Source organism: Mycobacterium sp. C31M (genome assembly GCF_053345865.1).
The window spans coordinates 1-56,307 of record NZ_JBKFAX010000001.1; the positions used below are offsets into that span (position 1 = coordinate 1).

The following is a 56,307-nucleotide window of genomic DNA, read 5'->3' on the forward strand; positions in this document are numbered from 1 at the left end:
TTCGGCGACGCGCGTGGTCTGGTGGCGGCGTTGGCGCTGGGTGCGGACGGGATCAACATGGGCACCCGGTTCATGTGCACCGTGGAGTCCTGCATCCACCAGAACGTCAAGGACGCCATCGTCGAGGGCAATGAGCGCGGCACGGAGCTGATCTTCCGCAGCCTGCACAACACCGCGCGGGTGGCGTCCAACGTCGTCTCGCGTGAGGTGGTGCAGATCCTCAAGGACGGCGGCCAGTTCGAGGACGTCAAGGATCTGGTGGCCGGTGTGCGTGGCCGTCGCGTCTTCGACGAGGGCGACGTCGACGCCGGCATCTGGACCGTCGGCACCGTGATGGGCCTGATCCACGACATCCCCACCTGCGACGAGCTGATCAGCCGCATCGTGGACGAGGCCGAGAACATCATCACCGGCCGGCTGGCGGACATGTCGGTTGTGTCCACCGTAACGCTGTAACTCGATGGACAACATCGCAGATGACGAGGTATCAGTGATCCCGAAACCGATATGCCGGTGGCTCTGCTTCATGACAACCGGCGATACGTCGATACTCGATGATTTGCTGGCGGATGATCTGGTGTTCTACTCACCGGCTGTCTTCAGTCCGCAGGAGGGTGTCCTTACGGCCCGTAGGTACCTCGAAGCTGCTGAACAATTGTTTTCTGACAATGACTTTCGCTACACGCAACAATGGTTCGGCGACTCGGCTGCAGCACTTGAGTTCGAGGCGGAGATCGACGGCATCCATATCAACGGAGTCGACCTGATTCGCTGGAACGAATCGTCCCGAATAGATAGTTTCAAAGTGTTCGTGCGCCCCCTGCGCGGACTACAGACACTTGTCCCGTTGATGGGTGCGCTTCTGGAATCATCAGCTCGGCCACCGAGCGGCCGGCCGTCGGAGTGAATATATCTGAACGACTCAGTGATTCGATTGTTTTCGGCATCGAGAGCGATACGGTGGCCCGGATCACTCTCGATGGCGGTCCAGGTAATCCAATCACCGACGAGCTCGCCGGTGGGCTGGCGGAGGCTGTGGATCGCTGTGTCACCCTGGTGGCAAACGGGCGCGCCCGCGTCATCGTCATCGATGCGGCGGGGCCGGTTTTCTGCGTTGGCGGCGACCTTCATGAATTTGCTGCAGCCGACGACCGCGGTGAACACATCCGACAACTGGCGGACGTGATGCACCGGTCGATCGTTGCGCTCGACGATATCTCGGTTCCCGTCGTGAGCGTGATTCAGGGGACGGTGGCCGGCGGAGGGCTCGGAATTGCGCTGGCCGCAGACATCGTCTTGATGGCCGACACCGCCTCGATACACCTGGCATACACCGCGGTCGGGTTATCCCCGGATTGCGGCGTGACCTGGCAACTGAACGGAAGAATCGGAAGTGCGAAAGCATTCGACCTCGCCTTCACCAACCGACCCCTATCTGCGCCTGAGGCCGCCGAAGCAGGTTTGATCAGCCGTGCCGTGCCTCCTACTGAACTCAAGAGACAAGAGCGGCAGATCATCTCAGCTCTGGTCCAGGGGCCGAAGAATGCGGTCGCCGAAACCAAACGGCTGATCAGAGCTGCCGGCGGAGTCGCATTGCGGATGCACCTGACAGATGAAGCATCCACCATCGCTCGGATGGCGGCGAGTTCTGACGGCATTGAAGGCGTCGACGCGTTTCTGGGCAAGCGGCCGCCCAACTATCGGTGACCAGCAAGTCACCGTCGCGTCTTTCGGCCGTTCACATTCCCCGAAGCCAGTGACGCACTTTTTAATTGATGATAAAATATCGTCATGGCGACACCGCTTCCCCACCCCGCAGACGCTGACTTTCCCGACGTGTATGGGCGGGTCTGGACTCACGATCCCGATCTTCTCCCGAGCTTTTTCACTCCTGATGGCACCTACACCGATGTGGCCATGCGTGGCACTTACGCGGGACGTGAAGGCATTCAGCGTTTTCACCGATGGATGCTGAAGTTTTCTCCGGACTCCCTGATCGTCTTCGGCGAACCGGCGGTTCAAGACGGTCGCGCGTACTACGAGTGGACGTGGAGCGGATCGATCAACGGCCCGTTGCGCCTGCCTGGCGGAGGTTCCATCGATGCCGTCGGGCGTCAGTTCTCCGCGACAGGGATAGCTGCGTGTCGCTTCGACGAGAGAGGATTGCTGACGAGCCACCGCGACTTCTGGGACGTCGGACTCCTCGCCGAACAACTCGGCCACACTATGGTCGCTGCAGAACTGAACTGAGCGTCATTCCACCTTCGATCCCCCTCGATCAGAACATCAATGCGCTGAAAAGCCGGTCCAGAACGGCGCGATCCGCCTCTCCGTTGCCCCCAACGGCGTAAACCAACGAGCGTAGATCGAGTACGCCGCCCCGTTCCGCCGGAAGCGACGATGCCCGTTCGCTGTGAAGGTCGGTCTAGTACGTGTCCCCTTCGTGGACTGGACCGGTGTGGTCGCAGGACAGCCATGTCAGGACCGTTGCCAAATTGGGCAGCAATCGTGTTGCCTGAGCTAGAGCGAGTCCGATGCTGTGCCCCCTGAACCAAGCGCCGTCTACCAATCCGCCAATCGTGATGGGTCGCTGCAGCATTGAGACTCAGTTGAGCCAATTCGGGCGCCGACCTGACGACATCGACAGAGCTGCGGTAACGGTGCCTGAAGAATGGTCGCGAAGTGCGAGCCTGCGGCCACTCCTTTTGAGGTCCCCGGGGATAACGGAAGCATGGCGCACCGATGGAAGTCGAGAACCTGCCGTCACACTGGTCCACCGTCCTGATCCGGAGGGCCACAAGACCTGTGGGCTCCCGACCTTCACAATGTGCGTTCAGACGTAGGCCCACTACCTCGGTCGTAGTGGTCAGCGTGTCGTCCAGTTCGGGGAGGCGACGAATACCCAGCCCGCGAGAGTTGAGATTGGCTTTGACGCGCCCCGTTGCCTGCGTGCTCTGCCCGATCGCGACATCGATCACCAACCCAGGATGCGCCAACAGGTGGCGACTGCAGGTCGCCACTCGGGCCAGTGTGACGTCCAAAGACAGACGCAGGCAGGATCGACTGATGGACAGCAGCAGCACCGTCGATGAGCGTCGCCCTGGGTCACCTTCGAACCGCTGTCCTAGCGCCAACTCATCGAAGTTCGGGCCCACCAAAGGTTTGGCGTTTCCTGCGTGCTACCCACCGAAACCCTCTCAGGCTTGCTTCGTCGGCAGAACGCCGTTCGTGGGATCCGCCGTCAGGTCCGAACCGCCCAGCACGAGAGCGGCGTTCGCCCGCCTAGTCACTAAAGTCATCACAACCAGGAACGTCGCGTACGCCGTCAAGGCTAGCCAGAAGACGAAAATTCCGTTCCACGCAAACGGGCCGGAGAAAAAGAAGTACGCCATGAGGTCCGGCAAGAATGCGAGTGCCACCCAAATATTTACGTAGCCGACCCATCTCGGGAAGGTATTGGCCCGATCGGTGAGCACCGCCGCACCGATGGCGAGGTTCTGGATGATGAAGGGCATGATCGGAGTGAAGAAGATCAACCATACGAGATCGTTGAGGAACATTGTCGACTCCGGCGCCCGCGTCTCCGGCCGGAAAGTGAGGACTGCGAATAGCAACGACGCCAGCAGATTGACCATCACCGTGACTGCGCCGGCACAAAGCTGAATCAGTGACAGCAACGGCAGGCGCCGCTCCATGCGCTGCATGTGCATGGAGACCAGGCCGATGAGCGGCAGGGCCAGGCACACACCCAAGGTGGACAGCATGAAGCCGAACATCCGGCGGGTGGTGTCTGTCGTATAGAACCCGACAACTTCGTCCATGGTGTTCGAAGGCCCGAGCGGAAGCGGCAGCAGACCTGCAATCAGCCAGCCGGCCAGGGTGACAAGAACGGCGGCAACACCGCCCCAGGAACAGAAGTTGAAGATCTTAAGCTTCGTTCGGTCGTCGACATCGGACATCTGCGCGCCTCTTGCTTCTTCTTGGGAAGGAATCTAGTTCAGGACTTTGCAAACCCAACCGCGGACAAATTTGAATCTAGACTAAAATATTGAGACGATCAAAGGCCTAGGGTCCTGAGTCATTAATTCGGGCGCAGTAGTTGGCGATGCTCGCCAGGATTTGGTCGGCGGTCTTAGCCCAGACGTAGGGCTTGGGGTTATCGTTCCAGGCGTCGGTCCAGGCGCGGATGTCAGCGTTGAGTTGTCGGACCGAAGTGTGCGTGCTGCGGCGCGGTTCCTTGGTTGTCAGCTCGGCGAACCAGCGTTCGACGAGGTCATGCCACGAGGAACTGGTTGGGGTGAAGTGCAGACGAATCTGGGATGGTTTGTCAGCCAACGCTTTACTGCAGATGTCTTGTGGGTCAGGCGTTATCCAGGACTAGGTGGACGTCGAGATCGTCGGGGACCTCAGTGTCGATCTTCTTGTGATCCGCCCCGGTGTGTCCGGAGGTTCTCGGATCTGAGTGCCTCCTCGGTGTGAGGGTGCCGTTGGCGATGGTAAAAGAGCACTTCAGCTCGGTCCGGTGTCAGGTCCTGGCAGTAGCCGTTGAGGCGCTGACGGTTGTAGAACGCTACCCATTCGGCGGTGGCCAGCGACAGCTCGGTGGCGCCGGGATAAAATTGATCGCGTCGGTCACGAGCTTCTGGGTCATCTCGGTGGCCACTTTCCAGCCGACGATCTTGCGGGCATGGACATCGGTGACGAAGGCCGTGTAGGCCCAGCCGGCGCGGGTTCGGCAGTAGGTGAAATCGGCCACCCACAATCGGTCGGGTGCGTGCGCGACAAATCGCCGAGCCACGCGGTCTGGTACCCGTGTCGCGGCCGGGTCGGCGATGGTGGTGCGGAACCGGCGCCGCTTGTAGGCACCGCGCAACCTGCGTCAGTCTGATGCTGGCCGGCGGTTTGCCTGTTCACGTCGTCGCCGCGTGGCACGGGCACGCCCCCGCCGTGTCTCTGTCTATCTCTTCCGATGCTCAGCGCGAAGATCTACGCGCCGCGGGCGCCGCACTCTTCGGCTGACGCTCGGCCCATTGAGATCCGCTTGGGACACTGGGCCAAATCCGAGGGCCTGCCGAAATGACGAAACCCGCTCCGACCGAGGTCAGAGCGGGTTTTCTTGGTCGGGCTGACAGGATTTGAACCTGCGACCACTTGACCCCCAGTCAAGTGCGCTACCAAGCTGCGCCACAGCCCGAGTTGCCTTCCGGGATCGCCGGTAGGCGAGCGAAACTCTACCTCAGGCCCCCACCCAAATCCCAACCGCGTCATCCGCCCCGAAAACGGGTACCTCCGGGACGTGGCAGATGACACTCCCCTGTGGCTGTTCGCCGACCAACTCGGCCCGGCGGTCTACGGCGGCGAGCACGCCCACCGCGAGGTCCTGCTCGTCGAGGCGCAGTCCGCGCTGCGCAAGCGCCGCTATCACCGGCAGAAGCTGCACCTGGTGCTCTCCGCGCTCCGGCACGCCCACCACGACCTCGGCGACCGCGCCACCCTGATCCAGGCCGACACCTATACCGACGCCCTCGAACACTTCAACCGGCCCGTGCTCGTCCACGAACCCACCTCGCACGCCGCCGAGAAGTTCGTGCATCGCCTCCGCAAGAAGGGCCTCGTCGCCGACATCCTGCCCACCGCCACTTTCGCCCTGCCCCGCAAGGATTTCCAAGACTGGGCCGGCCAACGCACCCGGTTCCGGATGGAGGATTTCTACCGCGACCAACGCCGCCGCTTCGACGTCCTGATGGAAGGCAAGGATCCCGTCGGCAGCCGCTGGAACTACGACGAGGACAACCGCGAGTCCCCGCCCAAGAAGCAGTCCACCCTCGAAGTGCCCGCACCGTACAAACCCCGCGAGGACGATATCGACGCGCAGGTCCGTAAAGACCTCGATGAGCTGAACCTCGACACCGTCGGCAACGACGGCCCGCGCCTGTTCGCGGTCACCCCGGCCGAGGCGCAGCGGGCACTCAAACGGTTCATCGACCACCGCCTCGCCCTGTTCGGCCGCTACGAGGACGCCATCATGGGCGAGGACTGGTCCATGGCGCACTCCCTGCTGTCGGTACCGCTGAACCTCGGCGTCCTGCACCCGCTGGACGCCGTGGAGGCCGCCGAACGCGCCTACCGCGAGGATGGCGCACCGCTACCGGCCGTCGAGGGATTCATCCGGCAGATCCTCGGCTGGCGTGAATACATGTGGCACCTGTACTGGCACTTCGGCCCCGACTACACCGATCACAACGAACTGAACGCCCGCACCCACCTGCCCGACTGGTGGGCCGACCTGGACTCCGACGCCGTCACCGCCGCCTGCCTGCGCGACGCGCTGCAAGGTGTCCGGGACCGCGGCTGGAACCATCACATCCAACGGCTGATGATCCTGGGAAGCCATGCCCTGCAACGCGGATACCAACCCGAGGAGCTCACCGACTGGTTCGCCACCGCCTACGTGGACGGCTTCCGCTGGGTGATGCCCACCAACGTCGTCGGCATGAGCCAACACGCCGACGGCGGTCTGCTGGCCACCAAGCCCTACACCTCCGGCGGCGCCTACATCAACAAGATGAGCGACCACTGCGGTGACTGCGAGTACGACCCCAAGAAACGCGTCGGCGACGACGCCTGCCCCTTCACCGCCGGCTACTGGGCCTTCACCCACCGCCACCGCGACCGACTGGCCAAGAACATGCGGACCCGCCGGGCGGTGTCATCGATGGACAGGCTCGCCGACCTGAACGCGGTGCTGGAGCAGGAACGCCACCGCGAGACGTTCTAGCGCGTCGGCTCTTCCTCGGCGACCGGGGTCTCCGCCTTGGCCTCCAGTTCCTCGGGCACGTACTGGGGCGCCTTCGAGGTGCGCCAGGCGTAGAACACCAGGCCGGCCCAGGCCACGATGATGGTCACATAGATGACCGTCGACCAGACCCCGGTGATGCCGAAGTACTTGACCAGCTTCTGGCTGTTGGTCAACACGATGACACCACCGACCGCGGTACCCAACAGGGCCGGGCTGACCTTGGTGACCAGCCAGGCCGCGAACGGGGCGGCAATGACACCACCGACGGCCAGGCCCAGCACGATCGGCAGGTTGTCCAGGAACTCCTCGCGCAGCCCGATGAGGAAGCCCAGCGAGGCCGACACCGCCACCAGGAACTCCGAGGCACTGACCGAACCGATGATGGTGCGCGGTGCGGTCTTGCCCTGCGACAACAGGGTGCTGGTGGTCACCGGACCCCAACCGCCACCACCGGAGGCATCGATGAAGCCACCGAACAGGCCCAGCGGGGCAAGGAATTTGGCGGTGTGCGGGGTGTGGGTGCTACGCAGTCCGGGCGGGCGGCCCAGCGAGAACCGCACAAGAACGTAGACGCCGATACCGAGCAGGATCGCGGCCATCAGCGGGGCGGCGTCCTCGGTGGACAGCGACGACAGCACCGTCGCGCCCAGGAATGCACCGACGGCGCCGGGCACACCGAGCTTGGCCACGATGGGCCAGTCGATGTTCTTGAACTTCCAGTGCGACAGACCGGAGGCGAAGGTGGTGCCGACCTCGGCGAGATGCACCGCAGCACTGGCCTGCGCCGCGGCGACGCCGCTCAGCACCAGCAGCGTCGAGGCGGTGACCCCGAAGGCCATGCCCAGCGCACCGTCGACCAGCTGAGCACCGACTCCGACGAGGGCAAAGATGATGAGCGAACGCATATGCGTGGCTTTCGTTCAGGGACCGGGAACCGGCACAGAAGAAGGGTGGACGCGGATCAAACCCGCGGACAACACCATTCACTGAAAGCCATGAGACGACGCGACGGCCAGAACGGCTCCAGGGCAGCAAGCGCCGACGGCGCGGTGCGGAACGCACGCTCAGCCATCGTCATCTCCTACCGTCAACGTCAAGCTCAGGACACGTTACACGGTCAACAACCGGTACAGCCCGATCAATCCCACCACCACGATCACCGCGCGCAGCGCACCGGGCGAGAGCCGCCGCCCGTAGTGCGCGCCGAGGAAACCACCGATCAGCGAACCGACTGCGATCAGCCCGGCCGCGACCCAGCTGATCCGGTCGAACGCGACGACCGTGTACGCGACCGCAGCGACGATGTTGACCAGCAGCGACAGCAGATTCTTGGCGGCATTCATGCGCTGCATGTCCTCAGGCAGCAGCGCCCCCATCACCGCGATCAGCAGGATGCCCTGGGCGGCGGTGAAGTACCCGCCGTACACCCCGACCGCGAAGGTCCCGACGACCAGCGCCGACATTCGACCCACGCTGACGTGATCTGTCGACTGGCCCAGAAAATCCGCCCGCCGGCGTGCCCAGGCCTGAATCTTGGGGCCGATGACCACGAGCACCAGCGCCAGCACCAGCAGGACCGGCACGACCTGTTGGAACACCTTCTCCGGCAGGTGCAGCAACAGCCAGGCGCCGGCGCCGGCGCCGATCAGCGAGGCCGGAATCTGCCAGCGCAGCCGGTTCCACTGACCACGCAGTTCGCGGCGGTAGCCCCAGGTCCCCGACACCCCGCCGGCGACCAGGCCGACGGCATTGGACATGGTGGCGGTGACCGGCGGGAAGCCCAACGCCACCAGCGTGGGGAAGGTGATCAGCGTGCCCGAGCCGACGATCGCGTTGATCGCTCCGGCCCCGACTCCGGCCAGACAGATCAGGATCATGTGGGTCGTCGACACTCCGGCAACCCTACTCAGAGCCGGATCAGCGCTTGGGGCTGCGCCCGATGGTCGCTGCGCTAGCGCTTCGCTCCACGCTTCTCGCGCACCCGGACGTTGATCCGGATCGGGCTGCCCTCGAATCCGAACGTCTCACGCAGTCGACGCTCCAGGAAGCGGCGGTAGCCAGCCTCCAGGAAGCCACTGGTGAACAGCACGAATGTCGGTGGGCGCGACGCCGCCTGGGTGGCGAACAAGATGCGTGGCTGCTTACCGCCGCGCACCGGCGGAGGATTTGCCGCGACGATCTCCTTGAAGAACGTGTTCAGCCGGCCGGTCGGGATCCGGGTGTCCCAAGACGACAGCGCGGTCTCCAGGGCCGGCACCAACTTCTGCACGGCCCGACCGGTTTTCGCCGAGATGTTGACCCGCGGCGCCCACTGCACCTGCACCAGCTCGCGGTCGATCTCCTTGTCCAGCAGGTAGCGCCGGTCCTCGTCGACCAGATCCCATTTGTTGAAGCACAGCACCAGCGCGCGGCCGGCGTCGATCACCATCGACAGCACCCGCAGGTCCTGCTCGGTGAGCGGTACCGAGCCGTCGATCAGCACGATCGCCACCTCGGCGGCGTCGATGGCGCTATGCGTGCGCACCGAGGCGTAGAACTCGTGTCCGCTGGCCTGGCCCACCTTGCGGCGCAGACCGGCAGTGTCGACGAATCGCCATGGCCTGCCATCCAATTCGATCAACGAATCGACGGGGTCGACGGTGGTCCCGGCGACATCGTGCACCACGGAGCGCTCGTCGCCGGCCAACCGGTTCAGCAGCGAGCTCTTACCGACATTGGGCTTGCCGACCAGCGCGACACGCCGCGGCCCACCCGGACCGCCGGTGCCGACCTCGGAGACCTCGGGCAGCTTTTCCAGCACGGTGTCCAGCAGATCGGCGACACCGCGCCCGTGCATGGCGCTGATCGGGTGCGGCTCCCCCAGCCCGAGCGACCACAGGGCCGCAGCGTCCGCCTCGCCGCGCTCGTTGTCGACCTTGTTGGCCGCCAGGTAAACCGGCTTACCGGACCGCTGCAGCTTCTTGGCCGCGGCCTCGTCGGCCGAGGTGGCGCCGGTGACCGCGTCGACCACCATGATGATCGCGTCAGCGGTCTGCATTGCGACTGCGGCCTGATCAGCCACCTTCTGCTGCAGACCCTTGGCGTCGGGTTCCCAGCCGCCGGTGTCCTGCACGACAAAACGCCGGCCCACCCAGTTGGCGTCATAGGACACCCGGTCACGGGTCACCCCGGGGATGTCCTGCACGACGGCCTCACGACGTCCCAGGATCCGGTTCACCAGCGTCGACTTACCGACGTTCGGTCGTCCGACGACCGCCACCACCGGCGGTGGCGCGGCGAACTCCTCATCTACGCCCTCGTCGAAACCAACTGATTCCCAGTCGCTTTCGTCTTCCCAGGTTCCGTCCTGCGTCATCTGCTCGCCCCGACCCGCTGTTGCACCAGATCCTGCAGGTGCGCGACCACACCGGCCTCGTCCATATCGCTGGTGTCCACGATCACCGCGTCATCGGCGGGCCGCAGCGGCGACACCGCACGTGTCGAATCGAGGTGGTCACGCCGTTTCACGTCGGCCAGCACCGCCTCGTAGGTGTCGTCGAGCCCGGCGGCGATGTTCTGCGCGTTACGCCGCCGCGCCCGCTCCTCGGCGGTCGCGGTGAGGAAGATCTTCACATCGGCGTCGGGCAGCACCACGGTGCCGACATCGCGGCCCTCGACGACGACGCCGCCCTCGCCGGCAGCCAGCTCACGCTGCAGCTGTACCAGTCGCGTCCGCACGGCAGGCACCGCCGACACCGCCGACACCGCACCGGTGACCTCGTCACCACGGATCTCCCGGGAGACGTCCTCACCGGCCAGGTAGGCCAGGTCCTGATCCGGGTCGTAACCGACCGCCAGATCGGTACCGTCGGCCACCTCGGCGACCTTGTCGGCATCGGCCAGGTCGACCCCGGCGCGCAACACCGCCAGCGTCACGATCCGGTACATCGCACCGGTGTTCAGGTAGCGCACACCCATGGTGCGCGCCAAACCGCGTGACACCGAGGACTTCCCGGTACCGGCCGGTCCGTCCAGCGCGATCGTCGGTCCCGTGCTCACATTCCCACCGCCTTGTGCAACTCGCCGACCTCTTTGCGGGTCAGCACCCGGATGCTGCCGGGTCGCATTTCCCCCAGGTTCACCGCACCGATATCGGTGCGCACCAACGCCTCCACCGGGAAGCCCACCGAGGCCATCAACCGGCGCACGATGCGTTTACGCCCCTCGTGCAGGGTCACCTTCACCAGCGTCTTGCCGGGCAGCGTGTCGACCACCGCGAAGTCGTCGAGAGCCACCGGCCCGTCGTCGAGTTCGACACCCTCGCGCAGCTTCTTTCCCAGCCCGCGCGGCACCTTGCCGACCACGGTGGCCACATAGGTTTTGGGGATCTCGTAGGACGGATGCATCAGGCGGTGCGCCAATTCCCCGTCGTTGGTGAGGATCAGCAGCCCTTCGGTGTCGGCGTCGAGCCGGCCGACGTGGAACAGATGCTTGTTGCCGCGCACCCGGTGCTCCACCAGATCACCGACACACGGCCGGCCGCGATCGTCGGACATCGTGGAGTGCATACCGCGCTCCTTATTGATGGCCAGGTACATCAGGTCGGAGTCGAGCACGACCCGGGTACCGTCCACCCGGATCTCGGCGTTGTCGGGGTCCACCCGGGTGCCGAGTTCGGTGACGATACGCCCGTCGACCTCCACCCGGCCGTCGGTGATCATGCGTTCGGCGACGCGCCGCGAGGCAATACCCGCCTGCGACAACACCTTCTGTAAACGGACACCGTCCGGCTCGTCCATGTCAGTCCTTGTCCACATCGATGCCCACCGGCGCTTCGGGCGCCGCGGTCGGGCCGTCGAGCTTGGCAAAACGCGGCTCGTCGCTCAGGTTCTCACTCAGGTCGTCGATGACATCCACATCCGGCAGCAGCGGCGCGATGTCGGGCAGATCGGTCAGCGACGACAGTCCCAGCCGCTCCAGGAACAGCTCGGTGGTCGCGAAAGTGACTGCACCGCTGTCGGAGTCGGTCCCGGCCTCGGTGATCAGCCCACGCGCCACCAAGGTTCGGATGACGGCGTCGACGTTCACACCACGCACCGCGCTGACCCGGGCCCGGGTGACCGGCTGGCGGTAGGCCACCACGGCCAACGTTTCCAGTGCGGCACGGGTCAGCTTCGAGCGCGCACCGTCGAGCAGCAGGCGCTCCACATAGGGGGCGTACCGCGCGCGGGTGTACATCCGCCAACCGCCACCGGCCTCACGCAGGTCGATCCCACTGTCGCGGAGGGCGAGCACGGTGGCCAGTTCGGTGAGCGCCGGGGTGATCCGGTCGGCCGGTTCCCCGGTCGCCGAGGCCAGCGCGTCCACGGTCACCGGGGTGTCCACCACCAGCAGCAGCGCCTCCAGCACCGCAGTCAGTTCGGCGTCCTCGAGTGGGTCCGGCGCTTCCGGGGTCTGCGAATCCGACTCGGCGTCCGTGTCGTCTGCCGGGTCGAGTTCGTCGAGGGCGGTGTCGGTCACGTTGTCGGTCATCAGTCTTCTTCCACTGCGGCTGCCAGGTGTTCGTTGGTTGGCCGATCCCCGGTCCACGAAACCTGGAGCACACCGAGCGGTTCTACTTGCTCAAATGCTACCGCCCGAGCCCGGTACAGCTCCAACAGCGCCAGGAAGCTGCCGACGATCTGCATCACGTCACACCCGGACACCAACTCCCCGAACGACGACCAGCCGCCGATCCCGCGTTCCTCCAACAGCCCCATCAACCGCTTGGCCTGCTCGGGGACCGACACCGATTGCACGTGCAGATGGTCCAGTCGCACCGTCGGCACCGGCCGCGGGGTGAAGGCCGTCGCGGCGATCTGAGCGAACCGATCGGCGTCCACACCCAGCATGACCTCGGGCAACAATTCCTCGTAGCGCGGCTCCAGCGATACCGAGCGCGGGTAGCTGCGCAGCGCGGCGGCCTCCAGCTCGGCGAACATGAGCGCGACATGCTTGAACGCGCGGTACTGCAACAGCCGGGCGAACAGCAGATCGCGGACCTCCAGCAGCGCAAGATCGTCCTCGTCGTGCACCTCACCGGCGGGCAGCAGCCGGGCCGCCTTGAGGTCCAGCAGTGTGGCAGCAATCACCAGGAACGCCGTCGTCTCGTCGAGCTCGAGCTGGCGGCCGATCTCCTTGGTGTAGGCGATGAACTCGTCGGTCACCTGGTGCAGCGCCACCTCGGTAACGTCCATGCGGTGCGCGAAGATCAGCTGCAGCAGCAGGTCGAACGGGCCCTCGAAGTTGCTCAGCCGGACCTGGAAACCCTGAGCAGCCTCGTGCGCCTCGGGCTCGGTCACGCGCCGAACCGGGCGATGACCTCGCGGGCCAACGACCGGTAGGCCAGGGCCCCAGTAGATTTCGGCGCCCAGGTGGTGATGGGCTCGCCGGCGACGCTGGTCTCGGGGAACCGCACGGTGCGGGTGATGACGGTGTCGAACACCAGATCGCCGAACCGCTCCACGACGCGGGCCATCACCTCGCGGGCATTGACGGTGCGCGGGTCATACCGGGTCACCAGGATGCCGCTGATATCCAGCTTCGGGTTGAGCCGGTCTCGCACCTTGTCCACGGTGTCGGTCAGCAGGGCCAGACCACGCAACGAGAAGTACTCGCATTCGGTCGGGATGATCACCCCGTCGGCACAGGCCAGACCGTTGACGGTGAGCAGGCCCAGCGACGGCTGGCAGTCGATCAGCACATAGTCGTAGCGGTCCAGCACCGGGTACAGCGCGCGGGCCAGCGACTGTTCGCGGCCGACCTCATTGACCAGCTGGATCTCCGCAGCCGACAGGTCGATATTGCTGGGCACCAGATCCAGACCGCTGACGCGGGTCTTGATCAGCACCTGGTCGATGGACACCCGCGGTTCGATCAGCAGGTTGTGCACGGTGTGGTCGAGCTCGTAGTGCGGCACACCCAGCCCGGCCGACAGTGCACCCTGCGGGTCGAGGTCGACCAGCAGCACCCGGCGGCCGTATTCGGCCAGGCTGGCACCCAGGTTGATGGTCGAGGTGGTCTTACCGACACCACCCTTCTGGTTGCACATGGCGATGACCTTGGCCGGTCCGTGCGACGTCCGCGGTGCAGGTTCGGGGATGTCGCGCGGCGGGCGGCCGGTCAGGCCGAGTTCGACTTGAGGCTCGATGCCGAGGTGGAGGCTGCCGTCGTCGCTCATCCGGCCCCTTCCTCCATGGCGAACATCGCAGCAGAGTCTAGCTGGGCATATCGGTCTCGGACGGCAGACCCGCTGGCTACTGTCGAGTTATGAGCCTGACCCGTCGGCTGCCATTCCTGCGTCTGTCGTTTCTGCGGATGGGTCTGGCGGTCCGGCGGATCAGCACCACCGGCCAGGTCGGTGACGGCCGTGAGGCCGCCGCCATCGACCATGTGCTGGCCACTTCCGCACCCGGTGACCTCGGCCAGGCGATCGCAGCGTTCGACGATTTCGCCTATTCCGAACAGTTCCTGATCAACGTCGGCGACGAGAAAGGCCAGATCCTGGACGCCGCCGTCCGCCGCACCGACCCCGCGCTGATCCTCGAACTCGGCACGTACTGCGGCTACAGCGCACTTCGGATGGCCGCGGTCGCGCCCGACACGCGGATCATCTCGGTCGAATTGTCCGGTGCCAACGCACAAAACGCCCGACGGATCTGGGAGCACGCCGGCGTCGGTGACCGGGTGACCTGCGTCGAGGGCACCATCGGAGACGGCGGCCGCACCCTGGATGCGCTGGGGATCGAGCCGGGGACATTGGACTTCCTGTTCCTCGATCACGACAAAGACGCCTACCTGTCCGACCTGCTCAGCATCCTGGACCGCGGGTGGCTGCGCCCGGGTGCGATGGTGCTCGCCGACAACATGGGTGTGCCCGGGTCACCTCCGTATCGCCGCTATATGCGCGAACACGAGGGGCAGCAGTGGCGGACGACCGAGCACAAAACCCACGTCGAATACCAGACGATGATCCCGGACCTGGTCCTGGAGTCCGCCTTCCTGGGCAACGTCAGCGGGCCCGCGGATGCGCCCCGGCCCACACCTCGCGCAACGCATTGACGGTGACCAGCGTGTAGATCTGCGTAGTGGTCACCGACGCGTGCCCCAACAACTCCTGCACGACCCGGACGTCGGCCCCGCCCTCGAGCAGATGGGTCGCGAACGAGTGCCGCATGGTGTGCGGGGACACCGCCGCCGCGATACCGGCCGCCGATGCGGCATCCTGCAGCACTTGCCAGGCGCTCTGCCGCGACAGCCGACCGCCGCGGGCGTTCAGAAAGATCGCCGGGGTGCCCTTACCGCGGCGTGCGAGGTCGGGGCGGCCCCGCACCAGATAGATGTCCAACGCGCTGATCGCCGGCCGGCCCACCGGCACCAACCGGTCCTTGCCGCCCTTGCCACGCAGCAGCACCGACCGGTACTCGGTATCGATATCGTCGACGTCCAGGCCGACAACCTCGGAGATCCGCGCCCCCGTCGAATACAGCAGTTCGAGCATCGCCCGGTTGCGCAGACTCAGCGGGTCGTCGGATTCGCGGTTCCCGCCGGCGGCCTCCAGCAGCAGCAGCACCTCGTCGACGGACAGACTCTTGGGCAGCCGCCGTGACGGGGTCGGCGGTTTGACCGCGCGCGCGACGTCGACCTCGACCACCCCCTCGGCAGCCAGGAAGCGGTGCAGGCCGCGGACGGCGACGAGCGCCCGGGCCGCTGACACCGCCGACAAGGCGGCCGCACCGGTGTCCGGATCACCCTTGCGCAGCGCGACCAGGAAGTCGCTGACATCCAGCTCGCCGACCGCACGCGCATCGGCGATACCGCGACCGGTCAGGTACTCGGCGTAGCGGCGCAGATCGCGCCGGTAGGAACTGATGGTGTTGGCCGCGACCCCGCGCTCGATGGTCAGGTGGTCCAGGTATTCCTGCACCTGCTCGTCGAGCGCACCGGTCGCGGTCGTCACGAGTGGCCCCGCCGAGCCGCGAACGCGGTGGGCTGATCCGTCCACGGCGCGCCCACCGGCCGCAGCGCCGCCCAGTTCGGCGCTGCATGGGCCGCCAGGATTCCGGCCACCGCAAGCGAATTGACGATCTCGCCTGCGAAGACGCGCTGCACCGCCTCGGGCAGCGGAATCCAGTCGAGCAACATATCGGCTTCTTCGTCATCGACATCGGGTCGCGCGACGCCGGAGAGCCCGGTGGCCAGGAACACCCGCACACTCTCATCGCTGAAACCAGGCGAGGTGATGATGTCGACGAGCACCGCCCAGTTCTGGGCGGCCAGCCCGGCCTCCTCACGCAGTTCGCGTGCGGCGGTCTCGACCGGCGGCTCGCCGCCGACGTCGAGCAGGCCGGCGGGCAGTTCCCACAACCGTCGACCGACGGGATGGCGGTACTGGTAGACCATCGCCACCCGGTCGTTCTCGTCGACGGCCACCACGGCGACGGCTCCGAAATGCTCGACGACCTCGCGGCGGGCGACCTTGCCGCCCGGCATCTGCACATCGTCCATACGCAGCGCGAGGATGTTGCCGACGTGCGCGGTCTCGCTGGCGCGCGTGACGAACTCGTGCTCAGCCACGCCCCGCGGGTTCCTGTTCCTGCGCCGCATCCTCGTTGTGTTCGGAACCGTTGGTGCGCGCGAAATCCTCCAGCGGAAGCCGTTCTGCCGCCTTGTAATCGAGCGCCGCGCCGACGAAGGCCGCGAACAACGGATGAGGCCGGGTGGGGCGGCTCTTCAGCTCGGGATGGGCCTGGGTGCCGACGAGGAACGGGTGCACATCCTTGCCGTACTCGACGAACTCGACCAGATGACCGTCCGGCGAGGTGCCGGAGAACTTGAGGCCGCTCGCCGCGATCCGGTCCCGGTAGATGTTGTTGACCTCGTAGCGGTGCCGGTGCCGCTCGGACACCTCAGTGGCCTCATAGGCCTGGGCCACAATGGATCCCGCCTCCAGCACGGCCGGGTAGGCGCCCAGGCGCATGGTGCCGCCCAGGTCGGCGTCACCGGCCACGGCGTCGAGCTGATCGGCCATGGTCGCGATCACCGGGTCCGGGGTGTCGGGATCGAATTCCGCCGAACTGGCCTCGGTCAGGCCGACCGAACGCGCCGCCTCGATGACGATGCACTGCAGGCCCAGACACAGCCCGAGGACCGGGACACCACGCTTGCGCGCGTACTTGATGGCGCCGATCTTGCCGTCGATGCCGCGGATGCCGAATCCGCCGGGGATCAGCACGCCGTGCACATCCGCCAGCGCGGCCGCCGCACCGGCGTCGGTCTCGCAGTCGTCGGAGGCGATCCACTGGATCTGCACCTTGGCGTAGTGCTTGAACCCGCCGGCACGCAGCGCCTCGGCCACCGACAGGTAGGCATCGGAAAGGTCGATGTACTTGCCCACCAACGCGATCCGCACCGTCTCGCGTGGTTCGTGCACCCGCTGCAGCAGGTCGTTCCACTGCGTCCAGTCGACGTCGCGGAACGGCAGGTTCAGCTTGCGCACCACGTAGGCGTCGAGTTCCTCGCGGTGCAGCACCTTGGGGATGTCGTAGATCGACGGCGCGTCCGGCGTGGAGATGACACCGTCGATGTCGACATCGCACATCAGCGCGATCTTGTTCTTCAGCGGCTCGGGCACATCGCGATCGCAACGCAGGATCAGTGCGTCCGGGGAGATGCCGATGCTGCGCAACGCGGCGACCGAGTGCTGGGTGGGTTTGGTCTTCAGCTCACCGGACGGCGCCAGGTACGGCACCAGCGAGACATGCAGGAAAAAGCAGTTGTCGCGGCCCACCTCGTGGCGGACCTGCCGCGCCGCCTCCAGGAACGGCAGCGACTCGATATCGCCGACGGTGCCGCCGATCTCGGTGATCACGATGTCAGGGCGGTGCCCGAGTTCATCTGGAATCGCCATCGCAAGGATGCGCCGTTTGATCTCGTCGGTGATGTGCGGGATGACCTGGACAGTGTCGCCGAGGTACTCGCCGCGGCGTTCCTTGGCGATCACCGTCGAGTACACCTGGCCGGTGGTCACGTTCGCCGAGCCGGACAGGTCGCGGTCCAGGAAGCGCTCGTAGTGGCCGACGTCGAGATCGGTCTCGGCGCCGTCCTCGGTGACGAACACCTCGCCGTGCTGGAACGGGTTCATCGTGCCCGGATCGACGTTGAGGTACGGATCGAGCTTCTGCATCGTGACCTGCAGCCCGCGCGCGGTGAGCAGTTGGCCGAGACTACTGGCGGTCAGACCCTTGCCCAGCGAGGACGCCACACCCCCGCTGACGAAGAGGTGTTTGGTCGCGGTCTGCGGGTGCTTGCGTAACGGTTTCGCCTGGCCGGGCAAGTGCAACCTCCGTGGAGATGGGGCAGGAAGGGCCTGCCGACCCACGGAATCTCACCTTAACACCAGCACCGACGAGCTGTCGCTGACGCGCCGGGGTGAAACGTCAGCGACGCGCGGAAATCACTGCGGGACGGTGACCGACGTCGCACCCTGGCCGATGCCGTAGCGGCCCGGCTGCGCGCCGCGCAGCAGATCGCTCAGTGCCAGTGCGGTGGTGATCCGCCCCGACTCGGCGCCGATATCGTCGACGGTGGTGACCGCGCCGGACAGCGCCGCATCCGAGCGGGCCACGGCCACCGCCGCGGCGCCGGTGGCCGAACCGTCCCGACCGGCCAGCACCGTGCCGCCGCCGTGTGGGGCCAGCGCCGCCGCGAACCGGGCCACCGTGGTGCCCCGGTTGCCTGCGTCGTCACCGAGCGAGCCGCCGGTGACGATGACGGCGGTGTCGGCGGCAGCGATGGGATCGGTGTCGTAGGTGATGAAGCCGGTGTCGCGCAGTGTGGCGAGCACGATCTCGCGCTGATCGTCGGGCACCGCGGGATCCTTGCCGTTCAGTAGCGCGATCCCGAGTAGGTCACCGGCCTGCGAGCCTTGGTCCACCGAGGCGGTGGACAGCTGACGGCCGGCCGGCACGATCGGCGAGTTGACCACCGACAACAGCTTCTCCGAGGAATTGGCGTCGACGAATTGTGGTGTCAGCGTGATGGTTCCCGATACCGTAGCACCACCCTGGGTGGCCAACCGCGCCACCGCGTCGACATCGTCGTCGGCAGCATCCGGGGTCCGGAAGATCACCACGGATTTGTCACGGAGCGTATCGGCCAGGATGCGCGGCGCCATCAGCGCATCGAATTCCCCTGCCGCACCCAGCTTCTCGTTGAGCTCGTTCTTGTCGTCGGTGAGCGTCTCGATCTCGGTGCGCAGATCGGCCTTGTCGTTACGCAGCCCGGACAGCACCGTGTCGGCGAACAGACCTGATCCCAGCACCACCCCGATGGCCAGTGCAAGGAACACCGCGGCCAGCGAGATGGCGTGTGAGCGCAGCGAAATCACGGCTCTCCCCGCAGATGCCTAAGAGACCAGACCCTGGACCCAGAGCAGGAAGCGGTTCCAGTAGTCGACCACCCAGTCGATCACCGCGGCATCGGCCTGGGTGACCCACAGCGCGACGATGACGGCGAGCAGCATGGCCAGCACCAGCAGCGCGATGGCGCCACCGGAGACCCGGCTGCGGTACAGCGTGGCGACCGCCTTGGCGTCGACCAACTTCTCCCCGACCTTGAGCCGGGTCAGGAAGGTCGACGGGTTGCTCTGCTGGCGCGAGCGGTCGAAGAACTCTTCGATGGTGGCGCTGTGACCTGCGGTGACGATCAGCGAGGCGCCGTGGTGATGGCACAGCAGCAGGGCCAGGTCGGCAGCCGAGCCGGCGGCCGGGAAGGTCATCGCGCCGACGCCGAGGTCCTGGATGCGCTCCAGACCGGGGGCGTGTCCGTCGGAATCGGCGGGCAACACCACCTGGGCACCGCTGCGCAGCACATCGGTGCTGATCTCCGAGGGGTCGCCGACGATCAGCGCGGGCCGGTAACCGGCCTTGCGGAGCAGGTCGGCGCCGGCGCCGACACCGACCAGCACCGGCTGGTACTCCTTGATGAACGGTTTGAGCGCCTTGAGGTCGTCGGCGGCGGACTTGCCGTCGGAGACCACCACGACATGGCGGCGGTCCATGTCGACGTCGATGTCCGGGATGCCCATGCCGTCGATCAGCAGCGGGCTCTCGCTGCGGATGAACTCGATCGTGTTGCCCGCGAACGCTTCCAGGTGTGCGACCAGTCCACTCTTGGCCTCCACCATGAGCTCGTGGATCTCCAGGTCGGTCCGTTCGGAGCCCAGTGCGATGCGGCGGTCACCGGAGTAGACGCCGCTGTTGTTCAGACGGATCTTGGCGCCGTCCTTGATCTTCTTGAAGACCTCGGGGCCGGCCTCGTCGATGAGGACGATGCCGTTGGCCACCAGCACCTCGGGTCCGAGATTCGGGTAGCGCCCCGAGATCGAGGGCGAGGCGTTGACGACGCCGGCCACCTCGGCCTCGACGAGCGCATCGGCGGTGACGCGGTCGAGGTCCTGGGCGTCGAGGACGACGATGTCGCCAGGGCCGATGCGGCGGAGCAATCGATCGATGTCGCGGTCAACGCGGGCGGTACCGACCACGCCCGGCTTTGAGCTGGCATTACGCGATAGCAACGCTGACATCTTCATGCAGGCGATTCTGGCGTCCAACCCTCAAGTTGAGGTGGAGGCGCGCCGTAACATCAGCCCCACAAGTTTTCTTTTGTCACAACTGCAACATCAGCCGCATCTCAATCACGCGTCACTGCGCTGGGCCTCATTCGCGACTCGCCGCTTCTGCCTCATTCGCGGCTCGCCGCGTAGTGCCGTGCGGCCTTGGCCCGGTTGCCGCAGGTCGTCATCGAATGCCAGCGCCGGGTGCCGTTCTTGGAGGTGTCCAGGAACCAGAGGACACAGTGTTCGTGGGCGCATTGTTTGATCCGCCCCGGCGACTCGGTCATCAACCGCAGCAGATCATCGGCGGCCAACCACGCCGGGAGCCATTCGATCTCGGGCACATCGGCATCCTCGTGCGGCCCCGACGTCGACAGGCTGCGGCGCACCCGGCCGTGGTCGAGCACCGCATTCAACTCGTCGGCCGCCCCGTCGGACACCACCTGCAGCACAGCGTCGCGGGCGTGCACCAGCGCCACCCGCGTGGGTTCGTCGGCCCGGCACCGATCGCTCAGGTCATTGGCCGCGAGCCAGCACGCCAGGCCGGCGGTATCGACGAGCAGATCCTGCACACCGTCGGCCGCCATCCAATTGGTGTTCAACAGGTCGAGTGCGAGCGGTTCACCGACATGCGGTCGCGGATCGCGCATGACTCACCCTACTTCACTAACCATTGAAATAACTTTTGATGGTTGACGGTTGCCCCGATAATACCTAACCTTCAAACATCAATATAACGGTTACATGGAGGATGAGATGACCACCGCGACCAGCCCACTGCTACGGCCAGGACACATCGGGCTCAACGTCACCGATCTCGACCGGTCCGTCGATTTCTACGAACGCGCCTTCGGTTTCGAACAACTCGGCCGCGGCGACGAGGACGGGCACCGGTTCGCCTTCCTCGGCAGCGACGGCGCCCTGCGCCTGACGCTCTGGCAACAGAGCGCGGGCGAGTTCTCGACCCGCACCCCGGGACTGCACCACCTGTCCTTCGAGGTGGCGAGCATCGACGAGGTCCGCGCGGTCGAGGCGGTACTCAAGGAACTGGGCGCGGCATTCGCCCACGACGGCGTGGTGGCGCACGGTGAGGGAACCTCCTCGGGCGGCATCTTCTTCACCGACCCCGACGGTATCCGGCTCGAGGTCTTCACACCGTCGGGCGCCGAGCAGCAACCCGCCCCCGCCGGCGAAGCCCCCACCTGCGGATTCTTCTGACGACATGGCCGTCTATCACGCAGGCGAGCTGGCGGTGCAGCGCCGGCTCGGCCAAAGCGATATCGCCACCCGCCTGCAACGTATGGTGCGCGACGAGATCCCGGACGCCGCAGCTGATTTCCTGGCCGAACAGCCGATGGTCGTGCTGGCCGCTGCCGACCGGGACGGTCGGCTCTGGACCAGTCTGGTTACCGGCGCACCCGGTTTCGCCCATGTCCTCGACGAGGACCGGATCGCCGTCGAGGCCCTCCCCGCGGTCGGTGACCCGCTGCGTGACGTGCTGACCGCGGCCCCGCAGCGGGTCGGCATGATCGCGATCCAGCCGCAGACCCGGCGGCGGATGCGGGTCAACGGCCGCGCCACCCCCACCGAGTCGGGTGTGGTGATCGACCCGGACCAGGTGTACTCGAACTGCCCGAAGTACATCTCCCGCCGCCGTGTCGAGGGCGGGTCGGCACCGGTCGCCGACCCGGTGCGGCGCCGCGCCGAGGCCCTCGACGCACGTATGCAGGCTTTCGTCGGCGCCGCCGACACCTTCTTCATCGGCTCCGCCGATCTCGAGGGCAATGCGGATTCCTCGCACCGCGGCGGCAATCCGGGCTTCCTGCAGGTACTTTCACCGACGAAGCTGCGCTGGCCCGACTACCGCGGCAACTCGATGTTCATGACACTGGGCAATATCAGTGTCAATCCCCGTGTGGGGCTGCTGATCCCGGATTGGGACACCGGCTCGACGCTGCAGCTGACCGGCACCGCCGAGATCATCTGGGAGAGCGGGCCGGGCGCTCAGGCCTTTGTCGAGTTCACCGTCGGCGAGGTCGTCGAACTGGTCGGCGCCAGCCCGCTGCACTGGAGCAGCCCGGAGCTGTCACCGGCCAACCCGGCCTGACCTCACTTCTCGGCGCGGTCGCGCTGGGCGGACTCCCACAGCTCGCGGGCGTGCGCCCGCCCGCTGTCGGTGTCCCCCAGACCGGCCAGCATGCGGGCCAGTTCGGCCACCCGATCGTCATCCTGCAGGCGCACGACCCGGCTCGACTTGGGGCCGCTCTCGACCACCAGATGCGTATCGGCGTAGGCGGCCACCTGCGGCAGGTGGGTGACGACGATGACCTGGTGCGTCCGTGCCAACCGGGCCAGCCGACGCCCGATCTGGACTGCGGCGCGGCCGCCGACACCGGCGTCCACCTCGTCGAAGACCATCGTGGTGCCCTCGTCCGAGGCCGACAGCACCACCTCGAGCGCGAGCATCACCCGGGACAGCTCGCCGCCCGACGCGCTCTTGGCCAGCGGGAGCAGGTCGGTGCCACGGTGGGCGGCGAACCCGAACTCGACGGCATCCACCCCGTCGCGGCCGGCATGCACGGCGACGCCGCCGGCCGATATCAGCGGTGCCGAGTCATCGGCACGGGCGGGCAGCGCGGCGACGGTGATGCCGAAGTCGGCGCCGGTCATCGCCAACCCGGCGAGTTCGGCCGACACCGCCTTGGCCAGTCCCTTGGCGGCCTTGGTCCGGGCCTTGGTCAGGTCGGCAGCCGCGGCCACCACCCTGGTGTGCAGTTCGTCGACCTTGGCCTGCAGGCCGGCCAGCGCCTCCTCGGACACGTCGAGCTGAGACAACCGCTCCCGAGACTCCGTGGCCCAGGCCAGCACCCCGTCGATGTCCGGGGCGTACTTGCGGGTCAGCCCCCGCAGCTCGGCCTGGCGCGCCAGTTTCGATTCCAGGGTGCTGGCATCACTGGGTAATTCGGCCAGGAAGTCGCCGAGTTCGGTTGCCACGTCCCCGATCACGGCCAACGCCTCGACCAGCCGCTCCCCCAACGCCTGCAACGCGGAGTCGTCGGTGCTGCTGAGGGTGGCCTTGGCCTGCGCGACACCGTTCGCCGCCGAGGCCGATTCGGAACCGTCGTCATCGAGCGGGCCGGCCAACCAGCCGCGGGCCAGGGCCGCGGCCTCGCGCAGCGCATCGAGTTCGGAGAGCCGGCGGATATCGGCGACCAGCGCGTCATCCTCACCGGGCTGTGGGTCCACGGTGTCGATCTCGTTGAGCCCGAAGGTCAGCCGGTCCGACTCCAACGCCAGGTCCCGGGCCCGCTCGGTGCGGTCGGACAGATCCCGCCGCGCCGTCAGCCACTGTTCCCGGGCGGCGCGGTACTTGCGTAGTGGCGCACTGACATCGGCGTAGCGATCCAGCGCACCGCGCTGTTCGTCGGGCCGCATCAGGCGCAGCTGATCGTTCTGGCCGTGCAGCGCCAACAGTTCGTTGGTGAAGGTGCTCAACGATTTGGCCGGCACACTACGACCACCGAGGTAGGCCCGGGACGGCCCGTCCCGGTTCACCGAACGCGCCGCGATCACGCTGCCGTCGTCATCGCGGTCGGCTCCCGAGGAATCCAGGATCTCGTCGATACGCCCGGTGACGTCGGTACCGATCTCGGTTGTGGTGAAACGTCCTTCCACCACTGCGCGGTCGGACCCGGTGCGCACCCGGGTGGCGTCGGCGCGGGCACCGCCGAGCAGGTGCAGCCCGGTCACCACCATCGTCTTGCCTGCACCGGTCTCGCCGGTCAACACCGTCAGGCCACGGTCGAATTCTGCGGTCGCTGCGGAGATCGCTCCCAGCGACTCGATACGGATCTCGGAAAGCACTACTGGCCGCGCCATCCCTTGACCGGCAGCCGGAACTTTCGCACCAGCCGGTCGGTGAACGGCGCACTGTCCAGCCGCACCCACTTCAGCGAGGTGCCGCAGCGGGTCACCTCCAGCCGGGCTCCGGCCGGCACCGCCATCTTGCGTCGACCGTCGCAGAATGCCACGGCGTCATGGCCGCCGGCCTCGACCTCGATGGCGATCGACGCGTCCGGGCTGGTCACCATCGGACGCGCAAAGAGTGCGTGAGCGTTGTTGGGCACCACCAGGATCGACTCCAGATCCGGCCACAGGATGGGCCCGCCGGCGGAGAACGCGTAGGCGGTCGACCCGGTCGGGGATGACACCAGCACACCGTCGCAACCGAACTGCGATACCGGACGTCCGTCGACCTCCAGCACCACCCCCAACACTCCCAGGCGCGGTCCCTTCTCCAGGCTGGCCTCGTTGAGGGCCCAGCCCCGGTCGACCACCACCCCGTTCTCCCGGACCGCGACATCGAGCGTCATCCGTTGTTCGACGCGGTAGTCGCGGGCGATGACATGGTCGAGCACCGAGTCGATGGCCTCGGCCTCAGCCTCGGCCAGGAAGCCGATCCGGCCGAGATTGATGCCCAGCACCGGGATCTCGACATTACGAGCCAGTTCGGCGGCACGCAGGAAGGTGCCGTCGCCGCCCAGGGCCAGCACCAATTCGCACCCCTCGGCGGCCTGCTCGTCGGCGTCGACCACTTCGATATCGACCCCGAGTGCCCGCATCTCGTCGGGAGCCAGGTGCAGCGACCCACGGTCGACGGCCTCGGCCGTCAGCACCCGCAGCCCGATGCCGTGCTCACCGAGCACCTTCTCCACCCGCCGCGCAGTCTCGGTGGCCTCCTCGCGCCCGGTGTGCACGACGAGTAGGACGGTCCGTTCGCAGGTCATTGCGGCCCTTCATCGATCGCTTGCTGAACAGCTCGTTCGAGATCTTCGCCCTCCAACGGGGCATCGGTCTCGGCGCGGAAACGCAGGAAGAACTCCACATTGCCGGACGGGCCGGGCAACGGGCTGGCCGTGACGGCGACTGTGTGCCAATGCAATTCGGCGGCCCGCCGGGCGACGCTGAGAACCGCGTCGGCACGCAGCGCTGGGTCCGACACCACACCGCCGGCGCCGACCCGGTCCTTGCCGACCTCGAACTGAGGTTTCACCATCGGAACGATATCGGCGGCACGCGAGGCACACGCGGTCAGCGCGGGCAGCACGGTCGCCAACGAGATGAAGGACAGATCGGCCACCACCAGATCGACCGGTCCACCGATCGCCTCCGGGGTGAGCGTGCGGACATTGGTGCGTTCCAACACCTGTACCCGGTCATCGGAGCGCAGCGACCATGCCAGCTGTCCGTAACCGACGTCGGCGGCCACGATCTCGGCGGCGCCGCGGTCCAGCAGTACCTCGGTGAATCCGCCGGTGGACGCGCCGGCGTCCAGACACCGACGCCCCTCGACGGGGACGTCGAAGGCGTCGAGCGCCCCGATCAACTTGTGCGCGCCGCGCGACACCCACACCTTCTCGTCGGCGGCCACGGTCAGCTTGGCGTCGACGGCGACCGTGGTGGCGGGCTTGGCCGCCGGCATACCGTCGATACGCACCCGGCCGGCACCAATGAGTTCGGCCGCCTGCTGCCGGGAGCGGGCCAGGCCGCGCCGAACCAGCTCGGCATCCACCCGTGCGCGGCGCGTCATCGGATCAGCGCTCCCGGGTCGCGTCGCCCCGGCCCTCCACCGATTCGAGGGCGCGGACCAGCAGGTCATGTGCCTCTTCCAGGCGTGCGGCGACGGCGTCGATATCGGTATCCGCCAAGCCACCCGACTCGACGTCCGGCAGCTCGGCCAGCAGCGCCGCGATACCGGCGCGGATCTGCTCAGGATCGGTACTCATGTCGCTGATCACGCTAGCCGATCCGATCAGCTCAGCAGCGACCAGCGCTGCAGTGCCGTCCGCGCGGCGTCATCACCGGCCGCGACGCTGACGCCCTCTCCCGCCGCCCACACGGCATGCGCCGTCGCGCGGACGACGCTCAGTTCATCGGCCGAGTCGGCGCCGGTCGACCGGACGGTCACGGTGGACCCGTCGGTGTCGGTGTGCCACGCCGGATGTGCGGCGATGCGCAGGGCATCGGCATCGCTGTGCAGCGCACGGAGATCCGCCGCCAGGAAGTCCGGTCGGCTACCGGCCGCGGCGGCCACCATGTCGGCGGCGTCGTTCACGCCGGTGAGCACCATCAGACTGGGCAGCCGGGCGGCGTTGGCACCTTCGATATCGGTGTCGAGCCGGTCACCGATCACCAGCGGCGTGCTGAACGCCCCGCGGGCCAGCGCATCGTTCATCAGGCTTGGCGCCGGTTTCCCGGCGACCTGCGGGTCGGTATCGGTCGCCGTGCGCAGTGCGGCGACCATCGAGCCGTTACCCGGCAGCAGGCCGCGTTCCGAGGGCAGGGTGCGGTCGACGTTGGCCGCGACCCACACCGCACCGGCGCGGATGGCCAGCGCCGCCTCGGCCAGGATGGCCCAGCCGGTTTCCGGGTTGTGCCCCTGGACGACGGCAACAGGATTGTCGTCGAACGACCGCACCGGGAGCAGGCCCACTTCCGCGATCTCGACGGCCAGCGCCTCGGTGCCGACGATCAGCACCGCCGATCCGGCCGGCACCTGGCCGGCCAGCAGGCGCGCCGCACTCTGGGCACTGGTGACGACATCATCCGCATGCGCCGTGAAACCGAGCTCCTGCAGATGTCCGGCCACCTGCGCCGCCGAACGCGATGCGTTGTTGGTGACGAACAGTGCGCGGGACTGCACCGCGGACAGACTGTCGACGGCGCCGATAGTCGGCTCGTGCCCACGGAACACGGTGCCGTCGAGATCCAGGAGCAGGCAATCGTGCTCCTGTGCCAAGGTGCCCATGTCAGGTGAGCTCGGCGAGACGTTCTTCGGCGTCGGTGACGCCCTCCACATCAGCGGCGGCGGCGTTGATGAACGCCTGCACCGCATCATCCGAGCGGCCCAGCGCCAGCAGGGTTTCGGCGTAGGCATAGAACAGCCGGGCGCTGGTGGCCCCGAGTCGCGTCGGGTCCAGCGGCGGGGTCGACAAAATCGCCAGGGCCTGCTCGTACTGACCGAGATCCGAACGCGCGCCGGCGACGACCATCCGCAGTTCCTCGGCGTCGTCACCGGTCAGCGCCTCGGCTTCGGCACTGCGGGCCAACTCGATGGCACGTTCGGGCCGGCCGACACCACGTTCGCAGTCCGCGATCAGCGGCAGCAGCGCGGACTTGCTGCCCATCCGGCGCGCGGCCCGCAATTCGGCAAGCGCCTGCGCCCAGTCCCCGCAGAAATAGGCGGCGATACCGACGGCCTCGCGCACCGCGGCGATGCGTCCGGAGCGGGCGCGCGCGGCGCGGGCGTGAGCGAGCGCGGCTTCGGGGTCCTCCTCCAGCAGTTCGCCGGCGGCAACCAGGTGCCGGGCCACGACGTCAGCGGTGGATTTGTCGAGCGTGATCAGCTCGCTGCGGATTTCGGGGGCCAGTTGTCGGGCCTCGATCTCGTTCGGGATGCGCGGCCCGGTCGGCTCGTCACTACTGCGCGCATCGCGACGCTCCCGGTCCGAACCTGACCACTCCTTCGGCCGATCGCGTCCACCGCGGCGGGCGTAACCGCCGCCGCCGGAGCGCTGACCGCCGCCGGCGCCATAACCGCTGTTTCCACCGGCACGAGGGCCATCCCCCGATGCACGACGTGGCCGCCGCTCGCCGCTGCCGCCTTGTCTGTCGTCGGCCACAGTTGCCTTCCTGATCGATCACACGTCCTGGCAAAGGATAGCCGGGACATGCCCATTCGCGACACTCGCGAATTTTCGAAGAATGGTCGATAAATAGAATTACCCCCCACGAATAACGTGGGGGGTAATCCTAATTTGTGTTCGGCGGTGTCCTACTTTTCCACCCTGTTGGGTAGTATCATTGGCGCTGGTAGGCTTAGCTTCCGGGTTCGGGATGGGACCGGGCGTTTCCCTGCCGCTATGGCCGCCGTAACTTTATTCACCCTTTTTTGGGCGTCCCGGGTTTTTCACCGGGAAGATTTTTGGTGTGTTTTGGTGGTGGAGTGTGTTCACGACCATTGCTGGTGGTGAGTGTGTCCGTGTGGTGTGGTTGCGGGCGTCACGTTTGAGTGTGCGTCTTCTTTGTTCTTACACGTTTTTTGTTTACCCACCGTGGTGGGTGTGTGTAAGTTTTCGGCCGGTTAGTGCCAGTTCCCTGAACTCATTACTGAGTGTGTAGGTCTGGTCTATCGATCCCGTGGTCTGCGGGGGGCCTTATCCCACTGAATGGGTGAGAAGCCTGGTCTTGGAAGAGGTTTCCCGCTTAGATGCTTTCAGCGGTTATCCTGTCCGAACGTGGCTATCCAGCCGTGCCCCTGGTGGGACAACTGGTATACCAGAGGTTCGTCCGTCCCGGTCCTCTCGTACTAGGGACAGATTTCCTCAAGCTTCTGACGCGCGCGGCGGATAGAGACCGAACTGTCTCACGACGTTCTAAACCCAGCTCGCGTGCCGCTTTAATGGGCGAACAGCCCAACCCTTGGGACCTGCTCCAGCCCCAGGATGCGACGAGCCGACATCGAGGTGCCAAACCATCCCGTCGATATGGACTCTTGGGGAAGATCAGCCTGTTATCCCCGGGGTACCTTTTATCCGTTGAGCGACACCCCTTCCACTCAGAGGTGCCGGATCACTAGTCCCGACTTTCGTCCCTGCTCGACATGTACGTCTCGCAGTCAAGCTCCCTTGTGCACTTACACTCAACACCTGATTGCCGTCCAGGTTGAGGGAACCTTTGGGCGCCTCCGTTACATTTTAGGAGGCAACCGCCCCAGTTAAACTACCCACCAGGCACTGTCCCTGAACCGGATATACGGTTCGAAGTTAGAGGCCCAATACGATCAGAGTGGTATTTCAACAACGACTCCACACACACTGGCGTGCATGCTTCACAGTCTCCCACCTATCCTACACAAACCGTATCGAGCACCAATACCAAGTTGTAGTGAAGGTCCCGGGGTCTTTTCGTCCTGCCGCGCGTAACGAGCATCTTTACTCGTAGTGCAATTTCGCCGAGTCTATGGTTGAGACAGTTGAGAAGTCGTTACGCCATTCGTGCAGGTCGGAACTTACCCGACAAGGAATTTCGCTACCTTAGGATGGTTATAGTTACCACCGCCGTTTACTGGGGCTTAAATTCTCCGCTTCACCTTACGATTAACGGGTCCTCTTAACCTTCCAGCACCGGGCAGGCGTCAGTCCGTATACATCGTCTTGCGACTTCGCACGGACCTGTGTTTTTAGTAAACAGTCGCTTCTCACTGGTTTGTGCCACCCACCCCCGCTGCCGGCCGCAAGAGCCATGACGGTACGTGGGTCCCCCTTCTCCCGAAGTTACGGGGGCATTTTGCCGAGTTCCTTAACCATAGTTAACTCGTACGCCTTAGTATTCTCTACCTGACCACCTGTGTTGGTTTGGGGTACGGGCCGTGTGTGAACTCGCTAGAGGCTTTTCTCGGCAGCATAGGATCACCAAATTCGCCTCACTCGGCTATGCATCACCTCTCAGGATATGTGACACCCGGATTTACCTAGATGTCTCCCTACCGGCTTGCCCCAGTATTACCACTGACTGGTATGGCTACCTTCCTGCGTCACCCCATCGCTTGACTACTACCAACGAAGGTCCCGCGCAGCCGGCAACATTCCGCTCCCGAAGGATTGGATAAGTCACCATTTGGGCGGTTAGTACCGCTGATTCATCATGGACGCGCACACACGGGTACGGGAATATCAACCCGTTGTCCATCGACTACGCCTGTCGGCCTCGCCTTAGGTCCCGACTCACCCTGGGCGGACTGGCCTGCCCCAGGAACCCTTGGTCTTTCGGCGGGCAAGGTTCTCACTTGCCTTATCGCTACTCATGCCTGCATTCTCACTCCCACACCCTCCACAGCTCCATTACCAGGCTGCTTCACTGGGTGCAGGACGCTCCCCTACCCATCAACAAAAGTTGATGCCGCGGCTTCGGCGGTGTACTTGAGCCCCGCTACATTATCGGCGCACAATCACTTGACCAGTGAGCTATTACGCACTCTTTCAAGGGTGGCTGCTTCTAAGCCAACCTCCTGGTTGTCTTCGCGACTGCACATCCTTTTCCACTTAGTACACGCTTAGGGGCCTTAGCCGGCGATCTGGGCTGTTTCCCTCTCGACGCACGGAGCTTATCCCCCGCCGTCTCACTGCCACGCTTTCACTTACCGGCATTCGGAGTTTGGCTGACGTCAGTAACCTAGTAGGGCCCATCGGCCATCCAGTAGCTCTACCTCCGGTAAGAAACACGCAACGCTGCACCTAAATGCATTTCGGGGAGAACCAGCTATCACGGAGTTTGATTGGCCTTTCACCCCTACCCACAACTCATCCCCTCAGTCTTCAACCTAAGTGGGTTCGGGCCTCCACAACATCTTACTGCTGCTTCACCCTGGCCATGGGTAGATCACTCCGCTTCGGGTCCAGAACACACCACTACACCAACCCCTCCGGATTGGATACGCCCTATTCAGACTCGCTTTCGCTGCGGCTACCCCACACGGGTTAACCTCGCGACATGTCCCTGACTCGCAGGCTCATTCTTCAAAAGGCACGCCATCACCCCACACATAAAGCGAGGGCTCTGACGGATTGTAGGCACACGGTTTCAGGTACTATTTCACTCCCCTCCCGGGGTACTTTTCACCATTCCCTCACGGTACTAATCCGCTATCGGTCATCAGGAAGTATTCAGGCTTACCGGGTGGTCCCGGCAGATTCACAGCAGATTTCACGGGCCCGCTGCTACTCGGGGACAGTTCCACAACAGAGCATGTGTTTTCACGTACCGGGCTCTCACCGTCTACGGCAGGCCATCCCAAGACCACTTCCGCTAACACACACTTTTCTCACTGCTGCCCAGCACGGCGGTGCTGAGAAGAAACGCCCCACAACCCCGCACACACAACCCCCGCCGGGTATCACATGCATACGGTTTAGCCATCCTCCGCTTTCGCTCGCCACTACTCACGGAATCACAATTGTTTTCTCTTCCTACGGGTACTGAGATGTTTCACTTCCCCGCGTTCCCCCCTGCACCCTATATATTCAGATGCAGGTAACACGACATCACTCGTGCTGGGTTTCCCCATTCGGACATCCTCGGATCCACGCTCGGTTGGCAGCTCCCCGAGGCATATCGCAGCCTCCCACGTCCTTCATCGGCTCCTGATGCCAAGGCATCCACCATGCGCCCTTAAACACTTACAACACAAAAAACCAGAAAAAGAAAAAAAGAAATTGCACATCAAACACACACAACAACCACATCCTCCGAAGAAGACACGATTCCTGCGTGCTAGATGCTCGCAACCACTATCCACAAATCAAACACCACACCCCACCACCAAAGCAGGGCGACAACAGCAACCGCATCACCTGAACGAAGCCAACGCCCCCTCAGACTCACGGCCGGCAACCCCCTCCACGTATGGCGCGGGTCCCGCTGGGCCTGTTGTCTCAAAGCCCAATAGTGTGTTCAGCAGCCAGCACCCCGGAAAACCCACGGGCGCCACAATGTTTGTTGTTGCACCAGACCCCCACCCACTACAGATGAAGGCCATCCAACGAATCGACCAAAGGTCACCGAACTCCCACACGATGTGGGCGGGCCTGGTTCTCGTGGTGCTCCTTAGAAAGGAGGTGATCCAGCCGCACCTTCCGGTACGGCTACCTTGTTACGACTTCGTCCCAATCGCCGATCCCACCTTCGACGGCTCCCTCCCACAAGGGGTTAGGCCACCGGCTTCGGGTGTTACCGACTTTCATGACGTGACGGGCGGTGTGTACAAGGCCCGGGAACGTATTCACCGCAGCGTTGCTGATCTGCGATTACTAGCGACTCCGACTTCACGGGGTCGAGTTGCAGACCCCGATCCGAACTGAGACCGGCTTTGAAAGGATTCGCTCCACCTCACGGCATCGCAGCCCTTTGTACCGGCCATTGTAGCATGTGTGAAGCCCTGGACATAAGGGGCATGATGACTTGACGTCATCCCCACCTTCCTCCGAGTTGACCCCGGCAGTCTCCTACGAGTCCCCGGCATAACCCGCTGGCAACATAGGACAAGGGTTGCGCTCGTTGCGGGACTTAACCCAACATCTCACGACACGAGCTGACGACAGCCATGCACCACCTGCACACAGGCCACAAGGGAACCGACATCTCTGCCGGCGTCCTGTGCATGTCAAACCCAGGTAAGGTTCTTCGCGTTGCATCGAATTAATCCACATGCTCCGCCGCTTGTGCGGGCCCCCGTCAATTCCTTTGAGTTTTAGCCTTGCGGCCGTACTCCCCAGGCGGGGTACTTAATGCGTTAGCTACGGCACGGATCCCAAGGAAGGAAACCCACACCTAGTACCCACCGTTTACGGCGTGGACTACCAGGGTATCTAATCCTGTTCGCTCCCCACGCTTTCGCTCCTCAGCGTCAGTTACTGCCCAGAGACCCGCCTTCGCCACCGGTGTTCCTCCTGATATCTGCGCATTCCACCGCTACACCAGGAATTCCAGTCTCCCCTGCAGTACTCCAGTCTGCCCGTATCGCCCGCACGCCCACAGTTAAGCTGTGAGTTTTCACGAACAACGCGACAAACCACCTACGAGCTCTTTACGCCCAGTAATTCCGGACAACGCTCGGACCCTACGTATTACCGCGGCTGCTGGCACGTAGTTGGCCGGTCCTTCTTCTGCACATACCGTCACTTGCGCTTCGTCTGTGCTGAAAGAGGTTTACAACCCGAAGGCCGTCATCCCTCACGCGGCGTCGCTGCATCAGGCTTGCGCCCATTGTGCAATATTCCCCACTGCTGCCTCCCGTAGGAGTCTGGGCCGTATCTCAGTCCCAGTGTGGCCGGTCACCCTCTCAGGCCGGCTACCCGTCGTCGCCTTGGTAGGCCATTACCCCACCAACAAGCTGATAGGCCGCGGGCCCATCCCACACCGCAAAAGCTTTCCACCACCAACCATGAAGCTGATGATCATATTCGGTATTAGACCCAGTTTCCCAGGCTTATCCCAAAGTGCAGGGCAGATCACCCACGTGTTACTCACCCGTTCGCCACTCGAGCACCCCGAAGGGCCTTTCCGTTCGACTTGCATGTGTTAAGCACGCCGCCAGCGTTCGTCCTGAGCCAGGATCAAACTCTCCAAACAAAAACCCCCAGACCAAAGCCCAGGCAGAATTCGAATCAGAAAAATCCGATCACAAACAAAAGACACCAAAAACTGGCATCAAAAAACAAAACCATCCCACGTGGCAGGAAGACGGGGAGTCCCCCACCAAGATGGCAAAAAACAACAAACAAAAACCACCAAACACACTATTGAGTTCTCAAACAACAGACTTGATTTTGTCGAAGCTACCCGTTTCGGGGCAACCCCACCAGCTTAAACTATCTGTTCCGGTGAGTCAAGCTTCTCTGTCTCGCGTCTCCGCGGCGACTTCAAAAGATTAGAACTTCCGCGCCGATGAAGTCAAATCCCCTGGTCAGAGGCCTACAACTCTGGTACGGCCGTCTCGAATCAGGTTACCCGCTCGATGCCGGCACCCAAACTGGCCAGGTTTTCGACGAACATCGGGTAGCCGCGATCGATGTGGAAAACGTCGTGCACCTCGGTCTCGCCATCGGCCACCAGGCCGGCAAGCACCAAGCCGGCACCGGCTCGGATGTCCGAGGCCCACACCGGCGCACTCGACAGCTGCGGAATTCCACGCACCACCGCATGGTGACCATCGGTACGGGCGTCCGCCCCCAGACGGATCATCTCCTCAACGAACCGGAACCGAGCTTCGAAAACGTTCTCGGTGATCATTGAGGTGCCGTCGGCGATGCATGCCAACCCGATTGCCATCGGTTGCAGGTCGGTCGGGAACCCGGGGAACGGCAGGGTCGCGACGTTGACCGCCTTCGGTCGTTCGTACTGCACCACCCGGAAGCCGTTGTCGTTCTGCGTCACCGTCGCACCCGCATCGTGCAGTTTGTGCAGGACCAACTGCAGATGCGCCGGGTCCACTCCGGTCACCGAGATGTCCCCTCGGGTCATCGCCGCGGCAATCCCCCACGTCGCGGCAACGATCCGATCACCGATGACCCGATGTTCGGTGGGATGCAGCCGATCCACCCCGGTGATGGTCAGCGTCGACGAACCCGCACCCTCCACCTGCGCGCCCATCTGGTTGAGCATCGTGCAGATATCGGCGATGTCGGGTTCGCGGGCCGCGTTGTGGATGGTGGTGACGCCCTCCGCGAGCACCGCGGCCATCAAGATGTTCTCGGTCGCCCCCACAGAAGGGAATTCGAGTTGGATCTCGGCACCGCGTAGATGATCGGCCTCGGCCACCACACAGCCGTGCTCGATGTTGCAGCGGGCACCCAACTGACGAAGTCCCGCCTGGTGCATGTCCAGCGGTCGCGAACCGATCGCGTCACCGCCGGGCAGCGCCACTTTCGCCTTCCGGCCCCGCCCCACCAGCGGGCCCAGCACACAGACCGAGGCACGGAACTGACGGACAGCGGCGAAGTCGGCGTCGTACTTGACTTCATCCGGTGAGGTGATCCGCACGGTGGAACCGTCGAGTTCGACGGTTGCTCCCAACCCGCGCAACACCTCCGCCATCAGTGGGACATCGAGAATGTCGGGGCAGTTGGTGATCGTGCTCGTGCCCTCGGCGAGCAATGCCGCCGCCATGAGTTTCAGAACACTGTTCTTCGCTCCCCCGACGGCGACCTCGCCTGAAAGCCGGCTTCCGCCGGTCACCACGAAACGATCGCTCACGCCGGTCAGTGTAAGCAACCGACGACGCAGTTTCAGAACGCTGCGAGCACAACTCGAACGCCTCGACCGGTACGGTTGAACCATGGCCGTGCACCTGACCCGCATCTATACCCGGACCGGCGACGACGGCACCACCGGCCTCAGTGATTTCAGTCGCGTGTCCAAGAGCGACGCCCGACTCGAGGCCTATGCGGACTGCGACGAGGCCAACGCGGCGATCGGTGTGGCGCTGTCGATGGGCGAACCGGATGACCGGATCCGTGCCGTGCTGCTGCAGGTACAAAACGACCTGTTCGACGCCGGCGCCGATCTGTCGACGCCGGTCGTCGAGAACCCCGTGTATCCCCCGCTGCGGGTCCTGCAGGACTACATCGACCGGCTGGAAGGCTGGTGCGACGAGTTCAACGAGGACCTGCCGAAGCTCGACTCATTCATCCTGCCCGGCGGAACCCCGCTGTCGGCGCTGCTACACGTGGCACGAACCGTCACGCGGCGGGCCGAACGTTCGGCGTGGCGGGCGATCGATCAACACGGTGATTCGGTGAATGTGCTGCCGGCGAAATATCTCAACCGACTGTCGGATCTGCTGTTCATCCTGTCGCGGGTGGCGAACCCGGACGGTGACGTGAAGTGGCAGCCCGGCGGGGAGCGCAGCTAGGCGGACCTGCGCCGGGCGCGGTGTGACGGCCGGGACTCCAGCCACGAGGTGAATGCGGTCAGTGCCCCGCGATCGAGGGCCACCTCGAACCGGCGGTCGGGGTCCCGCAATTCCAGAATCGCGATCTCATCGGTCATGATGTCGAACTCGTCACCGCGCGGGGTACGCCGCGACACCACTTCCAGACCCAGCCGACTCACGCGCCGATCGGGCCACCATCGCATGCTCGACACCCGGTAGAACTCGGCCTCCGCCTCGCCGTACCGCAGCACTCCGTGCCGCCAGCCGTGGCCGCCCTCGGCCGGGTAATCACGCAGGATCGCCGCGGTGCCGCCGACCTGACGGAGCTTCCACAACCGGTAGCCCAACGCGACGACGGCAAGCAGCAAAACGCCGATGAGCGCGACCATGATCCACATGGGCGCGCTCATCGTCAGGTCCTACTAGTCGATCTGTCCGACGGCACGCAGACGCGCGCGCCCCCACGCAGCCTTGGCCGGATCATCCGATTCGGAGTCCTGCTTGGCGGCGTCGGCGTCGATCTCCGATTCGAACTGGGCGTTTTCCACCAGGAGGCTGACCCCGCCGTCGGTCACCGACAGGAACCCGCCGTCGACCGCGATGCGGAGGTCGTCCTCGCCGTCCCGCTCGACACGCACCATGGCGTCGTCGACCAGTTGAGCCACCAGCGGGATGTGCCGCGGCAGGATGCCGATCTCACCCGCGGTGGTGCGGGTGAAGACGAACGTGGCCTTGCCGGACCACAGCTTGCGCTCGACGGCGACGATCTCGACGTCCAACTCAGCCATGCCACACCACCTTTCGCACTCCGTTGACTACTGCAGACATCACAGCTTGGCGCCGAGGGTTTCTGCCTTCTTCGCCAGGTCGTCCAGACCGCCGATGAGGAAGAACGCCTGCTCGGGCAGGTGGTCGAACTCACCCTTGGCCAGCTTGTCGAAGGCCTCGATGGTCTCCTTGAGCGGCACGGTCGAGCCGGGCTGACCGGTGAACTGCTCGGCCGCCATCATGTTCTGGCTCAGGAAGCGCTCGATCTTACGGGCGCGGTACACCAGCACCTTGTCCTCTTCGGACAGCTCGTCGATACCGAGGATGGCGATGATGTCCTGAAGATCCTTGTAGCGCTGCAGGATCCGGATGACTTCCTGGGCGACGCGGTAGTGCTCGTCGCCGACCACGCTGGGGTGCAGGATCGTCGAGGACGATGCCAACGGATCCACCGCGGGGAAGATGCCCTTGGAGAACACCGCGCGGGAAAGCTCGGTGGTGGCATCCAGGTGGGCGAAGGTGGTGGCCGGCGCCGGGTCGGTGTAGTCGTCGGCGGGCACGTACACGGCCTGCATCGAGGTGATCGAGCGACCACGGGTCGAGGTGATGCGCTCCTGCAGCTCACCCATCTCGTCGGCCAGCGTCGGCTGGTAACCCACGGCCGACGGCATACGACCGAGCAGGGTCGAGACCTCGGAACCGGCCTGGGTGAACCGGAAGATGTTGTCGATGAACAGCAGCACGTCCTGGCCCTGCTCATCGCGGAAGAACTCCGCCATGGTCAGCGCGGACAGGGCGACGCGCATACGCGTGCCCGGCGGCTCGTCCATCTGGCCGAACACCAAGGCGGTGTCCTTGAGCACGTTGGCATCGGCGAGCTCGACCCACAGGTCGTTACCCTCACGGGTGCGCTCCCCCACGCCGGCGAACACCGAGGTACCACCGAAGTTACGGGCGATGCGGTTGATCATCTCCTGGATGAGCACGGTCTTGCCGACGCCGGCACCACCGAACAGGGCGATCTTGCCACCACGCACGTACGGGGTCAGCAGGTCGACGACCTTCAGACCGGTCTCCAGCATCTCGGTGCGGGGCTCCAGGTCGGCGAAGGCCGGCGGCTTGCGGTGGATGGACCAGTGCTCGAAGTCCTTGCCGTAGCCCGGCTCGTCGAGGCAGTCACCGAGGGCGTTGAACACGTGGCCCTTGACGCCGTCGCCGACGGGCACCGAGATCGAGGCGCCGGTGTCGGACACCTCGGTGCCACGGACCAGGCCGTCGGTGGGCTGCATGGAGATGGTGCGCACCAGGTTGTCACCCAGGTGCTGCGCGACCTCCAGGGTCAGGGTCTTCGACAGCTCCTTATAGGAGATGTCGGCATGCAGCGCGTTGAACAGCTCGGGCACGGAGCCACGCGGAAACTCCACGTCGACCACGGGGCCGGTGATACGAACGACGCGGCCTGCGGACTTTTCGGCAGTAGCAGTCATATCTCTTTCGCTTCCTGAGAGGGGCTTGCTTTTCAGCTATTTCGAGTCGGCCAGCGCGTTGGCGCCGCCGACGATCTCGCTGATTTCCTGGGTGATCTGTGCCTGGCGCTCGCGGTTGGCCGCCAGCGTGAGTGCCTTGATCAGATCGTCGGCGTTGTCGGTGGCCGACTTCATGGCGCGCCGGCGCGAGGCCGACTCCGAGGCGGCGGCCTCCAGCAGTGCGGCGTACACACGGGTCGCGATATAGCGCGGCAGCAGCGCGTCGAACAAGGTCTCCGCGCTCGGCTCGAACGAGAACAACGTGTGCGGGCCGTCCTCGGGCTGCTCGTCACCGACGTACTCCACGACCATCGGGGCCACCCGCAACGCCACCGCGGTCTGCGACAGCATCGAACGGAACTCGGTGGACACGATGTGGATCTCGTCGACGCCGAGGATGCCGTCGGCACCGCCGTCGTCGCCGTCGTCATCGGCACCGGACATGAACGACGTCACCAGGGTGTCGGCGATCTCCTTGGCGTCCTCGTAGGTGGGACGCTCCGAGAAACCGGTCCACGATTCGACGATGTCACGCTGGCGGAAGCTGTAGTAGCCCAACGCCTTCCGTCCGACGACGTACACCACCGGGGACTTGCCCTCGTCACGCAGCAGCGAGAAGAGCTCCTCGGCGCGGCGCAGCACGTTGGCGTTGTAGCCGCCGCACAGACCACGGTCCGAGGACACCACCAGCACGGCCGCCCGCTTCGGGTTGTCCCGCGGGACCAGCAGCGGGTGATCCAGCGCGCTGGCGCTGGCCAACTCGGTCAGCATGTTGGTGATCTCGGTGCTGTAAGGCCGGGCCGCATCGACCCGGGCCTGCGCCTTGGCGATCCGCGACGTGGCGATCAGCTCCTGGGCCTTGGTGATCTTCTTGATCGACCCGGCGGAGCGGATACGTCCGCGTAGCTCGCGCAGTGTGGCTGCCATTGGTTACCTAGGCCTTCTTGGGAGCAGGCTTACGGACCTTGACCGATTCCTTCTCCAGATCCTCGGGATCCAGAGCCTCGGAGTCGGCCTCGTTGACGACGACGGAGCTACCGTCGCTCGCCGAGAAGCCCTTCTTGAAGTCATTGATGACCGTCACCAGCTTCTCCTCGGCCTCTTCGGAGAGCTTCTTGGTCTCCTTGATGCCGGTGAGGATGTCGGCGTGGCTGGCCTTGACGTGCTCCAGCAGTTCGTCGACGAAGCGCGAGACGTCTTCGGCCGGAACCGAATCCAGGTGGCCCTGGGTGCCGAGGAAGATCGACACGACCTGATCCTCGACGGCCAGCGGGCTGTACTGGGGCTGCTTGAGCAGCTCGACCAGGCGCACACCGCGGTCCAGCTGCGCCTTGGAGGCCGCATCCAGGTCCGAGGCGAAGGCCGCGAAGGCCTCCAGCTCGCGGTACTGCGACAGATCCAGACGCAGCGAGCCGGCGACCTCTTTCATGGCCTTGATCTGGGCGGCACCACCGACGCGGGAAACCGACACACCGACGTTCACGGCCGGACGCACGCCCTGGTTGAACAGGTCGGACTCCAGGAAGCACTGGCCGTCGGTGATCGAGATGACGTTGGTCGGGATGAACGCCGAGATGTCGTTGGCCTTGGTCTCGATGATCGGCAGACCGGTCATCGAACCGCCACCGAGCTCGTCGGACAGCTTGGCGCACCGCTCCAGCAGACGGGAGTGCAGGTAGAAGACGTCACCGGGGAACGCCTCGCGGCCCGGCGGGCGACGCAGCAGCAGCGAAATCGCGCGGTAGGCGTCGGCCTGCTTGGACAGATCGTCGAACACGATCAGGACGTGCTTGCCGTCGTACATCCAGTGCTGGCCGATGGCCGAACCGGTGTACGGGGCCAGCCACTTGAAGCCGGCGGGGTCAGAGGCCGGGGCCGCGACGATGGTGGTGTATTCCATCGCGCCGCCCTCTTCGAGCGCCCGCTTCACCGAGGCGATGGTGGTGCCCTTCTGGCCGACCGCGACGTACACGCAGCGCACCTGCTGCTTCGGGTCGCCGGTCTCCCAGGCCTCACGCTGGTTGAGGATGGTGTCGACGCAGACCGCGGTCTTGCCGGTCTTGCGGTCACCGATGATCAGCTGACGCTGGCCGCGGCCGATCGGGGTCATGGCGTCGATGGCCTTGATACCGGTCTGCAGCGGCTCGCCGACGCCCTGGCGCTGAACCACCGAGGGGGCCTGCAGCTCCAGTGCGCGACGCGCGTCGGCAGCGATATCGCCCTGACCGTCGATCGGCTGGCCGAGCGGGTTGACGACGCGACCGAGGAAGGCGTCACCGACGGGCACCGAGAGCACCTCGCCGGTGCGCTTGACCTGCTGGCCCTCTTCGATCTTCTCGAACTCACCGAGGATGACGGCGCCGACGCTGTGCTCGTCGAGGTTCAGCGCCACACCGAGCACGCCGCCCGGGAATTCGAGAAGCTCCTGGGTCATGACCGAGGGCAGGCCCTCGACGTGGGCGATACCGTCACCGGCATCGACGACGGTGCCGACCTCTTCCCGCTCGGTGTCGGCGGAAAACGAGGATACGTAACCCTCGATGGCACCTTCGATATCAGCAGCCGAGATTGTCAACTCTGCCATGGTTTTTCGTCTTCCTACCTTGTGTTCTTGAGAGGTTCGGGGGTCGGGGCCGGCGCGTGAACTAGTCCGGCAGCTGGCTCTGCGCTGCGGCGAGCCGGGATGCGATGGAACCGTCGATCACCTCGTCACCGACGGTGATCGAAAGACCCCCGAGCAGTTCCGGATCGACATGCAGTTGGACGGACACCGGATGCCCGTAGATGCGGGTGAGCACGGCGGTCAGTCGATCGCGCTGTGCATCGGTCAATTCCGCGGCGGCGCTGACGTGTGCGACGACCTCGCCACGACGTGCCACGGCGAGCTCCGCGAGGTCGATGACGGCCTCATCGGCACGTTCCCCACGCAGCAGGCCGACCGTCTGCTTCAGCAGCGCGGCGGCGGTGCCGTTGCTCGCGGTGCCGATCACCTTGTCCAACAGCCCGATTCGGCCGGCGGCATCGGTGGTGTAGTCGCTGAGCAGCGTGGTCAGTCGGGGCTCGGTGTCCAGCACCCGCCCGAACTTGAACAGCTGATCCTCGACCTCGTCGACCTCACCAGCAGCCTGTGCACGCTGCAGCAGGGCAAGCCGTGCGATGTGCTCGATCCCGTCGACCAGGTCGGCCTCGGTGGACCACCGCTGTGCGGCCGCCGTGCGGACCAGCTTGAGCGCGGCATCGCCGACCTTGCCGGTGAACAGCTTGTCGACCAGCGCCACCTTGGCCGACGTGTTGTCGGTCGGCTCGGCGAGGTGCTTGTTGAGCGTGCTCTCCGACAGCAGCAGCTTCGCCACCGCAGCCAGATCGTCGGCCAGCGTCGTCAGTCCATTGGCATCCAAACCGCCTGCCAGACCATCGAACTCGGCGACCAGGGTGGCCAGCGCCTCACGGCTGGCAGCCCGCAGCGTCGAGGTGGCGGCCGTGTCGATCACGAACGGCGACGGGGCCATCTGGTCCAGGTCGTCAAGGAAGCGGTCGACGGTGGCCGATTGCGCCGCCGGATCGGCGACGTGTGCGCGCACCAGATCGGCGGCCTTGGTCACCGCTTCGTCGCCGAGCCCGACCCGCAGCTGGCGCACCAGCTGCTGGCGGAGCAGGTGAACCTGCTGGCCGCCCTGGGCCTTGATCCGCTCGGCGTCGACGCCGGCCTGCTCGGCCAGCTGCGCCTTGATCCGCTCGGAGTCCTGACGCGCCTCGTCGGTGACATGGCTGGACTCCGCCTTCGCGTCGGCCAGGGCCTTGGCGTGCATGGCATCGGCATCAGCGAGCTTCTTTGCCGCCTCGGCACTTTCGGCCAGGGCGACGCGAATGGCCTCCTGCTGTTTGACCATCAGCCCCTTGACGAGTGGCACCACCCACTTGCCGAGGATGAACACGATGACGGCAAAGCCGATCAGCTGTCCGATGAATGTCGACATCTACCTATTTCCGTCCCGAATTCACGTCGACGCCGAGGATGCGGCTCGCCAGGGTGGCCGACAGGCCGTCCACTGACGAGGCCAACTCGGCTTGAGCCGCCGATCCCTGCTGGGACAGCTGCTCATTGGCCTGGCGTACCGTCTCGGCGACCTCACCGCTGGCCTCCGCGCGCTTCGCGTCGACGACCTGACGGCCCTCGGCGCGTGCCTCGTCCCGAAGAGCCGAAGCCTCGGCGCGTGCGCCTGCCATCGCCTCGTCGTAGTCGGCCTGAGCGGCGGCCACCTGTTCGGCCGACTTGCGGCTGTCAGCGGCGGTCTTGGCCAGCATGGCTTCGCGCTCGGAGAGCACCTTGCTGATCGGCGGCACCACCCACTTCCAGATCACGCCGAGCGTGATCAGGAAGATGAGCAGCACTGCGAAGAAGGTGCCGTTGGGGATCAGGAAGTTACTGGTCCCCCCGCCCTCTTCGGCCGCGAGAATGGTCGTGGTCACTTCACCCATGCTGGCGGGTTCTTAACCCTCGATGAGGCCGGGCGTGGCGAAGACGAACAGCGCCATGAAGGCCAGGTTGATGAAGTAGGCGGCCTCGACCAGACCGACGGTGATGAAGAACGGCGTGAACAGCCGGCCCTGGGCCTCAGGCTGCCGGGCGATACCCGAGATCAGCGCGTTACCGGCGATACCGTCACCGATACCGGCGCCGATGGCACCGCCACCCATGATCAGACCGCCACCGATCAGCGCGCCAGCAGTGATGATGGCGTTGGGATCGAGTTCCATTACTTTCTTCCTCCTTGTAACTGGCGGCGATGCCACCAGGACTGCTTCATACGGGTCGAGCTGGTCTGCGTTTTAGTGCGCGTGTGCTTTGTCGTCGTGGTCGTCGTGAACTTCCATCGCCTGGCTGAAGTACAGGATGGTCAGCAGGCTGAAGATGAAGGCCTGGATCAGTCCGACGAACAGGTCGAACGTCTTCCAGATGGCGTTGGGCGCCCACTGGATGTACCAGGGGAACATCGCGATGAGGCCGACCAGGATGCCACCGGCGAAGATGTTGCCGAAAAGTCGGAGTGCCAGCGAGATCGGCTTGGCGATCTCTTCGACGATGTTGATCGGCGCCAGGAAGGCGACGTGACCCTTGACCACGGCGACCGGGTGACCGACGATGCCGCGGCGCCAGATACCGGCTGCGTGGTAGGCGATGAACACGAACAGTGCCAGCGCCAGCACGAAGTTGATATCCGAGGCGGGCGGCTTGTAGAGCTCGCCGGCCGCGCCGTCGGATCCGCCGTACTGCCAGGGCAGCACCGCCAACCAGTTCGAGATCAGGATGAAGGCGAACAGGGTGACCGCCAGCGGCAGCACGAACGGGGCGATCTTCATGCCGATCGAGCCCTCGATCTGCTGGCGCATCTGGATGGTCAGCGCCTCCCAGAACAGCTGCACGCCGCCCGGGACACCGGTCGAGGTGACCTTCGACTTCAGGTAGAACGCCAGCCCGATGATGATCAGCGACGTGATGGCCGTGGCCATGATGGTGTCGCCGTTGAAGGTCATGCCGAACAGTTCGAACACCATGACGTGGTGTCCGACGTGGATGGCGGCGCCACCCTCTTCGGCGGCGAGAATGGTCTCAGTCATGCCCGTGCGCTCAGCCCTTCGAATCCGATGCGGAGACGTCTTCGACGTCCAAACCGTTGGCGCGGATCTTCCGCAGTACCGGGATGCTGGTGCTCATCACCAACAACGCCTGGAAAATCGCCAGCCCGAACAGCACGGCGATACCGCCGTGTTCCTTGAAGAAGATTGCTACCGCCAGTGCGATCGCGGTGATGATCAGCAGTCGCGTGGCGGAGTTTACGGCCATCTTCTTCTTGAGTGGGTGGTCCTCCATCGTGATCGACTCGACCGCGCGACGTACCAACAGCGCATTGAGCAAACCGAGGCCGAGGCCCACACCGAAGAAGACACCGAAGAAGATGTTGCCGACGAAACCGGCGGCCGCGATCGCCACGGCGGACAGCGCGATGATGACGATCAGGAGACGCAGCGGCCGAAACGCGACGGAGGGGAACACCAAGGGCGCGTCGTGCGCTGGTGTCGTCACTTGGTTCACCTCAATCCCGCGGCGTCGAGGGGGTTGGTCGTGCTTATCACTACAAACTGCAAAGTTCCTGAGCGTGCCCGCCGAGAATAACGGAGGGCAGCGGGCGCGCTGAACTCACCCAAGGGGAAGCTCCCTTTTGTCGGTCGTGTATCGGCGCCGATTCGGTCTTTCGACCGATGGGCCGGGCCGGCAACCCGCGAGGTTTTCGGGTTATGTCCCGAACCGTACCACAAGGTAGGAGGCACAAAAACAGGCCTACTACTTTTTGTCGTACACGGGCTTTCAGGGCTCCTCGATCGGACCGTTGCGCCCCCGCAGAAGCGGGATCAACGTGACCACTCCGGCCACCACGATTGCGGCCAACATCACTGCACCGGTGTGCCGGGGATCGAAGAAGATGGTGCTCGCCGCGCCGAGGGCCACGATGCCGACCCACAGGTAGATCAGCAGCACCACGCGCCGGTGCGAATGACCGATCTGCAGCAGCCGGTGATGCAGGTGCATCTTGTCGGGGCTGAACGGGCTCTTGCCGGCCCGGGTCCTGCGCACGATCGCCAACAGCATGTCCAGCGCCGGGACGAACATCACCGCGACAACCAACAGGAACGGCGACAGCAACGCGAAGACATCGCGTGCCCCGTAGGCGTTCTGCGAGATCGGCCCCGCGGCCGTCGTCGACGCCGCCGCGAGCATCAGCCCGATCAGCATGGACCCCGAGTCGCCCATGAAGATCTTGGCCCGGTGGAAGTTGTGCGGCAGGAAGCCCAGACAGGCCCCGGCCAGCACCACCGAGATCATCGCCGGCGGGTAGAACAGCACATCGCCGCCGTGATCACGCAGCAGCCCGACCGAGAAGATGCAGATGGCCAGCGCGGTGATCAGTCCCAGCCCGGCCGCCAGCCCGTCGAGTCCGTCGACGAAGTTCATCGCGTTGACGATCGACACCGTCAGCGCCAGGGTGAGCAGGATCGAGGTGACCTGGTCGAGCACGATGGTGCCGACCCCGCCGATCGGGATGTAGAGCACGCTCCACGCGACACCCATGGTGACCAGCACGCTGGCCGCGGTGATCTGGCCGGCGAATTTGGTCAGTGCATCCAGGCCCCACCGGTCGTCGATCAGGCCGACGAGCATGATCAGACCGCCCGCGACGACGACGGCCGGCATACCCGTCGAGTAGACGAAACCCCGGTTGAGTGCGGGCAGCTGGGAGGCCAGCAGCACCGCGGCGACCACGCCGATGTACATCGCGAGGCCACCCATCCGCGGGGTCGGCTGCACGTGCACGTCGCGTTGGCGGGGATAGGCGACGGCTCCGACCCGGGTGGCCAGGACACGGGCCCAGCCGGTGGCGAAGTAGGTGATGATCGTTGCGGTCAGACCGACCAGTGCCAGTTCACGCAGCGGGACGCCGGCGCCGCGGTCGGACAGCGCGAGCAGGCCGTCAGCCAGGTGATCCATCGGCGTCCTCACCGGCCAGCGTGGCCGCCCCGACGCCTAACACCCGAGCAACATCGGCGATCGGCACCGGTCCCTCACGCAGCACGCGCGGCGAGGGTCCGGACACGTCGACGATGGTCGAGGCGGCGCCCTGCGGGGACGGACCGGCGTCCAGGTAGACCTCTACGCGGTCGCTCAGCTGCCCCTGGGCGTCGGCCGCCGTGGTGGCGGCGGGGAATCCCGAGACGTTGGCGCTGGACACGGCCATCGGACCGACCTCGCGGAGCAGATCGATGGCCACCGGGTGCAGCGGCATGCGCAGCATGACGGTCCCGTTGGCGTCGCCGAGATCCCACTGCAGCGACGGCGCGTGGCGCACCACCAGGCTCAGCGCGCCGGGCCAGAACGCCTGGATCAGTTCGCGGGCCGCCGGCGGCACGGCGTACACCAGGCCGTCGATGGTGTGCCACGAGCCGACCAGTACCCCGACCGGCATATCGCGGCCCCGGTTCTTGGCGGCCAGCAGCGCACCGACGGCGGCATTGTCGAAGGCGTCGGCACCGATGCCGTACACCGTGTCGGTCGGCATGACGACCAGTCGGCCGCCCTTGACGGCGCTGATCGCCGATGCCAGTCCGCTGGCCCGCTGGTCGGGATCGGAGCAATCGAACAATGCCATGCAGTCAGCTTCTCACCGCGGTGACGAATCGGGGACGGCCGGTCAGGTCGCGGCGCGCCGCGACGTCGGTGAAGGCACCCGAGCGGGTGAAAAGTGTCACCGTCGCCTCCGAGGTGGTGTCGTCATGCTCGACGCCGATTTGTCCGCCCGGGCGCAGCAGTCGCGCGGCCAACGTGACGATCGGCCCGATGACCGACATCCCGTCAGGCCCGCCGAACAGGGCCGAATGCGGATCATGCTCGGCCACTTCGGGTTCCAGATCGGCGCCGTCCGGAATGTAGGGCGGGTTGGCGACGATCAGATCGACGGTCCCGTCGAGCTCGCTCAACAGATCCGGGGCGGTTACATCGGCCCGGACCAGGCGGACCGCTCCCCCGACGTTGGTGCGCGCGTAGCGCAGCGCATCTTCGGACTGTTCGACGGCGATGACCCGGGCGTCCGGGCGGTGGGTGGCCAGCGCCAGCGCCAACGCTCCGGAACCGGTGCACAGGTCGACGATCACGCCACCGCTGGGCAGCTCGATACCCTGAGCCCATTCCAGCAGCGCCTCGGTCTCCGGCCGCGGGATGAACACCCCGGGACCGACCGTCACAGTCACCGGGCCGAACGCCGCGGTACCGATCAGATGTTGCAACGGGATGCGCTGCGCGCGGCGCGTGATCAGCTGGCGGTACCGCTCGGTGAAGTCGGGACCGGGCTCGATCAACGTGAGCCGGCCGCGGTCCACACCCGCGACGTGGGCGGCAAGGTATTCGGCATCGCTGCGGGCCGAGTCGACGCCGGCTGCCGCCAGCGCCTCGGTGGCCTGCGCGATTTCCTGCCGCACGCTCACGCGGTTACCTCGCAGGCTCGGTTCCCGTATTTCAGATCCACGGTTCGCTCCGCAAGCGTCGCTCACGCTTGCTGCAGGCGCGCCTGTTTGTCGGCGGCAGCCAGCGCGTCGAGCAGGGCGTCCATATCGCCGTCGAGCACCTGGTCGAGGTTGTGCGCCTTGAAGTTGATGCGGTGGTCGGCGATCCGGTTCTCCGGGAAGTTGTAGGTCCGGATCCGCTCGCTGCGGTCGACCGTGCGGATCTGGCTGGCCCGGTCGGCCGACGCATCGGCCGATGCCTGCTCCTCGGCCAGTGCCTGCAGCCGCGCGGCGAGCACCACCATGGCGCGCGCCTTGTTCTGCAGCTGGCTGCGCTCGTTCTGGCAGGTGACGACGATGCCGGTGGGTAGGTGCGTGATACGCACCGCCGAGTCGGTGGTGTTCACGCCCTGTCCGCCCTTACCCGAGGACCGGTAGACGTCGATCCGCAGATCGGACTCGTCGATCTGCACCTGCTCGACATCCTCGGGCTCGGGGTATACGAGCACGCCGGCGGCCGAGGTGTGGACGCGCCCTTGGGATTCGGTGACCGGCACGCGTTGCACGCGGTGCACACCACCCTCGAACTTCATCCGCGACCAGACACCGTCGGCGGAATCGCCCTTACTGGCGATGGTGATGGTGGCGTCCTTGTAGCCGCCCAGATCCGACCAGGTCTCGTCGAGCACGGTCACGGTCCAGCCGTGTCGCTCGGCGTAGCGGATGTACATCCGGGCCAGGTCGGCGGCGAACAGTGCCGACTCCTCACCGCCCTCGCCGGACTTCACTTCCAGCACCACGTCATCGGCATCGTGCGCGTCGCGCGGGGCGAGCAGATCGGTCAGCTTGGCGTCCAGCTCGGCCACGGATGCCTCGAGCTCGGGCACCTCAGCGGCGAATGCCTCGTCCTCGCCGGCCAGTTCGCGAGCGGCCTCCAGGTCGCCGCGGGCCGTCTCCAACTTGCGGTAGGTCGACACGATCGGCGATACCTGTGCGAACCGGCGGCCGACCTTTCGCGCGGCACCGGCGTCGGCGTGCAACGCAGGGTCGGCGAGCTGGCGCTCGAGGTCGGCATGCTCGGCCAGCAGCGCCTCGATCATGGGTGCGGTGTCTGACACGGCGTACCTTCCTCCAAACGCAGATCGGCGCCCGGCCTGTCACCTGGACAGGAACGGGCGCCGATCGGACAACTAGTTGTCGGCTGAAGCCTTCGTGTTGCGCTTGCCGTAGCGCTTCTCGAAGCGGGCGACGCGGCCGCCGCTGTCGAGGATCTTCTGCTTGCCGGTGTAGAACGGGTGGCACTGCGAGCAGACCTCGACAACGATGTTGCCGCTCTCCTTGGTGCTGCGGGTGGTGAAGGTGTTACCGCAGCCGCAGACCACATTGGTCTCTGCATAGTTGGGGTGGATGCCCGATTTCATATTTTCCTCTTCAATCGTTGGCCGCCGGGTCGCCCGAGCCCAGACCTGGGAGTCTTCGAGCGTGAACCGGAACCGAGGGTCGACGGTCCATTATGCCAGGTCAACCGCCAAGTGCGAAAACGCGTGCTTGAGCGTGGCTATTCCCCGGCCTGCGCCAACGCCGCGGTGTCGCCGGTCAGGCCTGCCAGCCCGGCCCGCCGACCGGACAACACCAGCACGATGTCGCTCAGCGAACCCTCGACCGCACGCCCCTGCCCCACTACGAAGGGTGCATCGGTGGCGGTGAACGCGATGTCAGCGAACCGCTTGCGGGGATTGAACGGGAAGGTCATCGCCCACAGTCGTTCGGCGACCACGAGCGCGGCATCGATCGGCATGGCACGGGTGATGCCCAGCGGTTTCGTGATGTCCTGTCCGTGCACCAGGGCGTCGATCAGCGGATCGGCCACCGCGGTGCCCGGCGGACGTCGCCGCTGTCCGACCATCGCCCGCAGCGCTGCCACGATTTCGTCGGGCGGGCGCGGGTCATCCTGGGCCAACCGCACCATCATGGCGTCGAACCGGAACCCTGAGCGCATCGCCTCCCAGGCCATCCGCGGCCATGGCGCATTGGCGTGGGTCAGGTGCGCGGCGACCTCCCGGACCGTCCAGTGCTCACAGAGCGACGGTGTGGCCCACTGCTGCGGTGTCAGGGTGTCCAGCAGGTCTGCCAGGTTTCCCCGTTGCTGATCGATGTGACGCCAGATCTCGTCATCGCGCATGACACGCCTCCATTTGATCAGCTTTCCTGATGAAATATAGTCAGCCTTCCGTACTAAAGTCAACGAATATGGAGGAGCCCAGCACCGCGGCGCTGATGTTCATCGCCCACCGCGCCGCCGAGTCCCGTCTACATGAGGTCCTGCACGCCGCGGGATACGACGACCTCACCGTCGCGCAGATGAAGATCGCCCAGCGGCTGCGCCCCGACGGCATCCGCCTGACCGACCTGGCCGAGCAGGCACGCGTCACCAAGCAGACCGCAGGCGCGCTGGTCGACCAGCTCGAGCGGGCGGGCTACGTCGAACGCGTCCCGGACCCCGCCGATGCCCGCGCCCGGCTGGTGGTGCTCAGCGCGCGCGGCCGCACGCTGTGCGCCACCGCCGGCGCCGAGGTGGCCGAGGTCGAGGCGCAATGGCGAGAGCATCTGGGCGCCAAGGCGTTCGACCGGCTTCGCCAGCTGCTGCTGGAGTTGCGCGAGATCACCGATCCGTATCGGTGAAGACCTTGCCCTCGCGTTTCCAGATCGTGCGCCCCTGCGGATCGACACCGAGCGCGACGAGTTCACGCTTGAGGATCTTGTTGGTGGCCGTGCTCGGCAGGTCTCCGGCGACCCACACGTAGCGCGGCCAGGCCTTGGGCGAGAGATCGGCTTGGCCGGCCAGAAATTCACCGAAAGCCTGCGGCGTCAATACCGCGTCATCCTGCAGCACCACCGCCGCCATCACCTGGTCACCGACCAACTCGTCGGGCACCGGGTAGACGGCAACCCGATTGATCTCCGGTAGCCGCAGCAGGATTCGCTCGATCGGCGCGGTGGTCAGGTTCTCGCCGTCGACCCGCATCCAGTCGGCGGTGCGGCCGGCCAGGTAGATCCAGCCGTCGGCGTCCCGGTAGGCCAGATCGCCGGACCAGTAGATACCGCCGCGCAACCGTTCGTCGGTGGCCGCCGGATCGTTGTAGTAGCCGCGGAACAGGCCGCTGCCGCTGGTGTTGACCAGTTCGCCGGTGGCAGCCTCGGCATTGACCAGCTTGCCGTCGGCGTCGAACTCGGCAAGCTCGCATTCCTTGCCGGTGCCCGGGTCGTAGATGGCGACACCGGGGAAGCCCTGCCCGATCGAACCGGCCGGGGTGTTCTCCAGCCGGGTGATGATCACCGCGGTCTCGGTGGAACCGAACCCGTCCCACACGGTGCACCCGAAGCGCCGGCCGAAGGCGTCGATGTCACGGTCGGCGGCCTCGTTGCCGAAGGCGATGCGCAGCGGATTGTCGGCATCGTCGGGTTGTTCCGCGGTGGCCAGGATGTATGCCAGCGGCTTGCCGACGTAGTTCATGTAGGTCGCGCCGTAGCGGCGGATATCGGGCAGGAAGGACGAGGCGGAGAACGCCGCGGGCGCCATCGCCGCACCCGCTCCGAGCGCGACGCTCCAGCCGGCATAGACGGCATTGGAATGGAACAGGGGCATAGCGAGATAGCACGTGTCGGCCGGGCCGAGTTCGTACCGCGCGACCAGCGCGCCGCCCGCGAAGAGCACGGTGGAGTGCGGCACCTCGACCGCCTTGGGCTCGCCGCTGGTACCCGAGGTGAAGATCATCATGAAGGTGTCATCGGCGACGACCTCGCGGTGCGGGGTCAGCTCCGGGGCCTGCCCCAGCAGCTGCGCCCAGTCCGTATCGGTGACGTCGTGAACTTTGACGCCGGGCAGGTCGACGCCGTCGAGCAGATGTCGATGTTCGGCGTCGGTGAGCAGGATCTGCGCGTCGACCCGGGCGATATCGCGGGCCAGTGCCGCGCCGCGGCGGGTGGTGTTGACCCCGCACAGCACGTAGCCGCCGAGGCCGGCGGCGGCCAGCGCGGTGAGCATGTGCGGGGAGTTACCGAACAGCACGCCGACGTGCAGGGGGCGGTCCGGGTCGGCGGCATTGATGACGGCGGCAGCCTGGCGGGTTGCATCGTCGATGTGCTGTCGCCAGGTCGTGGTGGTGTCGCCGTACCTGATCGCGACGGCGTCACCGCCGGCCCGGCTGCGCAGCAATTGCTGCAGAGTCTCCGCCATGCGCTGGACACCTCCATGTGTGAACAGATTTTGAGAACTGTCTACCATCGCCGGCCTGCCCCGCGATACTGACGGGGTCCTTGGCAGAATGCAGCAGAACGTGTGCTAATCGGCGCACTGATTTCGAGGAGACCGCACTTGCCGACCAGCACGACCACCGTCCGCGACCGCCTGATCGATGCGGCGGAGGTGTGTCTGCGCGCGAAAGGGATCCGGGCCACCACCGTCTCCGAGGTCGCCGAGACGGCCGGCGTCTCACGCGGGTGGCTGTACCGGCACTTCCCGGACAAGGTGACCCTGCTGGGCGCGGCAATCGTGCGACTCAACGAGGCGTACTGGTCGGACGCCCACGCCGTGCTCGAACAGGTGCACGGCCTGGATCAGCAGATCGTCGCGGGCATCCGGCACGGTCGCACCGCCTACGACGATCCCGGCGCGCTGCTGATGAAGCTGCGCCTCGACGAACCCGAGGAGTTCGCCGCCTGCGCCGGCGCCGGTGTGCAGGGTCTGGTACCCGACCTGGCCCGGTTCTGGTCGCGGTATCTGATCGCCGCACGCGACAGCGGCGAGATCCACACGGACGTTGTCATCGACGAGGCATCGGAATGGGTTGCCCGCGTGGTGATCTCGTTGGCGACGGTGCCGGGCGAGACGCTGGACCCGACAGACCCCGCGCAGCTGCTGACCCATGTGCGGCGTTATGTCGCTCCGGCCCTGAAGGCCGATCCCGCGGTCTGAGCATCGGAGAAATCACGCTTCGTCGGCGAAGCGGAACTCGCCCGCGGCAATCCTGTCGAGCATGTTCGCGGTCCAGGCGCCGTGCGCGGCAAATGATCCGGTCCACAGGTCGAGCAGATACTGGGCATGTGGCGGTTCGTCGGCATCGGGCCACTGCGGTTTCATCGCCTGGAGCTGGCTTTCGATATCGCGGGTGGTGTCGAGTTGGGTGCGCAGCAACTCGGCGATCCGCGCCCGCGGCAGGCACCGCATGAAGGCGATACCGGCGCCCAGTTCCTCGATGTCCGGGCTGACCAGCGCGGCCTGCAGCAGCCGCAGGAACTCCCGCTCCCCCGCCGGGGTCAGCGCGTAGGCCACCCGACTGGGCCCGCGCGCACTACCCTCGGACTCGGCCGCGCGCAGGAGTTCCTCGCGGGCAAGCTGTTTGACCGCATGGTAGATGGACGGCGGTTTGACCGCGGTCCAGGTGTCGACCCGCCACGACATCAATTCCTTGTGGATGGCGTAGCCGTGGACCGGACCCCGAGCGCGCACGACACCGAGGACCAGCAGCCGGACGGTCGGTGCGGCTACGCCAGCCACTGGCGCAGCTTGGTGATCGCGGCGAGCTCGTCGGCGATGGCATCGCACTCGGGGGCGGTCAGCGCCATGGCGTCGAGCTCGGCGGTGGCTGCTGCTTCGGTATCGGTGTCGGCCAGTGCGATGGCGAGTTCCACCCGGTCGGCCAGGGCGCGGGCCAAATCGGCGCGGTCGGCGGTAGCGCGGTATCGACGCAGTGCGGTGTCGAGTGCCCGCGCGGCGAGCTCGTCGTCATTCTTGAAGTCCCGGAAGATGCGCACATTGTCGTGGGCCTTGGCCAGACCGGACAGCTCGCGGGATCCGCCGTATTCGATATCGGCCTCGCCCGAGCTGATGAACACCAGGCAATTGCCCGACGGGTCGAGGATCTGAAAGCGGCTCTGCCCGGGACGGAGCCGCTCGATGCGGGGCAACCCTCGGAACGGCACCCGGCCGTATCGCGCGCGCAGTCGGGCGCTGAAATCGTCGTGGTGGCCGGCGACGTCATCGACGAAGACCAGGCACCCGCCGGTCAGTTCGTCGGCGATCCGGAGGCTGGGCGCGGCCTCCTTGAAGTGCAGTTGGACGCCGTCGATGGCGAAGGCCAGATACAGGTAGGGCTTGGTCTGCTGGTCGGAGACGTCGAAGCCGAGCGCGGCGTAGAAGTCGACGGTCTGCGCGGGCGTGGCACACGGCAGGAGCGGAACGGTGCTGATGGCCATGCCCGCCATACTACTCAACTTTGACTAGTGAGCACCAGGTCCCCCGGAGACGATTTCGGCGCGGTCGCGCTCGCTCAGCGAGCGTGACCGCGCCGAAATCGCAGAAAAGGTCAGTCGTTGTCCATGCCACCGGGGGTGGTCTTGGACACCTGGACCAGGAACTCGTAGTTGGTCTTGGTCTTGCGCAGCTGGCTCATCAGCAGGTCGATCGCCTGATGGCTGTCCAGGCCACTGAGCACGCGGCGCAGCTTGTGCACGATGGCAAATTCGTCGGCGCCGAGCAGTAGCTCGTCCTTGCGGGTGCCCGACGGGTTGACGTCGACGGCCGGGAAGACACGGCGCTCGGCGATCTTGCGATCCAGCTTGAGCTCGGCGTTACCGGTGCCCTTGAACTCCTCGAAGATCACGGTGTCACCGGTGGAGCCGGTCTCGACCATCGCGGTGGCGATGATGGTCAGCGAGCCGCCGTGCTCGATGTTGCGGGCCGCGCCGAGGAACCGCTTCGGCGGGTACAGCGCGGTCGAGTCCACACCACCGGACAGGATGCGACCCGAGGCGGGCGACGCATTGTTGTAGGCGCGGCCCAGGCGGGTGATCGAGTCGAGCAGCACCACGACGTCCTTGCCCTGCTCAACCAGGCGCTTGGCCCGCTCGATGGCCAGCTCCGCGGCCTGGGTGTGGTCTGACGGCGGGCGGTCGAAGGTGGAGGCGATGACCTCACCCTTGACCGAGCGCTGCATATCGGTGACCTCTTCCGGGCGCTCATCGACGAGCACCACCATGAGGTGGCATTCCGGGTTGTTGCGGGTGATCGCGTTCGCGATGTCCTGCATGATCGTGGTCTTACCGGCCTTGGGCGGCGACACGATCAGGGCACGCTGGCCCTTGCCGATCGGCATGATCAGGTCGATCACCCGGGTGGTCAGCCGCTCCGGTGTGGTCTCCAGGCGCAGCCGCTGGTTCGGGTACAGCGGGGTCAGCTTGGTGAAATCAGGGCGGTTCTTGGCGTTCTCGACCGGGCCACCGTTGACGGTGTCCAGCCGCACCAGCGGATTGAACTTCTGCCGCGGGTTGTTGCCGCCGCTGTTCTCGCCTTCGCGGGCGACGCGCACCGCGCCGGTGACGGCGTCACCGCGGCGCAGTCCGTTCTTGCGGACCATGTTCATCGACACGTAGACGTCATTGGGTCCGGCCAGGTAGCCCGAGGTCCGGACGAACGCGTAGTTGTCCAGCACGTCGAGGATGCCGGCGACCGGCTGGACGACATCGTCCTCGCGCAGCTCGGTGTCGCGGTCTCCCCCGCCGCCACCGCTGCCGCCGTCACCGCCGCCGGAGCGCTCACCGCGCCGCCGACGATCGCGGAACCGACGGCCACGACGGCCGCCGCGGCCCTCGTCATCGTCGTTGTTGTTCGAGTTGTTGTTGTTCGCGTTGCCGCCGCCGCTGTTGTTGCCACCGTCACGGTTGCGGTTCTGCTGACCGCCCTGCTGGTCGGTGTTCTCCGAACGGTTGCCCTGCTGGCCGCCGTCCTCGTTCTTGGCACCATCGTTCTTGGTGGTGTCGTTCTTGGCGCCGTCGCCCTTGGCGTTCTCGCCTTCGGCCGGCTTGTCCTGCTGGGTATCCGGCGCACCGGACTGGCGCGCGGCACCACGTCGTTCCCGGCGCTGCGGGCTCTGCTGCTGCGGCGCATCGCCACCGTCCCCGGCGGGCGCCGGCGTATCGGTGACGGTGTCGAGGGTCGGCTGCTCGACCGGGGCGGCCTTGGGAGCCTTGGCCTGCGCCTTCTCGGCGGGGGCGGACTTGGCGGAGGTGCCGTTGGCCTCTCCGCGGTGTTCCTTGATGGCAGCGATCAGATCGCTCTTGCGCATGCCGGAGGTGCCTTTGACACCTACTTCACTGGCCAGCGCGCGCAGATCAGGGAGCAGCATCGACGTCAGCGAGCCGGAACGGCCACCGCGGGTGACGCCTGCGCTCGGCGCGGTACTGGTTGAACTCACGGCTTCCGCGGGCGCACTGCCGCTGTCAGTTGCCGTGATGAGGTCCGTATCAGTCACGGATTTCCTTTCTTTCCCTCGCATCTGGCGTTGGTGCGGAGGGATCCCCGAAGGTCATCTGTGCCCAGCCACACGGCCGGGCACGTGGTGTCTCATGACGCCACCGTCACGTGCGCAACGGTGATCGCCAGGGTCGACCGCCGCACGGCAGACCGTGAGTCCACGGGTGAAACACGAGAAGATTGGGTGTCGTCCTAGTGTCGGCGCAGGTAGAAACGCTGCGATTGCTGGACGGAAGCGAGAATAACCCGCATCAGGCGTGGTTGCAAGAAGCGCCACGGTTTGCGTGTTGGTCTCTGCTCTTACGTCCCGGACGCCGGTCCGGCGGTTCCGGAACTCCAGCGTACGCCCTCACCAGGCGTCATCTCGGTCACGGTGAACCCGTTCGCGGCGCCGTAGGACAACGCCTCCTCGGGCAGGTCCCGGCCATCGGTCAAGGCAATCACCGCAGGTCCGGCGCCCGAGAGCACCGCTGCCACCCCACAACGACGCAGCACCGCCAGGTATTCCGCCGAGGCCGGCATGGCCGGCGCCCGCTGCGTCTGGTGCAGTCGGTCACCGGTCGCCTCCAGCAGCAGATCCGGCCGCTCGGTCAGCGCCACCACCAGCATTGCGGCACGCGCCAGATTGAAGCGCGCATCGGCGTGGCCGACCTGCTCGGGCAGCAGCCCCCGGGTCGCCGCCGTCGAGGACCGGGTCTCGGGCACGGCCGGGAAGAGTCGGATGTC

At 65.7% G+C, this 56,307-nt stretch carries 54 protein-coding genes, 1 tRNA gene, 3 rRNA genes and 3 pseudogenes (1 of these 61 only partly in view); 11 read left to right on the forward strand and 50 right to left on the reverse strand.

Annotated features, from left to right (window positions below):
- The 4 genes from ACLBYA_RS00005 to ACLBYA_RS00020 form a co-directional block, all read left to right on the forward strand.
- On the forward strand, positions 1–456 hold a 456-nt coding region (locus ACLBYA_RS00005), incomplete at its 5' end, for an NAD(P)H-dependent flavin oxidoreductase (RefSeq protein WP_447707315.1).
- Positions 457–460: 4 nt separating this feature from the next.
- The gene (locus tag ACLBYA_RS00010; protein WP_447707316.1) at positions 461–907 is read left to right on the forward strand and encodes a nuclear transport factor 2 family protein; all 447 of its coding nucleotides are present in this window, start codon (positions 461–463) and stop codon (positions 905–907) included.
- A complete protein-coding gene (locus ACLBYA_RS00015) occupies positions 904–1,707 on the forward strand; it encodes an enoyl-CoA hydratase/isomerase family protein (protein WP_447707317.1) in 804 nt (267 codons plus the stop codon). The genes ACLBYA_RS00010 and ACLBYA_RS00015 overlap by 4 nt, the downstream gene beginning before the upstream one ends.
- 84 nt (positions 1,708–1,791) lie before the next feature.
- Entirely contained in the window at positions 1,792–2,250 is a 459-nt protein-coding gene (locus ACLBYA_RS00020; RefSeq protein ID WP_447707318.1) for a nuclear transport factor 2 family protein, read from the forward strand.
- A gap of 28 nt (positions 2,251–2,278) precedes the next feature.
- Here the strand turns inward: ACLBYA_RS00020 and ACLBYA_RS00025 are convergent.
- The 5 genes and pseudogenes from ACLBYA_RS00025 to ACLBYA_RS00045 all read right to left on the reverse strand — a co-directional run bounded on the left by ACLBYA_RS00025 (position 2,279) and on the right by ACLBYA_RS00045 (position 5,194).
- A pseudogene (locus ACLBYA_RS00025) lies at positions 2,279–3,158 on the reverse strand (acyl dehydratase).
- A 39-nt stretch (positions 3,159–3,197) separates the two neighbouring features.
- Positions 3,198–3,959 carry a hypothetical protein gene (locus ACLBYA_RS00030; protein ID WP_447707319.1) on the reverse strand — a complete coding sequence of 254 codons (762 nt, stop codon included), beginning with the start codon at positions 3,957–3,959 and terminating at the stop codon, positions 3,198–3,200.
- A 106-nt stretch (positions 3,960–4,065) separates the two neighbouring features.
- Positions 4,066–4,432 (reverse strand): annotated as a pseudogene (locus ACLBYA_RS00035) (transposase); the annotation flags it as partial.
- A 100-nt stretch (positions 4,433–4,532) separates the two neighbouring features.
- Positions 4,533–4,870 (reverse strand): annotated as a pseudogene (locus tag ACLBYA_RS00040) (DDE-type integrase/transposase/recombinase); the annotation flags it as partial.
- Between the two features lie 247 nt (positions 4,871–5,117).
- Positions 5,118–5,194 (reverse strand) — tRNA-Pro (locus tag ACLBYA_RS00045).
- Positions 5,195–5,296: 102 nt separating this feature from the next.
- On the opposite strand from ACLBYA_RS00045, the gene ACLBYA_RS00050 reads away from it, so the two are divergent.
- On the forward strand, positions 5,297–6,778 hold the full coding sequence (locus ACLBYA_RS00050) for a cryptochrome/photolyase family protein (RefSeq protein WP_447707320.1): 1,482 nt from the start codon (positions 5,297–5,299) through the stop codon (positions 6,776–6,778).
- Here ACLBYA_RS00050 and ACLBYA_RS00055 read toward each other — a convergent pair.
- The 8 genes from ACLBYA_RS00055 to ACLBYA_RS00090 form a co-directional block, all read right to left on the reverse strand.
- The gene (locus ACLBYA_RS00055; RefSeq protein WP_447707321.1) at positions 6,775–7,704 is read right to left on the reverse strand and encodes a sulfite exporter TauE/SafE family protein; all 930 of its coding nucleotides are present in this window, start codon (positions 7,702–7,704) and stop codon (positions 6,775–6,777) included. The genes ACLBYA_RS00050 and ACLBYA_RS00055 overlap by 4 nt on opposite strands.
- 204 nt (positions 7,705–7,908) lie before the next feature.
- Entirely contained in the window at positions 7,909–8,676 is a 768-nt protein-coding gene (locus tag ACLBYA_RS00060) for a sulfite exporter TauE/SafE family protein (protein ID WP_447707750.1), read from the reverse strand.
- A gap of 74 nt (positions 8,677–8,750) precedes the next feature.
- Complete coding sequence (der, locus tag ACLBYA_RS00065) at positions 8,751–10,154, reverse strand: ribosome biogenesis GTPase Der (RefSeq protein ID WP_447707322.1); 1,404 nt, start codon at positions 10,152–10,154, stop codon at positions 8,751–8,753.
- The gene (cmk, locus tag ACLBYA_RS00070; RefSeq protein WP_447707323.1) at positions 10,151–10,837 is read right to left on the reverse strand and encodes a (d)CMP kinase; all 687 of its coding nucleotides are present in this window, start codon (positions 10,835–10,837) and stop codon (positions 10,151–10,153) included. Before cmk ends, der begins: the two co-directional genes overlap by 4 nt.
- On the reverse strand, positions 10,834–11,577 hold the full coding sequence (locus tag ACLBYA_RS00075; RefSeq protein WP_447707324.1) for a pseudouridine synthase: 744 nt from the start codon (positions 11,575–11,577) through the stop codon (positions 10,834–10,836). Before ACLBYA_RS00075 ends, cmk begins: the two co-directional genes overlap by 4 nt.
- A 1-nt stretch (position 11,578) precedes the next feature.
- Complete coding sequence (gene scpB / locus ACLBYA_RS00080) at positions 11,579–12,310, reverse strand: SMC-Scp complex subunit ScpB (RefSeq protein ID WP_447707325.1); 732 nt, start codon at positions 12,308–12,310, stop codon at positions 11,579–11,581.
- Positions 12,310–13,119 carry a segregation/condensation protein A gene (locus ACLBYA_RS00085; protein WP_447707326.1) on the reverse strand — a complete coding sequence of 270 codons (810 nt, stop codon included), beginning with the start codon at positions 13,117–13,119 and terminating at the stop codon, positions 12,310–12,312. Before ACLBYA_RS00085 ends, scpB begins: the two co-directional genes overlap by 1 nt.
- A complete protein-coding gene (locus ACLBYA_RS00090) occupies positions 13,116–13,997 on the reverse strand; it encodes a ParA family protein (protein ID WP_447707327.1) in 882 nt (293 codons plus the stop codon). The genes ACLBYA_RS00085 and ACLBYA_RS00090 overlap by 4 nt, the downstream gene beginning before the upstream one ends.
- Positions 13,998–14,086: 89 nt before the next feature.
- Here ACLBYA_RS00090 and ACLBYA_RS00095 point away from each other — a divergent pair, with 89 nt between their 5' ends.
- Positions 14,087–14,878 carry an O-methyltransferase gene (locus ACLBYA_RS00095; RefSeq protein ID WP_447707328.1) on the forward strand — a complete coding sequence of 264 codons (792 nt, stop codon included), beginning with the start codon at positions 14,087–14,089 and terminating at the stop codon, positions 14,876–14,878.
- Here the strand turns inward: ACLBYA_RS00095 and xerD are convergent.
- The 6 genes from xerD to ACLBYA_RS00125 all read right to left on the reverse strand — a co-directional run bounded on the left by xerD (position 14,829) and on the right by ACLBYA_RS00125 (position 21,082).
- Positions 14,829–15,776: a site-specific tyrosine recombinase XerD gene (gene xerD, locus ACLBYA_RS00100; RefSeq protein WP_447707329.1), complete on the reverse strand. Its 948-nt coding sequence runs from the start codon at positions 15,774–15,776 to the stop codon at positions 14,829–14,831. The genes ACLBYA_RS00095 and xerD overlap by 50 nt on opposite strands.
- Positions 15,773–16,393 (reverse strand): NUDIX domain-containing protein, encoded by a 621-nt coding sequence (locus tag ACLBYA_RS00105; RefSeq protein WP_447707330.1) that lies wholly within the window; start codon positions 16,391–16,393, stop codon positions 15,773–15,775. The genes xerD and ACLBYA_RS00105 overlap by 4 nt, the downstream gene beginning before the upstream one ends.
- The gene (locus tag ACLBYA_RS00110; protein ID WP_447707331.1) at positions 16,386–18,152 is read right to left on the reverse strand and encodes a CTP synthase; all 1,767 of its coding nucleotides are present in this window, start codon (positions 18,150–18,152) and stop codon (positions 16,386–16,388) included. Before ACLBYA_RS00110 ends, ACLBYA_RS00105 begins: the two co-directional genes overlap by 8 nt.
- Before the next feature lie 120 nt (positions 18,153–18,272).
- Positions 18,273–19,205, reverse strand: coding sequence for a copper transporter (locus ACLBYA_RS00115; protein WP_447707332.1), 933 nt, complete (start codon positions 19,203–19,205; stop codon positions 18,273–18,275).
- Positions 19,206–19,223: 18 nt separating this feature from the next.
- The gene (gene steA, locus ACLBYA_RS00120) at positions 19,224–20,408 is read right to left on the reverse strand and encodes a putative cytokinetic ring protein SteA (RefSeq protein ID WP_447707333.1); all 1,185 of its coding nucleotides are present in this window, start codon (positions 20,406–20,408) and stop codon (positions 19,224–19,226) included.
- A 152-nt stretch (positions 20,409–20,560) separates the two neighbouring features.
- The gene (locus ACLBYA_RS00125) at positions 20,561–21,082 is read right to left on the reverse strand and encodes a CGNR zinc finger domain-containing protein (protein ID WP_447707334.1); all 522 of its coding nucleotides are present in this window, start codon (positions 21,080–21,082) and stop codon (positions 20,561–20,563) included.
- Positions 21,083–21,188: 106 nt separating this feature from the next.
- On the opposite strand from ACLBYA_RS00125, the gene ACLBYA_RS00130 reads away from it, so the two are divergent.
- Both ACLBYA_RS00130 and ACLBYA_RS00135 read left to right on the forward strand, forming a co-directional pair.
- The gene (locus ACLBYA_RS00130) at positions 21,189–21,650 is read left to right on the forward strand and encodes a VOC family protein (RefSeq protein ID WP_447707335.1); all 462 of its coding nucleotides are present in this window, start codon (positions 21,189–21,191) and stop codon (positions 21,648–21,650) included.
- A 4-nt stretch (positions 21,651–21,654) separates the two neighbouring features.
- Positions 21,655–22,539 carry a pyridoxamine 5'-phosphate oxidase family protein gene (locus ACLBYA_RS00135; protein WP_447707336.1) on the forward strand — a complete coding sequence of 295 codons (885 nt, stop codon included), beginning with the start codon at positions 21,655–21,657 and terminating at the stop codon, positions 22,537–22,539.
- Between the two features lie 2 nt (positions 22,540–22,541).
- On the opposite strand, the gene recN is transcribed toward ACLBYA_RS00135, so the two are convergent.
- The 10 genes from recN to murA all read right to left on the reverse strand — a co-directional run bounded on the left by recN (position 22,542) and on the right by murA (position 35,243).
- A complete protein-coding gene (recN, locus tag ACLBYA_RS00140) occupies positions 22,542–24,296 on the reverse strand; it encodes a DNA repair protein RecN (RefSeq protein ID WP_447707751.1) in 1,755 nt (584 codons plus the stop codon).
- On the reverse strand, positions 24,296–25,219 hold the full coding sequence (locus tag ACLBYA_RS00145) for an NAD kinase (protein ID WP_447707337.1): 924 nt from the start codon (positions 25,217–25,219) through the stop codon (positions 24,296–24,298). The genes recN and ACLBYA_RS00145 overlap by 1 nt, the downstream gene beginning before the upstream one ends.
- A complete protein-coding gene (locus tag ACLBYA_RS00150; protein WP_447707338.1) occupies positions 25,216–26,022 on the reverse strand; it encodes a TlyA family RNA methyltransferase in 807 nt (268 codons plus the stop codon). The genes ACLBYA_RS00145 and ACLBYA_RS00150 overlap by 4 nt, the downstream gene beginning before the upstream one ends.
- A 4-nt stretch (positions 26,023–26,026) precedes the next feature.
- The gene (locus ACLBYA_RS00155) at positions 26,027–26,218 is read right to left on the reverse strand and encodes a hypothetical protein (protein ID WP_447707339.1); all 192 of its coding nucleotides are present in this window, start codon (positions 26,216–26,218) and stop codon (positions 26,027–26,029) included.
- A gap of 26 nt (positions 26,219–26,244) precedes the next feature.
- Entirely contained in the window at positions 26,245–27,240 is a 996-nt protein-coding gene (locus tag ACLBYA_RS00160; RefSeq protein ID WP_447707340.1) for an HAD-IIA family hydrolase, read from the reverse strand.
- 1 nt (position 27,241) lies between these two features.
- Positions 27,242–28,114, reverse strand: a complete 873-nt coding sequence (locus ACLBYA_RS00165) for a tetratricopeptide repeat protein (RefSeq protein WP_447707341.1) — start codon at positions 28,112–28,114, stop codon at positions 27,242–27,244.
- 139 nt (positions 28,115–28,253) lie between these two features.
- Positions 28,254–28,366, reverse strand: a 5S ribosomal RNA gene (gene rrf / locus ACLBYA_RS00170).
- A 189-nt stretch (positions 28,367–28,555) separates the two neighbouring features.
- Positions 28,556–31,675 (reverse strand): 23S ribosomal RNA (locus ACLBYA_RS00175).
- 425 nt (positions 31,676–32,100) lie between these two features.
- Positions 32,101–33,620 (reverse strand): 16S ribosomal RNA (locus ACLBYA_RS00180).
- Together the 16S, 23S and 5S rRNA genes form the textbook arrangement of a ribosomal RNA operon.
- 369 nt (positions 33,621–33,989) lie before the next feature.
- Positions 33,990–35,243 (reverse strand): UDP-N-acetylglucosamine 1-carboxyvinyltransferase, encoded by a 1,254-nt coding sequence (gene murA / locus ACLBYA_RS00185; protein ID WP_447707342.1) that lies wholly within the window; start codon positions 35,241–35,243, stop codon positions 33,990–33,992.
- 82 nt (positions 35,244–35,325) lie between these two features.
- Between murA and ACLBYA_RS00190 the strand changes: the two genes are divergently transcribed.
- The gene (locus tag ACLBYA_RS00190) at positions 35,326–35,901 is read left to right on the forward strand and encodes a cob(I)yrinic acid a,c-diamide adenosyltransferase (RefSeq protein ID WP_447707343.1); all 576 of its coding nucleotides are present in this window, start codon (positions 35,326–35,328) and stop codon (positions 35,899–35,901) included.
- On the opposite strand, the gene ACLBYA_RS00195 is transcribed toward ACLBYA_RS00190, so the two are convergent.
- The 16 genes from ACLBYA_RS00195 to ACLBYA_RS00270 form a co-directional block, all read right to left on the reverse strand.
- On the reverse strand, positions 35,898–36,332 hold the full coding sequence (locus ACLBYA_RS00195) for a DUF2550 domain-containing protein (RefSeq protein WP_447707344.1): 435 nt from the start codon (positions 36,330–36,332) through the stop codon (positions 35,898–35,900). The genes ACLBYA_RS00190 and ACLBYA_RS00195 overlap by 4 nt on opposite strands.
- Positions 36,333–36,344: 12 nt before the next feature.
- Complete coding sequence (locus ACLBYA_RS00200; protein WP_447707345.1) at positions 36,345–36,710, reverse strand: F0F1 ATP synthase subunit epsilon; 366 nt, start codon at positions 36,708–36,710, stop codon at positions 36,345–36,347.
- 39 nt (positions 36,711–36,749) lie between these two features.
- Positions 36,750–38,177: a F0F1 ATP synthase subunit beta gene (gene atpD, locus ACLBYA_RS00205; RefSeq protein WP_447707346.1), complete on the reverse strand. Its 1,428-nt coding sequence runs from the start codon at positions 38,175–38,177 to the stop codon at positions 36,750–36,752.
- Positions 38,178–38,213: 36 nt separating this feature from the next.
- Positions 38,214–39,143 (reverse strand): F0F1 ATP synthase subunit gamma, encoded by a 930-nt coding sequence (locus tag ACLBYA_RS00210; protein WP_447707347.1) that lies wholly within the window; start codon positions 39,141–39,143, stop codon positions 38,214–38,216.
- A 7-nt stretch (positions 39,144–39,150) separates the two neighbouring features.
- A complete protein-coding gene (gene atpA / locus ACLBYA_RS00215) occupies positions 39,151–40,800 on the reverse strand; it encodes a F0F1 ATP synthase subunit alpha (protein WP_447707348.1) in 1,650 nt (549 codons plus the stop codon).
- 61 nt (positions 40,801–40,861) lie between these two features.
- Entirely contained in the window at positions 40,862–42,193 is a 1,332-nt protein-coding gene (locus tag ACLBYA_RS00220) for a F0F1 ATP synthase subunit B/delta (protein ID WP_447707349.1), read from the reverse strand.
- Between the two features lie 4 nt (positions 42,194–42,197).
- Positions 42,198–42,695, reverse strand: a complete 498-nt coding sequence (locus ACLBYA_RS00225; protein ID WP_447707350.1) for a F0F1 ATP synthase subunit B — start codon at positions 42,693–42,695, stop codon at positions 42,198–42,200.
- A gap of 12 nt (positions 42,696–42,707) precedes the next feature.
- Positions 42,708–42,974 carry a F0F1 ATP synthase subunit C gene (locus ACLBYA_RS00230; RefSeq protein WP_083060960.1) on the reverse strand — a complete coding sequence of 89 codons (267 nt, stop codon included), beginning with the start codon at positions 42,972–42,974 and terminating at the stop codon, positions 42,708–42,710.
- Positions 42,975–43,046: 72 nt separating this feature from the next.
- Positions 43,047–43,835, reverse strand: coding sequence for a F0F1 ATP synthase subunit A (gene atpB / locus ACLBYA_RS00235; RefSeq protein ID WP_447707351.1), 789 nt, complete (start codon positions 43,833–43,835; stop codon positions 43,047–43,049).
- A 10-nt stretch (positions 43,836–43,845) separates the two neighbouring features.
- Positions 43,846–44,301 carry an ATP synthase subunit I gene (locus ACLBYA_RS00240; protein ID WP_447707352.1) on the reverse strand — a complete coding sequence of 152 codons (456 nt, stop codon included), beginning with the start codon at positions 44,299–44,301 and terminating at the stop codon, positions 43,846–43,848.
- 282 nt (positions 44,302–44,583) lie between these two features.
- Positions 44,584–45,762 (reverse strand): glycosyltransferase family 4 protein, encoded by a 1,179-nt coding sequence (locus ACLBYA_RS00245; RefSeq protein WP_447707353.1) that lies wholly within the window; start codon positions 45,760–45,762, stop codon positions 44,584–44,586.
- Positions 45,746–46,420 (reverse strand): L-threonylcarbamoyladenylate synthase, encoded by a 675-nt coding sequence (locus ACLBYA_RS00250; protein WP_447707354.1) that lies wholly within the window; start codon positions 46,418–46,420, stop codon positions 45,746–45,748. The genes ACLBYA_RS00245 and ACLBYA_RS00250 overlap by 17 nt, the downstream gene beginning before the upstream one ends.
- 4 nt (positions 46,421–46,424) lie before the next feature.
- Positions 46,425–47,252, reverse strand: coding sequence for a peptide chain release factor N(5)-glutamine methyltransferase (gene prmC / locus ACLBYA_RS00255; RefSeq protein WP_447707355.1), 828 nt, complete (start codon positions 47,250–47,252; stop codon positions 46,425–46,427).
- 62 nt (positions 47,253–47,314) lie between these two features.
- Complete coding sequence (prfA, locus tag ACLBYA_RS00260; RefSeq protein WP_447707752.1) at positions 47,315–48,370, reverse strand: peptide chain release factor 1; 1,056 nt, start codon at positions 48,368–48,370, stop codon at positions 47,315–47,317.
- A 90-nt stretch (positions 48,371–48,460) separates the two neighbouring features.
- Positions 48,461–48,691 (reverse strand): 50S ribosomal protein L31, encoded by a 231-nt coding sequence (gene rpmE, locus ACLBYA_RS00265; RefSeq protein WP_447707356.1) that lies wholly within the window; start codon positions 48,689–48,691, stop codon positions 48,461–48,463.
- 137 nt (positions 48,692–48,828) lie between these two features.
- Complete coding sequence (locus ACLBYA_RS00270) at positions 48,829–49,452, reverse strand: maleylpyruvate isomerase family mycothiol-dependent enzyme (protein ID WP_447707357.1); 624 nt, start codon at positions 49,450–49,452, stop codon at positions 48,829–48,831.
- 68 nt (positions 49,453–49,520) lie between these two features.
- On the opposite strand from ACLBYA_RS00270, the gene ACLBYA_RS00275 reads away from it, so the two are divergent.
- Positions 49,521–49,952 (forward strand): MarR family winged helix-turn-helix transcriptional regulator, encoded by a 432-nt coding sequence (locus ACLBYA_RS00275; RefSeq protein ID WP_447707358.1) that lies wholly within the window; start codon positions 49,521–49,523, stop codon positions 49,950–49,952.
- On the opposite strand, the gene fadD1 is transcribed toward ACLBYA_RS00275, so the two are convergent.
- Positions 49,933–51,507 carry a fatty-acid--CoA ligase FadD1 gene (gene fadD1, locus ACLBYA_RS00280; RefSeq protein WP_447707359.1) on the reverse strand — a complete coding sequence of 525 codons (1,575 nt, stop codon included), beginning with the start codon at positions 51,505–51,507 and terminating at the stop codon, positions 49,933–49,935. The genes ACLBYA_RS00275 and fadD1 overlap by 20 nt on opposite strands.
- A gap of 138 nt (positions 51,508–51,645) precedes the next feature.
- Here fadD1 and ACLBYA_RS00285 point away from each other — a divergent pair, with 138 nt between their 5' ends.
- The gene (locus tag ACLBYA_RS00285) at positions 51,646–52,245 is read left to right on the forward strand and encodes a TetR/AcrR family transcriptional regulator (protein ID WP_447707360.1); all 600 of its coding nucleotides are present in this window, start codon (positions 51,646–51,648) and stop codon (positions 52,243–52,245) included.
- 12 nt (positions 52,246–52,257) lie between these two features.
- Here ACLBYA_RS00285 and ACLBYA_RS00290 read toward each other — a convergent pair whose 3' ends face one another.
- The 4 genes from ACLBYA_RS00290 to thrB form a co-directional block, all read right to left on the reverse strand.
- A complete protein-coding gene (locus ACLBYA_RS00290; RefSeq protein ID WP_447707361.1) occupies positions 52,258–52,827 on the reverse strand; it encodes a PadR family transcriptional regulator in 570 nt (189 codons plus the stop codon).
- Positions 52,815–53,525, reverse strand: a complete 711-nt coding sequence (locus ACLBYA_RS00295; RefSeq protein ID WP_447707362.1) for a glyoxalase — start codon at positions 53,523–53,525, stop codon at positions 52,815–52,817. Before ACLBYA_RS00295 ends, ACLBYA_RS00290 begins: the two co-directional genes overlap by 13 nt.
- A 110-nt stretch (positions 53,526–53,635) precedes the next feature.
- Positions 53,636–55,579: a transcription termination factor Rho gene (rho, locus tag ACLBYA_RS00300; protein ID WP_447707363.1), complete on the reverse strand. Its 1,944-nt coding sequence runs from the start codon at positions 55,577–55,579 to the stop codon at positions 53,636–53,638.
- A gap of 302 nt (positions 55,580–55,881) precedes the next feature.
- Positions 55,882–56,307, reverse strand: the end of a protein-coding gene (gene thrB, locus ACLBYA_RS00305) for a homoserine kinase (protein WP_447707364.1). The gene runs 528 nt beyond the window's last position; 426 of the gene's 954 nt are visible here — the last part of the coding sequence; its start codon lies beyond the right edge, outside the window; it ends in the stop codon at positions 55,882–55,884.

Excerpts from the sequence above, each read along its gene's own strand:
- der (WP_447707322.1), bottom strand. The coding sequence starts at position 10,154 with ATGACGCAGGACGGAACCTGGGAAGACGAAAGCGACTGGGAATCAGTT.
- fadD1 (WP_447707359.1), bottom strand. The coding sequence starts at position 51,507 with ATGGCGGAGACTCTGCAGCAATTGCTGCGCAGCCGGGCCGGCGGTGAC.
- ACLBYA_RS00200 (WP_447707345.1), bottom strand. The coding sequence starts at position 36,710 with ATGGCTGAGTTGGACGTCGAGATCGTCGCCGTCGAGCGCAAGCTGTGG.
- ACLBYA_RS00010 (WP_447707316.1), top strand. The coding sequence starts at position 461 with ATGGACAACATCGCAGATGACGAGGTATCAGTGATCCCGAAACCGATA.
- ACLBYA_RS00030 (WP_447707319.1), bottom strand. The coding sequence starts at position 3,959 with ATGTCCGATGTCGACGACCGAACGAAGCTTAAGATCTTCAACTTCTGT.
- ACLBYA_RS00135 (WP_447707336.1), top strand. The coding sequence starts at position 21,655 with ATGGCCGTCTATCACGCAGGCGAGCTGGCGGTGCAGCGCCGGCTCGGC.
- ACLBYA_RS00130 (WP_447707335.1), top strand. The coding sequence starts at position 21,189 with ATGACCACCGCGACCAGCCCACTGCTACGGCCAGGACACATCGGGCTC.
- ACLBYA_RS00075 (WP_447707324.1), bottom strand. The coding sequence starts at position 11,577 with ATGGACGAGCCGGACGGTGTCCGTTTACAGAAGGTGTTGTCGCAGGCG.
- ACLBYA_RS00270 (WP_447707357.1), bottom strand. The coding sequence starts at position 49,452 with ATGCGCGATGACGAGATCTGGCGTCACATCGATCAGCAACGGGGAAAC.
- ACLBYA_RS00190 (WP_447707343.1), top strand. The coding sequence starts at position 35,326 with ATGGCCGTGCACCTGACCCGCATCTATACCCGGACCGGCGACGACGGC.
- ACLBYA_RS00160 (WP_447707340.1), bottom strand. The coding sequence starts at position 27,240 with ATGGGCACCTTGGCACAGGAGCACGATTGCCTGCTCCTGGATCTCGAC.
- atpD (WP_447707346.1), bottom strand. The coding sequence starts at position 38,177 with ATGACTGCTACTGCCGAAAAGTCCGCAGGCCGCGTCGTTCGTATCACC.
- ACLBYA_RS00155 (WP_447707339.1), bottom strand. The coding sequence starts at position 26,218 with ATGAGTACCGATCCTGAGCAGATCCGCGCCGGTATCGCGGCGCTGCTG.
- prfA (WP_447707752.1), bottom strand. The coding sequence starts at position 48,370 with ATGATCGAGGCGCTGCTGGCCGAGCATGCCGACCTCGAGCGCCAGCTC.
- ACLBYA_RS00055 (WP_447707321.1), bottom strand. The coding sequence starts at position 7,704 with ATGCGTTCGCTCATCATCTTTGCCCTCGTCGGAGTCGGTGCTCAGCTG.
- scpB (WP_447707325.1), bottom strand. The coding sequence starts at position 12,310 with ATGACCGACAACGTGACCGACACCGCCCTCGACGAACTCGACCCGGCA.
- ACLBYA_RS00060 (WP_447707750.1), bottom strand. The coding sequence starts at position 8,676 with ATGATCCTGATCTGTCTGGCCGGAGTCGGGGCCGGAGCGATCAACGCG.
- ACLBYA_RS00250 (WP_447707354.1), bottom strand. The coding sequence starts at position 46,420 with ATGGCATTGTTCGATTGCTCCGATCCCGACCAGCGGGCCAGCGGACTG.
- ACLBYA_RS00090 (WP_447707327.1), bottom strand. The coding sequence starts at position 13,997 with ATGAGCGACGACGGCAGCCTCCACCTCGGCATCGAGCCTCAAGTCGAA.
- atpA (WP_447707348.1), bottom strand. The coding sequence starts at position 40,800 with ATGGCAGAGTTGACAATCTCGGCTGCTGATATCGAAGGTGCCATCGAG.
- rpmE (WP_447707356.1), bottom strand. The coding sequence starts at position 48,691 with ATGAAATCGGGCATCCACCCCAACTATGCAGAGACCAATGTGGTCTGC.
- ACLBYA_RS00125 (WP_447707334.1), bottom strand. The coding sequence starts at position 21,082 with ATGCGCGATCCGCGACCGCATGTCGGTGAACCGCTCGCACTCGACCTG.
- ACLBYA_RS00220 (WP_447707349.1), bottom strand. The coding sequence starts at position 42,193 with ATGTCGACATTCATCGGACAGCTGATCGGCTTTGCCGTCATCGTGTTC.
- ACLBYA_RS00195 (WP_447707344.1), bottom strand. The coding sequence starts at position 36,332 with ATGAGCGCGCCCATGTGGATCATGGTCGCGCTCATCGGCGTTTTGCTG.
- steA (WP_447707333.1), bottom strand. The coding sequence starts at position 20,408 with ATGAAGATGTCAGCGTTGCTATCGCGTAATGCCAGCTCAAAGCCGGGC.
- ACLBYA_RS00210 (WP_447707347.1), bottom strand. The coding sequence starts at position 39,143 with ATGGCAGCCACACTGCGCGAGCTACGCGGACGTATCCGCTCCGCCGGG.
- ACLBYA_RS00230 (WP_083060960.1), bottom strand. The coding sequence starts at position 42,974 with ATGGAACTCGATCCCAACGCCATCATCACTGCTGGCGCGCTGATCGGT.
- ACLBYA_RS00020 (WP_447707318.1), top strand. The coding sequence starts at position 1,792 with ATGGCGACACCGCTTCCCCACCCCGCAGACGCTGACTTTCCCGACGTG.
- atpB (WP_447707351.1), bottom strand. The coding sequence starts at position 43,835 with ATGACTGAGACCATTCTCGCCGCCGAAGAGGGTGGCGCCGCCATCCAC.
- ACLBYA_RS00275 (WP_447707358.1), top strand. The coding sequence starts at position 49,521 with ATGGAGGAGCCCAGCACCGCGGCGCTGATGTTCATCGCCCACCGCGCC.
- ACLBYA_RS00295 (WP_447707362.1), bottom strand. The coding sequence starts at position 53,525 with ATGGCCATCAGCACCGTTCCGCTCCTGCCGTGTGCCACGCCCGCGCAG.
- ACLBYA_RS00150 (WP_447707338.1), bottom strand. The coding sequence starts at position 26,022 with ATGACGCGCCGCGCACGGGTGGATGCCGAGCTGGTTCGGCGCGGCCTG.
- ACLBYA_RS00095 (WP_447707328.1), top strand. The coding sequence starts at position 14,087 with ATGAGCCTGACCCGTCGGCTGCCATTCCTGCGTCTGTCGTTTCTGCGG.
- ACLBYA_RS00145 (WP_447707337.1), bottom strand. The coding sequence starts at position 25,219 with ATGACCTGCGAACGGACCGTCCTACTCGTCGTGCACACCGGGCGCGAG.
- ACLBYA_RS00245 (WP_447707353.1), bottom strand. The coding sequence starts at position 45,762 with ATGGATCACCTGGCTGACGGCCTGCTCGCGCTGTCCGACCGCGGCGCC.
- ACLBYA_RS00225 (WP_447707350.1), bottom strand. The coding sequence starts at position 42,695 with ATGGGTGAAGTGACCACGACCATTCTCGCGGCCGAAGAGGGCGGGGGG.